This window comes from Paenibacillus faecalis, from assembly GCF_900289175.1.
GTDB lineage: Bacteria > Bacillota > Bacilli > Paenibacillales > Paenibacillaceae > Paenibacillus_AQ > Paenibacillus_AQ faecalis.
This window is the reverse complement of record NZ_LT985747.1, coordinates 833,623-891,128: the sequence shown is the minus strand read 5'-3', so window position 1 is coordinate 891,128 and position 57,506 is coordinate 833,623. Positions and strand designations below refer to the sequence as shown.

Sequence of the window (57,506 nt, the reverse complement as noted above, 5' to 3'; positions counted from 1 at the left end):
ATTGCATAATATCGAGTGAAGGGCAGTTGCTGCAAGGCATTTCGAAAACAGCATATTTAAGATATGGATGAGGAACAGTAAAAAAACAAATAATTTCTTAAAATCTAGCAGGATTCGACAATCAGGTATCGAACTATTATACTAGGCCCATTTTATCATACGACTGGGAATAACACATAAATTACTTGTTGAACGGAGAGGTGTACTATAGTTATGAAACCTGCTGGCGTCGTACGCAAAGTGGATCAGCTGGGGAGAATTGTACTGCCCAAATCACTGCGCAAGAGATATCAAATGAACGAAGGCGATCCTGTAGAAATTTTGGTACAGGGTGACCATATTATTTTGGAACGCTATCGTCCTAAATGTGTATTTTGCGGATCTATGGATGCGGTAAGCGAGTTTAAAGAACGTCATATATGTGCACAGTGTATGACTGAGATGAATCACATTCCAAGACATGCATAAATTTGTGCGATGAGCGCCGCTGCTGCGGTGCTTTTTATTTTTACACCCGAATAAAAAAAGCTTCCTCGATTGAGGAAGCCGTGCCTTACAGGCCTTTGGTTTTATCGTCATTGTATGCGGCCGTTAAAATTCCGACCAAGTATAAGGCTAGAACCAGTGCGACGATCCAAAAGGTAAGAGAGAAAGACATCAATGGCCACCTCCTGCTACTGATAAGCTATTTCTTATTATACCCAGCCTTGGTAAAAAAATAAATGAGAATATGATGTTTGTTATAGATTTTATGAAAAGAAATGCTATTTAAAAAATAAAAAATGCGTTGGAACAGGGCGAAGGCTGCCATCCGAAGGATTATTCACAACTCTGCCGTTCAGAATTAATGATGAAGAACCGCCGCCGTCCAGATTATAAGCGTCCTGTACTCCCAGATGGTACAGCTTGCTTTGAAGTTCCTCTAAAGTTGCTCCTGATTTGCCATTTTCATCATAACCCTCTGTTACGAGAATTAGCAGCTGATCATCTTTATAGTTACCAATGACAGTACGCGGGGCACGAGCAGGCTCTGTTTTCCATTTCTCGGGGATCGGCACTTTTTTGCCGTTCTTCATTAATACGGGAACGAAGGTAGCCCCGAATTTCGGATTCAGTCGGTCAAGCTGCTCCTTACTCCAAAACTTCCCGCCAATTAACTGTCCGGATTGATTCATTCCGACAAAGGCCAGATCCTTGAAGGATGGCTGAAATCCGTTGATATATTTGCCGTCGATGAATGTTGTTCCCAAAGGGTATCTGCCCCCTTTGCCGTCGGCATATCCGCCTGCATTAATTCCGGCAACTGCACCATGGCGATTTACAGCTTGCAGTGTCGTTTCGGCGGAGCCGCTTTTTCCACTGGCATTGCCGAGTGACATTTTCATTGCGTTTGGATCCTTAAGCTTTACTTTCATGGCATAGCCATGGTATGTGCCGGGGTTTATTTTGAAGAGTTCAATATGAATCCGGTCACTGCTCACTCTTTCCTTGGGAATGCCGAGCTTGGCAGTAATCCGGCGATTGTACACCCGTTCGGGCACTTCCGCCTGAGCGGTAGCCGTTTTCAGAATATTGTTCATCGCTGCAGTTGTCTGCTGGTATAATTTCGCTGTTTTCTCAATGGAAGCAATAGTTTTATCCGCCGTAACCTTAGCTTGATCCAGTCCCTTGACAATCTGCTCTGTTTCTTCCGATAAGTCAGTGTTAGGGACATAAGCGGAAGGATCGACTTCAAGACGCGGTGGTTCGAAAAAAAGCCACATGCAGAGCAATGCGCCTATAAACGGCGCAACGGCAATCATGAACCATCGGTTGATCTGTTTGGGGGGCATGTGGATCAAAGTTTTCACTTGAGCAGCTCCATCTTTTGTTCAAGCTTGTTAAGCTGTTTTTTTACATCGTTCAGCTGGCTGTACAGCTTATTGCTGTTATCCGTTTTTCCACTCGCTTGGTCTTTTGTAAAGGTCAGCAATTCGTTAAAGGACTGAACTTTGCTCTGTAATTCGTCCATTTGCTGGGACAATTCATTAAAGCGGGTATCATATTGCGTCTTTAAGGCCGCTATTTCTTTTTGAGTATCCTGCTGTAGTTGTGCGACCATTTCATCTTTTAGATGATTGCTATATGAGTAAGCTCCAGCTCCACCTAGTGCAATAAATATAATCCAGAACATCCAAAACCATCTTGCTTTTGGCTTTTTTTGGGTGGAAGGTTCCCGGGATGCATAAGGAGGGGTTGTCTTTGTTTCCAGCCCTGGCATCTCATCACTCCTTGTAATACCTATCATTTTTTCCAGTAATCATTCTATCATGGTAAAAATGTTTTCGCAAAGACGAAAAAGGTCTCTTAAAACTTAAAAATAGATTGCTTAAAATGAGGAAAGTGGGATACAATTTGTATAGATTGTTTACCGAAAGAGATACATATAAGTCGTTTGCCGTATGGTTCTGTCCAAGACTAAGTCTCTGGTAGTATTTCATCTTTTTTCTATTTTCATGAAAAAAACTGGAAAATAGAGGGCGGCAAACAACAGGATATCGCGTTTCTATGATTTTCAGGAAATCAACATACTTACTTTACTATGAGATTTTGGCTTTTTGAAACAGGGGGGTTAAGTAATATGAATCAGGTTTGGCGAGTAGTTATTGTAGGAAGTCACCCTACAAGTATGCTGGGAACCAAATTGATTTTGGAAGAAGAGGAGCATTTAAAGGTGCTCGGGATGGCTTCTACCTCTCAGGAAGGAATCAAGATGGTAGAGGAGATTATGCCTGAGCTTGTTCTGTTGGATTATCGCCTTTCGGATACTACGGCTGAAACGGTGCTGGAGAGAATAAAGGAACTGTCACCGGAGTCTCATGTTATTGTTATAACCGATAATGACGGAATTTCATTGCTGCAAGTATTAATAAGTCGGGGGGCCAGCGGACTTTTATCTAAACAGGCTTCGCCTTTTCAACTGATGCATATGATTGCAGGTTTGCGGGAAGGTGTGACTTCGCTTCCGCTTGAATGGGTTAAACAGGGGATTTGGCCGCTGTGTACATCGGCTGTGTCTGAAGGAGTTCTTCCTCTTTCCGAGACAGAAACCTTTATAATGGAGCGGATTGTACAGGGAATTACATATGATAAAATCGCTCAGGAAATTGAAGTAAGCCGGCGATCTATAGACAATTACCTTCGAAAAATTTATGTTAAACTTGGTGTAAGCACAAGAGCCCAGGCTATTGAAAAGTATGCGCTTTATGCGCATCAAGGACGTCAAATGTATGCTTAATTGGCATCACCAGTTATAATGGTGAGAATTCTGGAATACAATAAGAGGCTGAAATAAAGAAAACGGTTAGAGGGAGGGATGATCATGCAATATTCCTTTGCTTCCCGTGCACAGACTCTATTATCATCCCCGCTGCGCAGTATTCGGGAGCTTGCGAAGCGGGATTCTTTTATTTCCCTGGCGGAAGAGCTTCCTGCTGAGGAATTATTCCCTCTCCCGTCACTGGCTGAGGCGGCCAGTTCCGTTCTTCATACGGATCGACATTCGCTACAATACGGAGAGGCTGAAGGGTACGGACCGCTGCGTGAATGGCTTAGCCATGACTGGAGCCGCTGCAAACATTTGAACATATCTCCGGAACAAATATTGCTGACTACGGGAACCCAACAAGCACTTGATCTGCTGGTCAGAGTGTATGTTGACCCAGGGGATCGCGTTCTTGTGGAGAATCCGACATCACCAGGCGTGCTTCAGGTGCTGAGGCTGCAGGGGGCTCATATTGTTCCTGTTGAGGGGGATTACAGCGGAATTTTACCAGATTCTTTGGAATCTCTTATTCATGCACATCGTCCCAAATTGCTGTTGGCCGCTCCTAATTTTACGAATCCAACAGGTGTGTTGTGGAGTTTGGAGCGCCGCAAGGAAGTACTTCGATTGTGTAAGGCACATCATGTGCTCATCGTTGAGGATGATTCGCTTGGTGAGTTGTATTTTCCTCAAGGGGGAGTTTCTCCTACGCAGCTTCCATCGCTGATTTCCCTGGAAGAGAAACAAGGAGATCATGTGCTGTATGTAGGCTCCTTCAGCAAAACGGTTGCACCTGCCCTTCGGACCGGATGGGCAGCGGGAAACCGGAAAATCATTGAGATGATGACCGCAGTGAAGCAAATGGCGGATTGGCAGTCCAGCTTATTAAATCAGCGATTGCTTCACCATTTGCTGGAGTCCAAGCATTTTAATTATGACGAGCACATTGTGATGCTCAACAGAGAGTATGGCACCCGCCTGAAATTAATGGTGGAGTTGCTTAAACGAAATGCCTGGAAAGATGCGACTTATAAAGTTCCTTCTGGAGGTATGTTTCTTTGGGTGAAGCTTCCCTCAGGGTTGCACGGGGATGCATTGCTCAAAGGCTCCGTGCTTAAGGGAGTCAGCTTTCTGCCGGGTTCAATGTGTTCACCGGGAGATGAAGCGGATGAATGCATTCGATTGAACTTTACCCATCCGGGAAGAGATGAGCTGCTGCTCGGGATGAATCTGATCAGTGAAGCCGTGATGGAATTTACCGCCCGAAGTTAGCGAATCATCGCATCAAACTGCGTTTATCAAGAATAGGGACTGCATACGAGACCCATGAGTGGATTCGTATCCAGTCCCTTTTTGTAAGGTTTAGGATGTATAGTGAGTCATTATGTCAATAAGGAGGTTGAGCCTGAGCTCTGGAGGCTTCAAGTACGGCTGTGTAGTCTTCTAAAGCTTGCCGTCCAGACTCTGTAAGTATATAGCGTCCGCGGCTGATGCGATCGAACCATCCGTAATAATTGTTTTGAAGAATAGCGGCGGCGTTGCCGATCCCGGTAAAGCTTCTTATATCTGCTGGTGTAATGCCTGGCTTGAGAGAATTGGCAGGCTTAGAGCTGTTTTTCTTGTGAGACGGAAGCGGTTTTGAAGCCGGCATGGGCTCATCTGCACAGTTGCCTGCCTGGCTTAGCTGGTGTATTGCCGAAGCAACGCGAAGTGCTTTTTCACGGTAGGCCGTCACAAGCTTGGCCCGGGTTACGCCCCCTGTGTTATAGTCCCCGCTGCGTTCACGGAACTCCATGAGCAATCTTTCCCGCTTTCTCGGCGCCTTCCGCATTTCTTCATTTCCTTCCCAAGGATCACATAGTACTTCGACAAACGGCGCTTTTGTTTTATAAAACGTGACTGTAATCAACCCAAGCCCCAGCTTGCGACACAGGTTGCGGAGCTCTGACCAGCGCTGATTAACAGCTCCCTTTTTCGTCCGGCATTTCTCAACAGCCAAGTATACGAGGGAGCTCATTTTAAGTCTTTCGACGCCCTGCAGCAGCAGTGCAAGGTTAAATGTTTTTTTCATTTCCACGATTAGCGGTTCATCCAAACCATCCTTTATGCCAACGATATCACAGTTTCTCACTTCGCCTTTGATATCATATCCACGCAGCTCAAAAAAAGCTTTCAAGGGAGCGTACAGCTCAGCTTCGTGTTTTATTGCCATGGTGATTCTCCTTTTAACCAACATTCGGGGCAGTGCCTGTTTGCGCTCTATTCCATCAGTATATCATGCCGGGAACGGATGTGCGTATATACAGGGAACAACAGCTGCAATCGTGGAAGGCAAGCCCTTTAGTTCGAAAATATGGTCAACTATTCTGTTTATAACGCATAGGTATGTAATACACTTTTCGGGTGTTTAACTGGCTTTAAAGGCGCGAGTGGAATGGAAGCCAATCCTCATAATCAGAGTCATAGGAGGTAGCGGTATGGATATTTTCGAACGCATAGCATCGTATCGGGCAGAGAGCGAACGTTTGGCGTGGAGCGGCACATTCAGGGAATATATTGAGATGTTAAAGAAGGACCCCTCTCCCGCCATGACAGCACATGCACGCGTATACGACATGATTGAGTCTTATGGGTTTGAGGAGATTGGAGGCCGGAAAAAATACAAGTTTTTTGAGCAGGAAATTTTTGGCCTGGATCGGGCGATTGAAAGGCTTGTAGAAGAGTACTTTCATTCTGCAGCCCGCCGATTGGATGTACGCAAACGGATACTGCTGCTTATGGGGCCGGTCAGTGGGGGGAAATCTACCATCGTTACGCTTCTAAAGCGCGGGCTTGAAAAACATTCCCGTACAGAAAGAGGCGCGGTATATGCGATATCCGGCTGCCCGATGCATGAAGAACCTTTGCATTTAATACCGCTTGAGTTACGGCCTGAAGTAGAAGAGCAGCTCGGTGTTCGGATTGAGGGCAATCTGTGCCCTGCCTGCCAAATGAGATTAAAAACAGAGTATAACGGTGACATTGAATCGGTAAAAGTAGAGCGTGTGCTGATCTCGGAAGAGGGACGGGTAGGTATTGGTACATTTAGCCCATCTGATCCCAAATCTCAGGATATTGCGGATTTGACGGGAAGTATTGATTTTTCAACGATTACAGAATATGGCTCGGAATCTGATCCGCGCGCATATCGCTTTGACGGTGAATTGAACAAGGCGAATCGGGGATTAATGGAGTTTCAAGAAATGCTGAAATGTGATGAGAAGTTTCTTTGGAATTTGCTCTCTTTGACGCAGGAAGGAAATTTCAAGGCTGGTCGGTTTGCGCTTATTAGTGCGGATGAATTGATCGTTGCACATACGAACGAATCAGAATATAAAGCATTTATTGCGAACAAGAAAAATGAGGCGCTTCAATCCCGGATGATTGTCATGCCGATTCCATATAATTTGAGAGTGACTGACGAGGAGAAAATATATAAGAAGCTGATTGGACAAAGCGATATGAAACATATACACATTGCGCCTCATGCGCTGCGTTCGGCTGCTATATTTTCGATATTGACCCGTTTGAAGGAAACGAAAAAGCAAGGGATGGACCTGATTAAAAAAATGCGTATGTATGATGGAGAAGAAGTGGAAGGCTACAAGGAAGCCGATTTGAAGGAGATGCAAAACGAATATTTGGAAGAAGGGATGTCGGGGGTCGACCCACGGTATGTCATCAACCGGATTTCAAGTGCTTTGATCAAGCAGGATCTTCAGTGCATTAATGCATTGGATATGCTCCGGGCCATTAAAGATGGCTTGGATCAGCATGCTTCTATAACGAAGGAAGAGCGGGATAGATTTTTGAATTTTATATCTGCCGCGCGCAAGGAATATGATGAGCTGGCCAAAAAAGAGGTACAGAAGGCGTTTGTATATTCCTTTGAAGAATCTGCCAAAACGTTATTTGAAAACTATCTCGACAATATCGAGGCGTTCTGCAACTGGACCAAAATCCGTGATCCGCTGACCGATGAGGAGATGGACCCGGATGAAAGATTGATGCGTTCCATTGAGGAGCAAATCGGGGTATCCGAGAATGCCAAGAAAGCATTCCGTGAGGAGATTATGATTCGGATTTCTGCCTACTCCCGCAAGGGCAAAAAATTCGAATATCACAATCATGAACGTCTGCGCGAAGCGATCGAAAAAAAGTTATTTGCAGATCTGAAGGATATCGTAAAAATTACGACCTCCACCAAAACTCCGGATGCTGTACAGCTTAAACGGATCAATGAGGTCAGCTCTCGATTGATTGAGGAACACGGTTATTGTCCGGTATGTGCGAATGAACTGCTACGGTATGTAGGAAGCTTGCTGAACAGGTAACAATCAATCATGATGAATATGACCGTGACGGCCTTTTCCGAAAGGCCGTTTTTTTGCTGCGGAAGTCATTTAATTAAAAAAAGGCTATTTGAAGGCGGATGATGCTAAATAATAGAATATTTTGGAGATGATAAAATATTTTTGGGGAAAATATACAAAAGGTTGGGTCTTTGGTATTATGTTTATATAGTATAAATTGTCTATAATGAATCCATCGTGTTATAATTTAAGTGATTTTGATCACCAAATTTGGGAGTGAGATTTTCAAGATGATTGACGTATCCCTTGAAAGACGCAAACAGTTGGAGTATCTCGGGCTCAGTGAAAAGGAATTATCGCTATTAGCGAGTCATCGTAACATTTTTGAAAAAGTGGTGGACGAAGTCGTTAAACGGTTTTATGAGCAGATCGGGACACAGCCGGAATTGATGAAAATTATCAGCAGAACATCGACAGTGGAGAGACTGAAACAAACCCAGCGCGTATACTGGATGTCTTTAGCAGATGGAGTGATTGATGATACATATATTGTTAACCGAATTAAAATTGGACAAGTTCATTCGCGGGTTGGGTTGTCAACGGATTACTATTTAGGAAGCTATATGGTGTATCTGGACATCGCTGCAGATCTGATGAAACAGATCATACCGAAGGACTGGATTCATGTTATCCATGCATTGAGCAAAATGTTTAACCTTGATTCCCAACTTGTTCTCGAAGCCTATAACATGATGGAAAGAGAACAGATTCAGTCACTTGCATCTGAACAAGAGAAAATGTTGAAAGCGGTTACGGAAGCGGTTCAAGAGTTGACTTTAATGATTGTGGAACTGGATCAAAGTGCGGCGCTTATGGCGGATAATGCGACGAAGACGGCGGAGGCTCAAGAGAAAGCTCATGCGCTGACGGAAGAATTAAATGAGGAAATTCGCCATATTGAGCAAATGGGAACGCTTATTAGAGAAATTTCGGATCAAAGTCATCTGCTCGGCTTGAATGCTGCAATTGAAGCTGCTCATGCAGGTGAGTTCGGTCGGGGATTTGAAGTGGTAGCTGGTGAGGTGCGCAAGTTAGCCAATCATTCACGCAAAGCGATGGAGGAAATTCAGAGTAAAGTGTCGGGGATCATCCTTAAGCTGGAGCAGGTTGAACATGAGTCGGAGCAGACTTCTATCAATGCAAGGAATCAGGCTGCAAGCTCGCAAGAGTTGGCTGCTTTTGTCAAAATGATGGAGAAGCTGGCGGAAGATCTGGAAGCTTTGCAGCGGAATTCTGCGATAGAGGTAGAAGAAGCGGCAGTATCGGTATCTAGGTAAGAGGGTCTAATTGTAGTTCCTCGGATTCATTCATAAAAAATCAAGCCCGCTCCAATCGGAGCGGGTCTTTGTTCTATATAAACCTTCGTTGAATCTTTTGTCCGTCGAAAGAGAAAATGATCGCTTTATTCTCAACAACACTATGCAGATGCACGGGTTTTCCCCATAGTTCGTATACATACGGCAGCGTACGCTCCATGTATTTCAGGTCGAGCTCTATGCCTTCATATTGGTGCTTGATCATTAATTCTCCGGAACGGAGGTAATCCCCATCTTTGATCACCAGGTAAGGAGATCCGCCATTTACACGGGATACAACAAGCTGATCACGGATTTTTTCCCAGGACTTGTCGGTGATTTTCCATTCGGGTCCTTTTTTCTCAAACACATATAGATCAAGGTCATTAACCAGTTCCTTGGTCAGGTAATTGCGAAGGAACGAGATGTCGGAATCGTATTCTCGAACCTCGAATATTTTTTCGCGGTCCCAGCGGCGTTCGATATCCTCGAATATTTTCAACCCTAAATAGTACGGATTCAGGCTATGGCGGGACGGCTGTACAACGGAAGCGTTAAGCTTTGCAAATTCTACTGTTTCCTCGCTGGTAAGATCCATTTCGCGCAAGATGCGTTGATGCCAGTATGATGCCCACCCTTCATTCATGATTTTGGTTTCCATCTGAGGCCAGAAATAAAGCATTTCCTCACGCAGCATACTCATGATGTCACGCTGCCAATCCTCCAATATTTCAGAGTATTCCTGAATGAACCACATCATATCTTTCTCTGGCACTGGCGGGAACTTCCGCTGTAATGCAGGCTGTTCTGTCGGCTTTTTTTTGCTTTCTTGCTCGATTTCCCAAAGATCGTCATAAGGCCCCGGGGGCTTGATTCGCTTGGCGTCATTTTTTTGTTCCTGGATCATCCTCTCTGTATACCTCTGTTTGTCGAGCTTCTCGGGCCTTAGAATCTGGGGATCTACATGCTCTTGGATCGCCAGAACAGCGTCGATGAACTTCTCTACAGCATCTGCGCCATACTCCAGCTCATAACGGGAGATTCGTTCCGCGGTGGCGGACATGCTCTCGACCATGTTGCGGTTGGAAACCGAAAAACGAGCATTGTTTTTGAAAAAATCGCTGTGTGCTAGTACATGGGCGACGATCAGCTTGTTCTGGATTAAGGAGTTTCCTTCAAGCAAAAAGGCATAGCAGGGGTTCGAGTTGATGACCAGCTCGTATATTTTACTCAGTCCAAAATCGTACTGCATCTTCATTTTATTGAAGGTTTTTCCGAAACTCCAGTGACTAAATCGGGTGGGCATCCCATAGGCCCCGAACGTGTATATGATGTCTGCCGGGCAAATTTCATAGCGCATCGGGTAAAAATCAAGGCCAAAGCCCGCAGCAATCTCCGTAATTTCCGAGATAGCCCGTTCCAGTTGTTCCATTTCGTCTTGATGCATGAGGATTCCCCCTCTGTTCATTAAAAGATGGTTCTTATCATGTATATGGCATTTGCGCAATGATATGCGAGTCTAAGGCTTAAGTCATGAGGTTTGGATGCGTGGGAAAGGGAAGAAAGTCGCTTTTTCCATGAAAAAACTGTAGTTCCAAGGTGGCTTTGACAAAGCCCAAGTTGGCGTGACAAAATATTTTAATAAGGGAAAATGTGGAATGTATGGAGGTACAGTATGACCGAAGCGGCATTAAATACCCATGATGAAATGATCCGGCTCATCGGACACCGTGAGCTGTTTTTTTTGATGCATATGCTCGAAAGCCATGGTATCGTCGGCTTTGCCGATCCGTATCGCGGCTATCTGATCGATGAACTGGAAGCACAGTGGGAGGAGTGCAAGCAAAACCTGCTCAAGGCAGGGCTGCTCATCCAAAAAGAAGATGAACTCGAAGTCGAGCCGGTCATGGAAGCGTTCATGGCCGTCATGGACAGTCCGTATGCGATGCGGATTCAGCTGATCCGCGGCGGTGCATCTGTCTATGACGGATACATGCATATGCTGCCGCAGATGGTGATCGAACGGATCGAGGATGAAGAAGCAAGCCAGACTTGCCGCATCAGCGCCATCGCCAACGTCCAGCTGGCGACGATGTTTCTGGAGCATGTGTTTCCCGCCGATCCGCTACAAGGGCAGCCTGGCTTTGCCGCCCCTTTTACGCTTCCGGAGGACGTCTACGATGCGCTACTTCCGGACGGAGAAGAAAAGGATGTAGCGGATTGGCTGAACCAAGCGCAAGTGAGGCAGCTCAAAAGCATGATGAACGAAGCGACAGAGCACGGCCGGCTGACATTGTTGGAGCGGCGAGGGTCTGTATGGCGCCAGGAGATGCTGACCTACGGCCTGGGTGCAGGTGGAGGGTGGATCGCTAAAAGCAGCAAAGAAGAAGGAGTGCGGATCGAGAGCTATCGCCAGGCCAAGATGGGGCAGGCGATGAAGACTTTTGCCCAGGAACTGATGCGCAGAATGGAAACGGAAAGCGAGGATGCAGGTCATGACGAAAATTAAAGTCAACCCGGAACAGCTGGATCAAGCGGCAACGAGGTTTTTGGCGTGCAGCCAACAAAACCTGGAGATGGCCCAGGAGCTGAAAGGCATCATCGACGGCATGTCCGGGGAGTGGGAAGGCGTTACGCGGGAGAGATTCTACCAATCCTACACCGGTTCGCACGAGCAGTTGCAAAGCGTATCCGAGACGCTAAAAACGGTCGGTGAGGAACTAAAAGCGATTGCCGAACGCTTCCGAACGGCGGATAACAGCGCGTAACATATATAGGATATGTCGTGTGCGGAACGAGCCATATCATGTCGTGTGGCAGCAGCAATAAGCATAGCACTTGTATAGAGTGTGCCAATTATGAGTGCAGCAGGTACAGAGCGCGTTATAAGTGCGTCAATATGGGGAGAAGCAGGTATAGATGGTGCCATAAAGTGAGACAAACGTGAGCGAGTACTCACAGGTCGTGTCATAAATGCATCAACATGAGTGGAGCAGGAATAGATGGTCCGATAAGCGTGTCACACACGAGTGTATCACGCGATAGAGCGTATCTAACTTGGACCGTAGAGTGCACCATGCTGCAGCAGGCATACAAGGCATAGAGCTTAACATGCTTAAACGTGGCATAAGTGCTCCGCACATACACTTAAAACACCTTACGTAGCATGAACCCGCACAGGCAGCACCTTAGAGGAAGGGAGGACAGCTTTCATGTCAAGAATACGCGCCAACATTGCGGCACTGGAGAGAGCGGCCGCACAATTTGCCAGAGCCGGGCAAGAGTTGGGTCAGATCGCAGGTGAACAGCAAAGCCGAATTGCTTCTATCGATTGGGCTGGACGAGCGGAGCAGAAATTCATGCTGTCCTGGAATGAAAGCAGGGAGAGCGTCAAGCGGCTGACCGCCCTCACCGCCCAGATGGCCGCTCAGTGTCAAAGCTTGGCTGAAGCACTGCGGCGAGCTGATGAAGAGCAGCGCAAATAAACACGCAACACATTAGCGGGATCATAAAGGAGGGAAAGCCGCCTTGCGTATCGTCGTGGACCCGGAGGAGCTAAGTGACCTCCATAAAAAAATGAAAAGAGCAGGACGTGACATCGAACGCATGGGCAACATGCTGGAAGGCGTTTGGCGAAGCGTTGATTACGAAGGTTCCCAGCGGGGATCTCTTGATGCGACCTGGGCAGAGATGGCTGCCCTTTTTACACAGCTTGTTCAGCAGTATGAAGAGATGTCCGCTTTCCTGAACAAAAAATCCGGTGACTTTGCCGAAGCCGACGGACAAGAGAGCGGATTTAAGGCAGGCACACTGCTGAAATGGACCGCCATCGTCCTGGGAACGACACTTGACTTTGTCCCTGTAGTCGGCAATGTCAAGGGCGTGGTTGATGCCGCCCTCGGCTATGATGTGTTCACCGGAGAGAAGCTGTCGCGGACAGAGCGAACGCTTGGTATTTTGGGCCCTGCTGGGAAAGTGCTTAAACATGGCTCCAAAGCCATCGGCCTGATCGATGACGTGTCTGGCATCGGTAAGCAAGGCGACCGTGTATCCGATGTTCACAAAGCGGTGGAAGGTGCAGAACAGACTGCCGATGCGGCCAAACATGCAGATGCCGCCACGGGCACAGCTGGGACAGCCGCGAAGCATGGCGACCAAGCAGCGGATGCAGCCAAGCATGGCGATGAAGCTGCTGAAGTCGGTAAGCGCAGTGATGAAGCGGCTGGCAGTGCCAAACAAGGGGATGAAGCGCCAGCAGCAAGCACCGCCAAGCACAGTGATGAGGCGGCTGCTGCATCGGAGACTGCTGATCAAGCCGCCATCGCTGCTGCGGTCGGCACAGGCGGGGGAGCAGCCGCTGTTGGGGCAATTAGCGGCAAAGCAGGCGCCCCTCATGTGGCCAAGAAGGACAGGATTCATCCGAACTCCAAAGCCGCCGACCCGGTTGATACCTCCACAGGAGCCCAGGTGATCGAGCATCCCCTGCTTTACCTGCGCGGCGCCGAAGAGATTGCCTTTACCCTCCAATACAATTCACTATTGAGCGGGAAGGGTGCTCTGGGATACGACTGGTCCCATAACTTCGAGACAAGACTCGACATCAAAGACCATGAAATTGAGCTTTGGTGGAATAGCTTCCGTCATAACACTTACATCGCTGACGAGAGCGGAATATATCGAAGCACCGACTTAGACATGCTTCAGGATCGGATTATTCCTGTAGAGGGAGGATACCAGCTGGTTCGGGGCGATCATCGGATATTGTTCTTTAACCCCGAAGGGCGGCTCCAACAGATCGAGAGTGCGACCGGACAGACCCAGTCGCTTTTTTACGACGAGCAGGATCGGCTGATGGAAGTCAAAGATGACCTGACCGGACGGACATTTACCTTTACATACAATGACGCCGGCTTGCTTCACGCCGTCACCGATCCGCTCGGCCTTGCCGCTCGCTTTGACTATGCCGAAGGCCGGCTTTTGACCATTTACCCGCCCGATGACAGCCACATCGGATGCAAGTATACGACCGAAGGTCGTCTATCCTCCATCCGAAGCAGCGAAGGCATCACCTACTTTGTGAACGAATATGATGCCGAAGGCCGGGTCATCCGTCAAAACGATGCGCTCGGCAACATCTTTACCTTTCAATACGACGAACAGACCCGGCCTGGCTATATCATCACAACCTTTACCGACCGGGAAGGCGCTAGCCGCGTGTTCACTCACAATAACAGATACCGCTTGGTTGAACTGCAGAACGAACTGGGGCACATCACCCGCTATGACTACAACGAACAGGGGCTGTGCATTCACGAGTTTAGAGCTGATGGAAGCCAGATCGACTATGCATACGATGAAGAGGGACGCCTGCTCGAAAAGCGTCTGAACAAACAAGTCGAAAGCCGCTATGCGTATAACGAGCAAGGCCTGCTGATGTCCTATATCGATGGGGAAGGCCATACCATCTCCTTTCAATACGATGAACATCACCGGCCGGTGCAGCGGGAAGATGCCGATGGCGGAATTACCCGCATTTCGTACAATGAACGCGGCCTGATGGAGAGCATGACTGATCCGTCAGGCGCTGTAACAAAATATGCTTACGACGCTTTTGGCAACCTGATCGAAGTGACCGATCCGCTCGGATTCGTTACTCGGTATGAGTATGATGCCGGAGGACGAATCACGGCTGTGATCGATCCGTCAGGAGGCGTCACCGCGCGCACATATAATGTGAGCCACCAGGTGACCTCGGTGAAAGATCCGCTCGGTGCAGTAACCACCTGGACCTATGATACAGAAGGGCGTCTGAAGCGGCAGACCGATCCGCTCGGCCATGTAACTTCGTATTTGTACAACGCCATGGGCGACATTGCGGAGGAACGGGACGCCATGGGCCGCATTACCCGTTACCGCTATGACCATGAAGAGCGGCTCATTCAAGTGACCTTGCCTAACGGCGCTTCCACCCATTACGCCTATGATGCCGCCGGGCAGCTGGTGCAAATCACCGACCCGGCCGGAGTTATAACATGTTATGTCTACGATGCGGCCGGGCGGGTGATTCAGGTCACCGATCACGAAGGAAACCCGCTGCGGAAGATCGAATATGACAAGGATGGCAATCCGGCAGCGATCTCAAACGCCCTCGGTCACACAACAAAATACCGCTTCAACCGTCTCGGTCAGATCATCGAAGAACAAAACGCCAAGGGCGATCTCAAGCAATACGCCTATGACGCGCTGTCTCGCCTCGTTCGGGTTCATGAACAGGGCCATGAAAGCAGCCGAGCCTTTAATGCCGCGGGTCAGCTGAGCGGTTACCGTGATCCGTCCGGAAACGAAACGCAGTTCACATACGACTTGAACGGAAGGCTGACGAAGGAACTCACCCCTGCCGGAACGACGCTGGCGTACGCCTATGATCCTCGCGGCTTCCTGGTCCAAAGCGAAAATGCTCGCGGACAGACAACGAACTATACACCGGATGCCCTCGGCAGACTGCACATTCAGGAGGACGAGGCCGGAGTGATCGAGCGGGCTTACGATGCGTCCGGTCGCCTTTTGACTGTAACGGAGCGATCCCATGCAGGCGGTCGGGCCCAAACCCGTAAACGCTCATATGACCCGCTTGGCCGCGTCACCTCCTATACGAATGAACGCGGTAAGACGCTGCGGTACGAATATGATTGGCTCGGCAATTTGGCTGTTTTGCACTACCCGGATGGAAAAAAAGTGTCCTATCGCTACGACGCCGCTGGTCGAATGACCGAGGTCCGCGACTGGAAAGGCCGTGTAACGAGCTATACGTATGACAGCCGCGGACAGCTGGTGCGCACCGAGCGGCCGAACGGTACGGTGGAGCAGCGGGTATATGATCAAGAAGGCCAGCTGATTTCCCTGCTCGATACCGGAGCCAAAGGGGAAAATCTGCAGTTGTTTCGCTTTACGTATAATTCGCTTGGGCAACTGGTCAAGGAGAACGAAACCCGGTTCGAGTATAACGCCTGGGGCGCGCTAGTGGCTGCCAACCGCCGGAAGTTCAAGTATGATCCGTCAGGCAATATGACGGAAAGTACAGCAGGTGATGATCTCCTGCAGATGGTATATGGAGCGGATAACCGTCTGCACCGGGTGAACGGCGAGGAAGTTGCTATGGACGAAGACGGCAATCTGCTCAGCGGACCGCTTCGAGGAAGAAAGCAGACGTTTACCTACGATGCCCGAAACCGCCTGATTCAGGCGGGCAGCATCCAATACGGCTATGACGCCGAGAACGAGCGGTCCTGGATGACGCTTAACGGAGAGACACGCCGGTATGTGGTCAACCCGCATGCGGAATACAGCCAGCTGCTGATGGAAACCGATGAGAGCGGTAACCTGACTGCAGCTTATGTATATGGTTTGGGACTGATCGGCCGGGAAGACGCAGACGGCAGTTACCAAACGTATCATTACGACCTGCGCGGAAGCACGACGTTGTTGAGTGATGAGAAAGGTCAGATCACGGACCGCTATAGCTACGGCGCGTTTGGCGAGCTGCTTCGCCACGACGGAAAATCCTGTCAGCCGTTCGCTTACAACGGACGCGACGGTGTGCACACCGACCCGAATGGACTGTACTATATGCGTGCCCGGTATTATCACCCTGAGCTGAAACGGTTCTTAAACCGAGATATATTGCGAGGCGATATAACGAGCGGGCTGAGCATGAACCGCTACGCCTATGTCAACGGCAACCCGATCACGTTTGTGGACCCGCTGGGGTTAGATGCGATTCAAGCGGGGAAGGTTGGGGGGACTAGGGGTGAATGCAACTATGTTTTATACAATAAAACGCATAAAGATTCAATGCCAAGACCAAAAGGAACAGGTCCGAATGGAGGGAGGTTACAATCACATCATGGTTTACAGCAAGAATGGGCTAAACAAAATCTCAGTCAGTATGGATATAATCCTTCATTAGCCCCAACTGTAACGTTAGAAACAGGAAAAGGTTTACCTCATACAACTATAAGTAATGCTCAAAATGCTAGACGTGATTCTCGTGTAAATTCGGGACAAGGTAAGTGGAGTTCCTCACTACAAGACGAATTACAGTACATCATTGATGACTTTAAAGCGGCAGGATTTTCTCGAAATACTATAGACAATGTATTAGAACAACAATATAAGATGCTTGACAAAATTAAAGTACCATATGAAAGGATTAAATATAAATGAGATTATTGGATAATATTAGTGAGCAATTTCGTATTGATGCTAGTCAAGGACCATCTACTGAGAGAGAAATAGAACTGCTTCTTGAGTTTTCGAGCATCACTGTGCCAAATGACTATTTGGATATTATTCGATTAGCAACTGAGATAGAGATAAGTGTCGCTAAGGAAGTTTACATCCGCATTTGGGGAGCTACAGGCTGTACAGAAATGAATGAAGCATACCAAATTCAACAATATATTCCAAATTCTCTTGCAATCGGTGATGATGAGGGGGGGCGAGCATTAATTTATCTCAGTGGTAGTAAAGGATTCGGACTTTATATAATAGGGTTCGGAAATCTTGATATTGAAGATGCAGTATTTATTGCTCCTACACTAGAGGATTTACTGACTAAAAATATTGGAATAGATAATCTTTTAAACTTATGATCATTAGTGATTAATGTAATTATGAACCTTGATTGGCTTCTTGCCTTCCAAGGTTTCTTTTTTTAGGCGGGTTATCTAGTCCCGAATGAAACCATCATTCAACCAATAACTTATACAAAAAATAAATCGGGTTTACACCCCCAACAACAAGATCCTACAAATACAATCAACAAACCAAACACAAAATGATTCAAACACTTAAAAGCTCTTTGTTACTAGACTAGAAAGTCGACACAGAGAACTAAGAATAAAATAGAATAATAATATCTCCATTCGAGGTGTCCAACATGACGACAATCCTAATAATCCGAATCCAAACCAAATAACCAAATATTACAAAGAGTTTGACGGTAACATAAGTACACCTGGTACTCCAACGGGAAGTCACAGACTATTTGAACACCTTGATGATCCTACCAGAAGCTCACACTTCCCTTATTGTGCAAAGAAAAAAAGAATAAATGGGTGAGAGAAAATGTGTCTATTTTTGTATCATGCTTATTTACCAGAAAATCACGCATATTTTGTTTCGAAAGAACAAGTTATGCGAGAAGGAATACAATTTTCTACTAAATCTAATAATCGATATAGTAATGGTGGTAGAGTGAAAATTGAAAAGACCGAAAGTTTAAGACCTTTAGATACACCTGATTGGGTTAACTTTGAAGAAGCTATAGGTGTTGATATATCTAAACGTTTTTCTAAGTCCTTCTGTTTCCCTGTATTTACGATAAATACTCATATTTGATGGTGAGATTTCCATTGCTATTTATGACCAAGCGTTTCACGATGATTTCAAGGATTTTGATGAGGAAGCCCTGAACTTTGACACAGGAGAAAACATTGAGCATTGGATTAAGTTGTATTGGGGTAGTATGATGACACTTCGTGAGTACTTGTTAAAAAGGCCCTATCCAAAACCAGAGATATTGGTTTTTACGTCAATACCTAAAGAGATTATTCAAGTGTGTTAGGAAGTTTGTAAACTGTATATATAACCTTGAATGTGTATGTTCAAGGTTTATTTTTTGTATACCAAACGTATCATTACGACCTGCGCGGAAGCACGACGCTGTTGAGCGATGAGAAGGGTCAGATCACGGACGGTTACACCTACGGCGCATTGGCGAGCTGCTTCGTCACGAAGGCAAATCGGCCAACCGTTTGCTTATAACAGACGTGACGGTGTGCAGACTGACAAGAACGGTCTGCAATATATGCGTGCCCGGTATTATCACTCTGAGCTGAAACGGTTCTTGAACCGAGATATATTGCGAGGGGATATAACGAGCGGACTGAGCATGAACCGCTACGCCTATGTCAACGGTAACCCTGGACCCGCTGGGGTTGGATGCGATTCGGGCGGGGAAGGTTGGGTCTGGGGGGGCGGGACAAGGTCTTAAAGTACCACAAGGACTTACACAGGCACAATTTGATAAAGTATCGTCAATGATACGAGGAAAAGTAGGGCATATAAGTGACGATTTAGTTGTTCAAGGCAGCCGGGCAAAAGGAATAGCAAAACCAACTTCTGATATTGATATTGCTATTAGGGTTCCAGCGGAGAAATTTGATGAACTAATCCAAAGCTCTTTTAGTAAGGTTAAGCCGCCTAATCCAGGGTCTGCTAAGGAGAAAACAATGCTTCATGCTATTGAAACAGGGAAAATTCAATCAGGAGAAGCGAAACTGAGCAAGTTTAGAGAACAACTCCAACTAGGTATGGATGTCGATATATCAATTATTAAAATAGGTGGACCTTTTGACAATCCCCCATTTACACCACTCAAATGATTTGAGGTGATTATATTGGAAGAAGAATTCGATTTATTTACTAAAATTTATGTAGATAGCGATGTTGATAAAGAGATGTTACTAGATACAGTCTCAAACATCGTTACGGGTACTATTAGTGGTTCAAGCATATTGACGATGCAAGCAGAAATATTTATTTTTAATAACGGTGATTTCGATGAAGACAAAAGAAATCAAGGGAATGATGGCTTTCTATATTACAAGTACTACCTTGAAATTGAACCAACTGAAGATGTGGATGACCGTAACTATATATTAGAAATATCTAATTTGCTGACAAAGTTATGGGATGCTGATTTTAAAGCGATAGCATCGTGCGATTTTGAAGACTTGCTGCCAAGAAAAGGCGGTTATAATTTTGATGAGCGTTAAAGGTTAATACTTGCAGGTTTACATCAAAACAACTAGATCGTACAATACAACCACTTTCAAAAGCTCTTTCCTTCTTGAACTATGAGTTGGAATGAGCTTTTTTTGTATCAGAAAGGGAGATGAACAGACAGTAGAAAAACGTTAACAGGTAGCGTCAGAATAGTTGAAGGAACGGCAGTTAGCGGAAGCACGACGCTGTTGAGCGATGAGAAAGGTCAGATCACGGAACGCTATAGCTACGGCGCGTTTGGCGAGCTGCTTCGTCACGACGGAAAATCCCGCCAGCCGTTCGCTTACAACGGACGCGACGGTGTGCAGACTGACCCGAATGGACTGTACTATATGCGTGCCCGGTATTATCACCCTGAGCTGAAACGGTTCTTGAACCGAGGTATATTGCTAGGCGATATAATGAGGGACTGAGCATGAACCGCTACGCCTATGTCAACAGCAACCCGATTACCTATGTGGACCCGCTGGGGTTGGATGCGATTCAGGCGGGGATGGGGAATAATTTATCTTCAAGAAAAAGGATTGCCTCTCTATCCTAACCAAGGAGCAACAGTGGAACTTTGGGAGCGGAAATTGAGTCAATTGATGAATTAACGTGAAAGGATGGAGAATTAAATTGAATAGCGAGGAATTACAGTCTCTAAAAGAACTGTTATACAATGAAGATATTCATAATGTTATTTTAGAAGTCAAAAAAATAAAGAATCCATTGTTTCTTCATATATTTGCCGCTAACTATAACTGGAATAGTGAATTTGAAGTTCCTAAGGCTATTCTGGATAATGAAAATTGTGACTTTGGAACTGGTTTACTAATGTTTTATCGTGCGGATGGTTATCGTTTACTCGAATCAAATGATTCTATCTCGGGGTCTTTTTTTGGAAAGTGGAAAGAGTTCATTAAAAACTTGTACAAGAAATTACTTGATGGCAATTTCTCAGATAAGAGTATTTCTTATACTCCTCCATTAACAAACTGAGAAAACTAGCTCCTAATATTCCCAATGTGTTTTTGGATAAATCTCCTGGTAATGACGTGGAAATTCCAACTCTCTAGTATATCATGGGTGGGGTTTCCCAGTACAGCATAAATTAATAACACATATAACCCACGTAATATCTGTATGAAAATTTATGTTTCAAAACATTGAGTACATAAGATTTGGGCTTCAATATTCGTAGCAGTAAACTTGGTCATCCCGAGGAAAATCGTAGTGGATTATAATATAAATGTGGCATATTAAAGCGCTTACTATGATACAAGGGGAGGGTGAATATTTTGGATTATATCAAATGGATTAGAGGCAAAGTGGGACATGAGTGTATATTCTTGAATTTTGCTGGGGAGTGATTGAGAATGAAGATGGAGAAATTTTGTTACAAAAGAGAGGGGATAAGAAAGCATGGGGATTTCCTGGGGGTGCTTTAGAATTGGGGGAATCTACTGAAGAAGCAATGATTCGGGAAATAAAAGAAGAAACAGGCCTTTCGGTAAAAGCGGATAGATTAATAGGAGTATATACAAAATACTTTGATGAATATCCAAATGGAGATATAGCGCAATGCATCGTATCTGTTTTCAATGCTCGATAGTTGGTGGGAACTTGGAAGCTGATCATAATGAAACACTTGAACTATCTTTTTTTAAGCCAGATCGCGTTCCACCCTTGGTAAATAAACAACATGAAGATTGCTTAAAGGACTATATAGCCAATAAATCAGCGGTGTTTAGATAAATATACATAGCAATATAAAATTAACTATATCAAGAGGAAATAAATCACAATGTAGATATGAGTCGCACACCAGAGTCACCGGGTTGGTTGCTTGAATAAAAGGGGGAAACTCAAACAGATGGTGAAAATATTATTGACAGCCTAAAAAGCCTGAGAGTTCAGGCTTTTTTCTGTCTATACGTTTTGTTTTTCGCACGATTTCCGCAGGCTTTCATTGTACACCATCTACCTGTTCCGGGGCGGGAATGGTCCACAAATACCCACTGGCAATCGGCTGCAGAACACACTTTAATCCGGTGCCATAACTTATTTTTTCTAAGTTCAAAAATAAGTACAGCCAACCTTGCGAGTCCGCTCATTCCATCGGTTTGAAGGGGCTGTAAACTCTCTTGATCCTCCGTAAAACAGATCGAAAAGCTGAATCTATTTATAATTTCATTTAATGAACTCAAACCATGATCCTGCTCATCAAAAACATTGTTTACGATGATTTTCCTTGCTGCTGTCCTTAGCCTTATAGCAAGCTCCAGATCCTGATCGGTGACTTCTGCCTTTTCCGAGATAAGCTGATGCTTTAACAACCAATCGTATAGATCCTTAGAGGTGTTGAAATGCTCAATTCCCGGATCATTTTCAAAACGCATGCGTTTATCATGGGTATTAAAAAAGTCAGCCATAACCTCCAGATTATCGTATTCAGTCCCCATAATAACACTCCTATTGACTATTATGATGTTAACCATTAAAGTATGTTTACAGGTCACCTAACCTTTAAAATAATTTTAATGGTCATAGAGGAAAGCAAGGGAATATGGAAAGCAAGTCCCATCTTCCAATTAAAGATTTAATGCGGGAAAAAAAGTATTCGCAATGGTCCCTTGCTTTACAGTTTATCAGAGCACTGATGATTATGACATCTCTGGCTTTTGTAGTTATCAGTAATTATCTGAAGGGTACGCCTTCGCTTGGCATCATGATCACATCGTATGTGTTAAGCATGACTCTATTTACGATACCTGGCGGGAGACTTATAGAAAAATAGGATTACATTTTAATGATCTCCTCCATAGCTTTACTTGGAATGGTATGAATCATAAGCTTACGACGTACCCGAGCAGTGGTACATTATTTTATCGGCTTTGTCTGGCGGCAGTATTGCAGGAGACCCGGGTGCTATGTGTTCTTTGCTTGCTCATTGCTGCTGTTTCATCGATTTGCTGGGAACCGCAGAAGCGCAGCATTACCCTTGGTTCAACAATTCGGAAAAGGGACCAGCGAAGCCGCAATCCTTTTATCTGCACTAGCTTTTTATAGTGTTTTTAGTGGCATCGTGTATGCTTTGCTATTTCATAAGATCAATGTTTCGAATCTCAAACAAGCTATTTTACTTGTTCTCACCCTCATATTCAGTTGTTTGTAACTGGCCTTCTCACCCGACTTTTTTCATTCATGGCTGTCAGTCTGATTGGATTATCCGTGGCTCTACTCATGACGGTTCGTTCAATTGCAGTTGAAGGAGTAATACCGAATGAGCATAAGACGGAAGGGTTCAGTATAATCAACACCGCTCATACGATTGGATTTGCTTTAGGCGGACCTTCTGATTTCAATATTGCCGCTGTTCTGGATGATTATAGCTGCTGCTCATCATTGGAACCCTCACCATCGTCGCAACTACTCTTCTTGGAGCTGATCACTAAAAGTTACGAGCTAAGGAACTACACACAACTCGTAATACCCAATAATCATTAAAGGAGATCTGAATATGAACCTTAAACCATTCACTGTCCATATAGAAGATAAAGAGATTGAAGATTTATATAAGCGCTTGGAATTAACACGTTGGCCGGATGAGATCCGTGATTCCAAATGGGAGTATGGAATACCTTTGGATTTTGTAAAGGAAATGGTCAGTTATTGGCGGGATGATTTTAATTGGAGAAAAGTAGAAAACAGGATCAATTCGTATTCCAATTACATGACTAATATCGATGGGCATGACATTCATTTTATTTATGAGCGTGAAAATGGCCGGAACGCTCAGCCGATCCTTATTCCGCATGGTTGGCCGAGTACCTTTTACGAAATGCTTGATCTGATTCCTTATCTGACACATCCGGAACAATTCGGCGGTGATCCAGAAGATTCTTTTGACGTGATTATCCCTTCGATTCCGGGACATGGCTTCTCATCCTCTCCGTTAACATCGGGCTTTGAAGATCGGCAAGTCGCAGCGCTGCTCGTTAAATTAATGAATGGACTTGGATATACCCGATTCGGAGTCCATGGATATGATTTGGGAGCAAGTATACTAGGCTTGATGTGCTTAGATTATCCAGAGAGCATCATTGGATATCATACGACTTCACCGGGGAATCCTAGCCCCTATATCGGGCAGGATACGATTTTATCAGAGGCTGAGCAGGAGTTTCTTTCGTACTGCAAGCAGTGGTATGGGGAAGAAGGGGGTTATGCTCACATTTTAGGCACAAAGCCACAGACGATGGCATACGCGCTTCATGATTCTCCAGCAGGTATGGCAGCTTTTATTCTTGAAAAATGGTATTTATGGACAAGTCCGCCAAGCGGAGATCTATTGCAGCATTTTAGTAATGAGGTTTTAATGGCCAACGTTTCAATCTATTGGTACACGCAAACGATGAACTCGTCCAACCGATTTTATTTTGAAGGCAAGCATACGAAATGGCCTGATCATACCGATTTTTCACAGGTTCCTCATGGAGTTTTGCTGACGGCCACACAAGCACATGAACGACCTCCAAGAGAATATGTTGAAAGGCTATTTCCGAATATTGTAAGCTGGAAAGAGTTACATAAAGGTGGACATTTTGTAGCAGCTGAAGATCCACAGCTTATGGCAGATCATATCCGATCATTTTTTAAGTCCCTTTCATAAAGCTTAAAGTCCCGGGCATGATGAATGGATTAAAGCGGACTAAATAAGACTAAAGAGGATCACGAGTTTTTGCAATTGTGATTTCAGAATTATACAATGAATAAGGTTGAATTGTTGGAGATTTCAAACAGCTGACTCTTCATTTCCCGGGAAACATAATTCATTGATCACTCGCGCTGCTGCCGAGATTAAGGAGAAGGTATGTCACATGTAAACAACAAGCAGCGGTGGAACGATATCGTTGAGCTTGGGCTATATGTTATTTGCGGTGTTTCTTTAGTTTATTTTGCAATAACCGGGGTTTATGCGAAATGCTTTCAAGCGCTGCTTATTATTGCTGTTCTGCTGTTACTGCGGGGATTAATCAAAATAACAAAGAGCGAGCTGCCTTCGGCATTGCGTTTTTCAGTACTGATGTTTATTGCGCTTACCATGATGTTTGCTAATCTATTTAGTATGTATGGTGTCATTCCATATCTGGATAAAATCGAGCATTTGCTGTCCGGGATTATTCTTGCATTTGTCGGTTTGTATCTGTTCCAAAGGATGTTGCAGCATCAGGATAAGCAAGTACAGCTTCCAGGAAAAATTGCCATCTGGTTCTCGTTTTGGTTTGCGGTCGCCATGGCCGGAGTTTGGGAAGTATACGAATTCACAGTGGATCACCTGCTCGGTTTTAACTCACAAAATGGCAGTCTAAAGGATACGATGCTCGACATTATATGTGGAATAGTCGGTGCAATCATAGCTTCGCTGTATCTCAAGGTTAAGATGAAGCGAGAAGCTGCAGACAGTTAGCTGTTCTGAGGCTAGACAGCTGTTTTAAATTCAGTGCTCATAATTTTCCAGCATCGTTTATAATTGTACATAACGAATAGTATTATTGCCTTAGACAACTGATTCTGTTGAATGGAAGGTGAAGTCATAGTGGACTATCTAAGCTCTAAGCAAAGCGGTGGCTCATGCTCTAAGGCACGCTCCCTGGGAATATGAATTGGAGATGGATTCAGAAGGGTGGGTGGAAACAGAGCAGCTAGTCTCGGCTTTGCGTCTGGAAAAGCAGTGGGTATCACTTCAAGCTGATGACTTGATCAATATGCTGGATGCAGCCGATAAAAAGCGGTATGAAATCAGGGATGGCAAGATTAGAGCTTTGTATGGACACTCGTTTCCTCAAAAAATAACGAAAACTCCAGGAACTCCGCCCCCTGTCGTATATCATGGAACGCCAAGACGGTGGGTGGAGCAAATTATGAACGATGGCTTACGGCCTATGGGGAGGCAGTATGTGCACCTAGCTGCGGATCCCGAAATGGCGCTCACTGTTGGAAAGCGGAAGGATTCTGAGCCGGTGCTGCTTGGCGTTTATGCCGAAGCGGCTTCTAAAGACGGTATCCTGTTTTACCAAGGGAATCATACCGTATGGCTAGCCGATTACGTTCCATCGCAGTACATTTATATATGTCAAACGGCCCCTAAAACCTTGTTGAGTTGAAACAGCTCTTCAAGGTTTTTTGATCTGTAACCCTGATTTTGCTGTAGGAGGAAAGCTTCTCGTGGTATAGACTGGCTCAATCCATTAGGCAGAGAAGGATTTATGCAAGAGTTGTTTTCTTAAAGCATGAAAGAAGCTTTACCACGCTGTTATCGTAGGGCTCATTTTTTGAATAGATATACTTCTGGAGGAGGATGGGTAGTCATACCGGGGATTGATTTATTTACCAGATTTGATGTTATATAATGGGGACTAACTGTAGGTTAACGGACATATTCATTATCCTATAGATTATACTTTGTGGTCAGGGGAGGCATTCTTGATGATTCAGTTTCCAAAACCGGATGTAGAGCAGTTTTTTCAGACCTATGTTATTCGTTGCTTCGGAGTTCATACAGATGAGTCGCGTTTAGTATTCAGCAGCAGCTTGAACGGCAAGTTTAATTTATGGGCCATTGATTTGAATGGAGAAACATCATATCCGTATCCGCTTACGTACAATGATCAGATCTGCGATTTTATTAAGCTGGACCCGGAAGGGCGCCATATTTTGACGGCCTTTGACCGCGACGGAAATGAAAACTATCAATTTCATGCACTTCGCTGGAATGGCGGAGATCCGATGCCGTTGTTTGAAGGGGTCTCGCCGGAGGATAAGCATTATTTTGTTCATTTATCGGAAGATGGAAAGCGGTTGTATTACAGCACTTCTAAAGATAACCCAACTTATTTGAATGCATGTGTGTATGATCTGGAATCCAAACAGACGAAGCTATTGCTCGAGGGGAAAGATATCACTACTTATTTGGCCGCGGTGAGTCCTGACGAAAAAAGTATAGTTTATAGCAAAATGTACGCCAATACATATTATTTAAGCTATGTGCATCGTGAAGGGGAAGAGGATCAATGTCTGACGCCTTCATCGGAACAGATTCATATAGCAGGCGGCGCCATTTTCCTGGATAATGATACAGTGTTGTTCGCAACCAATTTTGATTCGGAATATACTTATATGGCAACATACGATATTCCCAATAAACAATTTAAACCACTCTATCAATTTGACCGTGAAAGCATCAGCCAGCTGAAATATCATAAAGAATCCCGCACGGTGTACATGGTCACGGATAAGGGAGTTGAGGATAAGCTGTATGCTTATTCATTGGATAGCGGCGAAGTGACGCCAATACCGCTTCCTTCGGATATCGTCGAGCAGCTTACTGTGGCCAGATCGGGCAATCTGTATTTGCTGGCCCGCGGAGCAGTGAAACCGTTTAACATCTACCGTTATCAAGACGGAGCGTGGTCGATGATTACCCGGAATGTAATGACCGGTTTAAACGAGGAGGATCTGGTATCCCCTGATGTCATTACATACCGCTCGTTCGATGGAATGGAAATTGAGTCGCTTTTGTTCCGTGCCAAAGAGCACCTTGCGAACGGTTATACGGTATTCTGGCCGCACGGCGGGCCTCAGGCTGCTGAACGGAAACAGTTCCGTGCCATGTTCCAGTACATTATTGCACAAGGATATAACATCTTCTGTCCGAACTTCCGCGGCAGTACCGGTTATGGCAGCTCTTTTGTAAAGCTGGTGGAGAAGGATTGGGGAGAAGGGCCTCGCAAGGACTGCCTGGCCGGCATGGACTGGTTGTTTGAGCAGGGTATATCTAGCCGTGAGAAACTGTTCGTCATGGGCGGCAGCTATGGTGGCTACATGACGCTGCTCCTGGCAGGGCGCAACCCGGAATATTTCCGTGCAGCGATCGATATTGTAGGTGTCAGCAATCTGTTTACATTCTACAATTCTGTACCGGAACATTGGAAGCCGATCATGGAGCGCTGGATTGGAGATCCAGAGCGGGACAAGGAACTGTTTATCAAAGATTCCCCAATTACGTATTTGGATAACATGGTGAATCCGATACTGATTATTCAAGGAGCTAATGATCCACGGGTTGTTAAAGAAGAATCGGATCAGATCGTTGAAGCTCTTCGTGCCAAGGGACGTGATGTAGAATACATTGTGTTTGATGACGAGGGTCATGGTATAACGAAAAAGGCGAACGAAAAAATCGCTTATGCGCGCATGGTCGAGTTCCTTAATCGTTGCCAATAAAATAATGCATCATAACGGCAGACCGAGAAAAGATCTTCTTGGTCTGCTTTTTGCGTCCTGATCCTGTTTAAAAACGGCAAAGTTCAGCCAATGAGTACATAAATTTAAACATAAGTTGATTTTTACGAAATACACTAGGTTTAGAGGACCTGATGACAATGCTGACCATTGGCAGTCCGGTGAAGGATGAAAGTGAAAAACCGAGGAGGAATAAGATGAAAACGCTCACAAACCTGATGGCTGGGAATGCAGACAAAAGTAAGGATATGGGACTGATCATATGCTCTAACTGTGACGAATTGATTGATACATTGCCAACGGATGGTGTGAAAATTATTCATAGCCAATGCGGCAGGGATGAATGCCGTGGGATGTGTTCCAGGGAATTGTAAGCGTGGAAATGATTAAATACCAATAATTATTTGGCCAAATTTATCATAGGTTTATATTTCGCTCAAAAAACGCCGCCGTCTTTTAATTAGGACGCGCAGGCGTTTCTTTATGTATTAATGTCGCTAATATTGTGATAAATGAAGGATATAACGGCATTTGATCTGTGAAAAAAGAATTATTTATATCGTCATAGCGTGGATTTTCTTAAAAATATGTTGCATATATAATATATATGACGTATTATATCGGCAGGTAGAGAAAGCAGCAGCAGGCATTGGAACGTATCACGATACAACCATTATTTATAATCGAACACTATGAGAACATAAGGAGGAATATCACAATGAGTACTTTCAAGAACATGGCGAAAGAGAAGGATGAAGGGAGCGTTATGGGGCTTATTATTTGTTCCGGCTGCAATGAATTGATCGACATCCTTCCAACCAATGGCGTGCAGATTATTTATGGTTGCTGTGGAAGAGAAAAATGCAAAAGCTGCGGCTCTGAAACTGTATAAAGATTGAAATACTGATTTCCGGAGCAGTCGTACTTTTCTGGCATCCGGGAGCAGGAGGGATATACTATCGAACTGACAGCGCGACAAAAAGATATCTTAAACATTGTAAAAAAACACGCCCCTATTACAGGAGAGCAGATCGCGGAAATGTTGAATGTCAGCCGCGCTACGCTTCGTACCGATTTGTCCAAACTTGTGATTTTGGATTATATCGATGCAAAACCTAAAGTTGGATATTTTCTTGGCAACCGAGGAACGACGGAGCATGATGAAAAATTTCGTTTTCTAAAGATGAAGGTTGGGGATGTACACAGTGTCCCGGTTATTGTGCGGGAGACAACAACGATTCATGAAGCAGTCGTATCTTTATTTTTAGAAAATGTGGGTAATTTGATTGTGACGGATGCGGAAGGACATCTGGCCGGTATCGTTTCCAGAAAGGATCTTTTGAAGGTTACCATTGGTAATCCAACGGCTTCATCTATGCCAGTCAGTCTAATTATGACACGTCAAGCCAACGTGACGACCGTACAGCCAGAAGATTCCGTACTGGAGGCGGCGAGAAGAATCATTACACATCAAATCGACAGTCTGCCAGTCGTGGTTCCGTCGGATTCTGGTAACCCGGGCGACTGGAAGGTAGTTGGACGCATTACTAAAACGAATATCATAAAAATGTTGCTCGATATGGTAGCAGAGGAATAGTGGGAGGAATGGGATGTATCAGGAACCGACTCATTTCATAGCAATATGTTCGGATTCAATCGGTGAGACAGCCGAAGCCGTCGTTCAGGCGACCATGCGTCAGTTCGAGCTCCCGGATATGGAGCTCAAACGGTTTATGAATGTACGTGAAGAGGATGAGATCACTGAAATCATGGAGGAGGTAGCGAGTAAAGGCGGTTTTGTCGCTTATACGCTGGTTCAGCCGGAACTTCGTGAAGTAATCAAGGCGGAAGCCGTCCGCCTTAACGTTCGGGCTGTGGACATTATGGGGCCGATGATGCAGGCTTTTGCCGATACATTTAATGATTATCCGAAACGGCTTCCCGGTCTTTTACATCGTCTGGATGAAAACTATTTCCGCAGGGTAGAAGCGATGGAATTTGCAGTCCAGTATGATGATGGCAAGGATGTAAGTGCTATTTTAAAAGCGGATATCATTTTGCTCGGAGTATCTCGAATTTCGAAGACTCCGCTATCGATGTTTTTGGCACATAAGGGATATAAAACCGTCAATTATCCGATCGTGCCGGAGATGACACCACCTTCACAGTTACGCGAAGTGACGGAAGGCAAAGTATTCGGATTGACCATGGATGCCGAACACTTGCTGAAAATAAGAATGGAACGATTGAAGGTCATGGGCCTTCCTTACGAAGTACAGTACACAGCGATGGAACGTATTAAGGAAGAACTGGATTATGCGCACCGTCTATTTGCTGAATTGGAATGTCCAGTTATTGATGTAACTGATAAAGCTATTGAGGAAACTGCGGGACTTATTATGAATTCATGTAAAATGTAAGAGGGAATCGAAAGGAGTGAGGATCGTGGAGAGTCAGCTAGCATTAGAGCTTGTGCGGATTACAGAAGAGGCGGCGCTGGAATCGGCCCGTTGGACAGGAAGAGGCGACAAACACAGCGCTGATGAGGCCGCGACAGCAGCTATCCGTCATCATTTTGATTCCGTGTCAATGGATGGTGTCGTCGTTATTGGCGAAGGCGAGATGGATGAGGCCCCGATGCTGTATATCGGCGAAAGAGTAGGGAATCGGAAGGGCCCTAAAATGGATATCGCTGTGGACCCGCTGGAGGGAACCGAGACAGTCGCAAACGGTTTAAACAATGCTTTGTCGGTTATTGCAGCGGCTCCCCAAGGCAGTCTCTTACATGCGCCGGATATTTATATGCATAAATTGGCTATGGGGCCTGCTCTTGCAGGAAAGCTAAGTCTTGATGACCCGATTGAACTAACTCTGAGCAAAGCTTCAAAACATCTGGGAAAATCATTGTCCGAATTAACGGTATCGATTTTAGACCGTGAACGGCATAGCGAGATGATTGCAGCCTTGCGTAAATCGGGTGTTCGCATCAAGCTGCTCAGTCATGGTGATGTGATGGGCTCTATTGAAACCTGCACGAACAGCGAGGTTGATCTGTATGTCGGGTCCGGTGGAGCACCGGAAGGTGTTCTGGCGGCTGCAGCGTTAAAATGTTTGGGCGGGGAAATACAGGGACGGTTGATTCCTGAAACAACAACAGACTTTTCACGCTGCCAGCGTATGGGACTAACTGATCCGCATCAGCTGCTGCGTATGCATGATATGGTAGGACACGAGGGTGTACTATTTGTAGCTACCGGCGTAACACCGGGTGATTTTTTACGAGGTGTGAAATATCTGCCGGGTCATCGTGCAGAGACGCATTCGGTAATGATGTATTCCGGGACACGTACAATCCGGTATATCCGGAGTGTTCACTATTTGGAGGAGCTTTCTGAAACTCTACCCGCTGCAGCGTCCTCTTGATATATGATATTAGTAGTATCTCTGAATTGTTGTCAATTAAATGTTTAACGGTGCTTTAAACCGTGTATATAACGATAAGGAAGGGACTTTTGTCTCTTCCTTATTATTATGTATAGAGTTAAAAACGGCCTGGCGTACGATTATTAGAGAGAGGAATGAATCGGTGTTGGTCCATAACGGAACTCATATCCTGCAGCAATTCATTTCGGAAGACAGCGTATATCGCTCATTGTATGAGCACCATTTGTCTTTTTCTCAGCTGCATCCTGTTTTCAATCGCAAACCGCTTCAAACCGTATCCAGCGAAAACTACAGATAAAATAAAAGAAAGCGGCAGTCTATTGGGCTAGCCAACAGAATTGCCGCTTTATTCAATATGAGAGTCAGCTTGGTTTCTTCGTATATATAATACCAACCGTACCTGGTCCGCAGTGGCTGCAAATGACACATCCTGCGGTGGAAATGCTGACTTGTCGTGCGCCTGTCTTTTCTTGAAGGGCTTTTTGAAGCATAATTGCTTCCGATTCAGCCATGGTATGTGTAACCATAATAAGATCGTTATCCATATTCTCAACTTGATTCAATGCATTGTTTAGCAACTGTTCCATAGCTTTTTCTTTCTTGCCCCGGACTTTATAAGCGGGGATCATACCGCCATTAACAACCTTGATAACAGGCCGGATCTTCAGTAAACTTCCAATTACATTTTGCATACCGGAGCAGCGTCCGCCTTTATGCAAGTAATCAAGTGTGTCGATGACAAATTCGCATTCGACTTTATCCTTATAGCTATTTAGCATTTCTACAATTTCCGGAATCGAGCGACCTTCTTTCGCCGCATGGACAGCTTTCATGACTAGCAGACCGATCCCAGTGGACAGGTTGCGTGAATCAATAACGGTTATCCGGTCCGGAGCAAGCTCTTCTGCCGCGATGATGGCGTTTTGATAAGTGGAAGACAGCTCTGATGAAATACTAAAAAATATAATGTCGTCTCCTTGTTCGATAAACGGAGAAAATGCAGTAATAAAATCAGATGGTGACGGTGCAGCAGTCTTCGGCAAACTACCTGTTTCTTCAACTTTGGCATATAGCCCCTCAGGTTTAATATCAACTCCGTCTCGGAGTGACTCCTCTCCAAACACAACATAAAGCGGTATGATGCCAATGTCGTGCTCTTGAATCCATGACGACGGTAAGTCACAGGTGCTGTCAGCGAATATTTTTATTTTACCAGACATGAACATCTCCCTTTAACTCTTTCAACTTCTCTTTATTATATCAAGGTTAGATATGATTTCAAAGGCAAGAAAATTCGTCATTGTTTCTCTGTTCCTGCTTCAAGGTAGGTCTTGATAAATTCCAATGCTTTAGCTTCGTTTCCGGATTCTCCGCGAATTCCCGCTATCATTTCCTTTTTAACAATTGGCAGCTCTTCAGCGAGTGGGCTGTCTGTAATATCTATCGCGTAGACTTTCTCCGTGGTGTCTTCCTCCAACTTTGTTTTTATCATCTTATCCGGAGTGACCAGCGACTTCAACTCCCCTTCAAGCTCACGCTCCAGACTTCGAACAATACCTTGATGCCCTACCCAGTCAAAGGCTGCCCGATCCATAATGTATAAATCCGGACGTTCTGTAGCGACCATTAGCAATGCTTTTTGAAGAAGGGCCACATCATTTGGTGAATTGGAATCGATTGGAGGAACATAGGTAACGTTAACTTGAACTCTCTTCCACTCCGGGAATTGTGCCAAGATCGCTTCCTCGATCGGTTCGTAGTTCTGGTCAGCATTGGGGGTCATGAACGAGCCCAGAAACATGACAGATAAATCTACCGGTGGAAGTTTAGCCAGTTCTGCTTGCTCTTGGCGGTGGTTAACGAAACTGAAGATAGCATAAATAAGAATACCAAGGAGCGCGAGTCCACCGAGTACATGGTATTTATAATAGCGGAAGAAATGCTCCGTTTTTTCTACAGTCCCGGCCATACCTTTATATTTCCCGTATTTTTTTCCTTTCTCTTCTTCCAGTTCTCTTCTCTTTTCTTCATCCAAAATATAATTGTATGCTTGTGTTATTTCTGCGAAGCGTTGTTCGACTTCGTCAGCTTTATCCGGATTCCTTCTTTGTTCCGATCGGGCTTGTCGCATAAGAAGGGTATATCGGTCATCCAGTTCTTCATTGGTTGCCGTTTCCGGAAGACCCAGCTTCTCGTATGCCTCTTTCATCTGATTCATGAGTGTGTCACCTCTTCATGTACTGTGAGAGTTTCTTACTTATCAGTATATAGTGTAATGGTCCTATGATACAAACGTTTAGCTAAGCGTAAGGCATAATGTTCAGCTTGTTATGATGACTGGATTTGACTTACGTCAAGGAAATGATGTGAATTTTTTTTGGATTACATTTGAGATGAAGTACAATTTTTAAAAAGACAAGCATATGAATAGACATTCCTACTTTTTTGGAGCTGTTCATTATGCGGTTTATTACAAAATACTTCATTATGATTATCGGGAGTTTCCTGATCGCCGCCGGCACGAATTTCTTTCTCGTTCCGTATAAAATTCTCGATGGCGGGGTCATCGGCATTGCGCTGATCGTTAACTATGTATTTGATTTGCACATCGGTTTTGTCATCATATTGTGCAGTATTCCAATGTTTATGGCCGCTTGGCTGTTAAACCGTTCCATCTTTTATAACAGCTTGACGGGAATGCTTATTTCCTCTTTTGTTATCGATTTATTGTCTCCTTTACGGTCGGTTTTTCATCCTTATCTGGATTGGGGAGCGGTTCCCGGAGCTGTGGCTGGCGGGTTGCTAATCGGGACCGGGCTTGGCATGATGCTGCGATTTGAGACAAGCACGGGCGGAACCGATTTGCTTGCACATTTTCTCGCCCGTCGTATCCAGTTAAATGAAGGAATCATCATTTTATTGATGGATGCCGTTATTATCGGAGTAGGCGGGCTTCTTCTTTCAGGGAGCACCTTCATCCTGTCGATTTTCACGATTGTTTCAGGTGGAGCAGCTACAGGTCTATGCACGATGAAACGATGGCCCCGAAAAAAATAAAACCGCAGTGCGGCATGAATGACGCACTGCGGTTTTGCTAAAAAGCACAGGAGTCAGGAAAGTTTTTGGGCCTCCTGGAAAGCACGAACATAGGCTGCAGCCTTCTCAGAGATCAGATCGAAGTTTCCGCTCTTCACCGCTTCCTTGGTTAGATCTGAACCAATACCGATTGCAAAGGCGCCTGCTTGCACCCACTCAGCCAAATTATCCAGGTTTACACCGCCAGACGGCATAACATTGGCTTGAGGGAGTGGCCCCTGTAGAGAAGAGATGATGGATGGAGAGAAGAGGTTGCCCGGGAACAGTTTGACCACATCAACTCCAAGTTCCAACGCAGCTATGATGTCGTTTGCGGTAAAAGTTCCCGGCATAATCGGAACCCGATATCGATTGCACAGAATAATGCTCTCTTTGTCTAAGCCCGGCGAAACAATAAATTCGGCCCCGGCCAGAATGGCAAGTCTGGCTGTCTCGGAATCAAGAACGGTGCCAGCACCGATGATCGCATAATGATCTGCATCGGGGTCGGTGGATGAATACTTTTTAGATAAAGTAGTAATCGCTTCCATAGCATAAGGAACGGTCATCGTAATCTCCATGATCTTGATTCCGCCTTCAATGGCTTTGTCTGCCATACGAACAACTTCTTCCGGTGAATCGCCTCGCAGTACTGCAACGATACCTGCTTCATGGATTTGCTTGATTAATTTCATCTTTTTCATCGTGTTCACTCCTAATAGTAGTTTCCTGCTTCAGTGCTGTTGTTTCATGATCAGCGCTCAATATGTGTTGTGTTGCCGCGTAAAAGTTCTACTTCGTCCCACGTTGGGAGCGCTTCCCAATCGCCAGGCGCTTGAATAACAAGGGAGCCCGTAAGTCCTGCTAATTCAAGGGATTGTTCGAGAGAATAACCTTTGGATATGCCCCCCAGAAAACCTGCACAGAAGCCGTCGCCCGCACCCACGGTATCGACTACCTGCTCTACCTTGTTAAATGGAATAGATAGGGTATCGTTCTTTCGCACGATCATGTTCTTTGCGTGAAAGCTTTTGATAACGGTTACAGCTTGGAGCTGACAGAGATGTTCCAATATTTCTTCATCGTTGTCCGTTTGATACAAAAGCTTTAATTCATCGTAACCCGGTAAAAAATAGTCACATGATTGCGCCAACTCCAGCAAGACAGCTCGTGCCTGCTGCATGTCCCAAAGCTTCAACCGGACGTTCGGATCAAAGCTGATCTGTACACTGTTTTCTTTGCATATCGAGATGACATGGCGGATCGTATCAAGACAGCTTTCGCTCAGAGCAGCTGTAATTCCCGTGAAATGGACAATATGTGCCTGGGCAATATAATCGGCATCGACCAGATCAGGAGTTAATTTGCTTGCAGCCGAACCTGCACGATAATAATAAACGGACGATTTCCCCCTAAAGGATTCTCGAAGCATTAACCCGGTTGGGGCTTTATCTGTGTATCGAACTCTGGATACGTCTACACCTTCCCCGCGAAGCGTCTTTACAATTCCATGCCCTAGGGGATCTTGCCCCAGTTGTCCAAACCATCCAGCTCTGCATCCTAATCTGGCGAGGCCAATGGCTAGGTTGCTCTCTGCTCCACCGAAAGATTGCGCCATAGTAGCGCCTTGGCCAATCCGGCGGTGTCCTTCCGGATATAACAGTCCCAACGATTCTCCAAACGTGATGACATCATAGGGACGATGTTTTTCAATGGTCATAAACAGGCTGCCTCCTCATACTCACTTCTGTATATGTAACTTCTGTATAAGTAACACTTTAACTCGCTCAAGCCCATAACTCAATGAAAAAAAGCGCTTTCGAGTAAATAAGATTTTGAATGTTTTGAACCTGACTTTATGTGGAAAAAAATAACTCGGTTTAGAAATTTTTTTTGACAAATAATTTATAGATAGACAAATACTGAGGAGGCATATGAAAAAATGCAGGAGTGGCTGGAGGTTGTACTGCGAACGCTATGTGCTGTAGTAGTATTGTTCTTACTTACGAAATTACTTGGTAAACGTCAGATTTCGCAGCTTTCATTTTTTGAATACATTACAGGAATTACAATCGGTAGCTTGGCGGCTTATATTTCATTGGATTTAGATGCCAACTGGTATCTGGGTCTGGTTGCTTTAGCGGCATGGGTAGCCGTATCGCTGCTTATTGAATTTTTACAATTGAAGAGTAAGCGGGTTCGAGATTTTATCGATTTCAAAACAACCGTTTTAGTTCAAAACGGAAAAATACTTGAGGATAAATTGAAGAAGGAACGTTTGACTTCTGACGAATTGATGGAACAGCTTCGAAAAAGAAATGTGTTTGATTTAGCGGATGTCGAGTTTGCGATCATGGAGTCCAGCGGTGAAGTCAATGTGATGCTGGTCAGCGAGAAACAACCGTTGACGCCGATGCATATTGGACTTTCTGTAAGTAAGAAAAATGAGCCGCAAGAGGTGATTATGGATGGAGAGATTATGGAACCTTCACTTTCAGCAGCTGGAAAAAGCAAGGAGTGGTTAAAGCGGGAATTAAACAAGAAGGGGGTTAAACCAGAGGAAGTTTACCTCGGACAAATAGACTCAAACGGTCAGCTGGTTGTGGATTTGTATGATGATCAAATCAGTTTGCCGCAGGTGAGGCAAAAGGCTGCATTGTATGCGAGCTTGAAAAAATGCGAGGCAGATTTGGAAATGTTCAGCTTGGCGGCTCCGACAAAAGAGACAAAGGAGCTGTATACCAATATGGCGAACAGGATACATCAACTGTTAAGTGAAGTGGGGCCTTTGCTAAAGCAAAAAAAGAAATAGGACAGTTATAATTGTGTTCCGTAAGGAATAGGATATCTTTGTGTACTGAATTGGAGCATCCGATACCATCGCAGACAGTCATACACTGGAGCCGGTGGCAGCCGGCTCCAAGAAGGCAACAGCCAGCGGTGCAGGGGGCGAGTATGGTTTAAAATGCTTCAATCAACCGATAAGAAATAGGTTCATTCTGGAGGGAAAGAGCTATTTCTTATTATGGAAAGCAAGCATCGACACAACCAAAGTGGCGAACGAAATCATCAAAGTTAACGCTTCATTCACAGCCATAGATTACACCTCCTATCATTCGCCCCCTTATTAGCTGGTATTGTACTATATAATATGCCAATTGCTTACATAAAAAGAACTAATTACAGGAAGCGCTTTCACGTTTTATTCGAAAATATTTGAAAATATCGTCATAAAGAGTAGATATATTGCGATCTAACACCAGGATATCTTCAAAATGGCAAGTTTATTGGGACATACACTACATACCGGAAGTAAATGATTTCGAAAGAAAAAACAGTGGATCGATCCTTTTTGGAGTGTGTTGTAACAGTAGCACATCTTTATTACGGACAGTTTTTTTGTCGTGTGATAATATAGATGTCACTGATTGATATTGATTAGGAAGGCAGGCCTAAGCATTATAATGAACACAAGGTCGGACAAGTTATTTGAACAAATGAAGGACCAGGTGCTGAACATGATCCTGGAGCGTGGATTAAAGCCTCATGATCCATTGCCCTCGGAAGGAGAGCTTGCGGAACGTTTTGGAGTAAGTCGGATGACAGGGAAGATGGCGCTTCAAGCATTACAGGAGGAAGGAATTGTGTACCGTCTTCCAAGAAGAGGGACCTTTCTTGCGGATATAGAGATAGAAGAGCTTAGACAATCGGCAACGCTAAGGCTGGCATACGATAATAAGCATCTGCGGCGTAACGGTCATTATATTGCTTTGATTGTACCATTGATCGATGATTACATCGGGGGCATGATCACTTCGATAGAGCTGGCTGCCAAGGAGAGAGGATTTGAAGTGGTGCTCAAGGTGACAAGCGATGAAGCCGCTGAGGCTGAAGCGGTGCGAAGTTTGTCCCGGCAGCCCGACATCATGGGGATTTTGCTGTTTCCGGTTGATCGAAAAATATGTGGTGATCATCTTCTTCGCCTGAAGCTTCAAAAATACCCTATCGTTATTCTGGATCGCCAATTCAACGAGGTTGGCTTTGATAGTGTTAGTCATGACCATTATGGCGGAGCTTATGAGGTTACTTCACACCTGCTGCGTACCGGTCACCGGAACATCGGATTTATAACGAGCCATATGGATAAAGTGAAGAGCCGGGAGGAGCGATATCAAGGATATTTGGATGCTCTCCATGAATGGAAAGTGGGCACCCATACAGACCGAATTCTTTTTCTTGAGCTACATGAGGGGAAGTATGAGGAAATAATAGCGCGGCAGATCGCTATTCAGACGTTTTTATACAAAAATCATGAGCTTACAGCCGTATTTTGTTCCGATGATTTTCTCGCGCTTTCTACACTGAATGCGGCTGTTGGTCTCGGACTTAAGGTGCCGGAACAGCTATCGATTGCCGGGTTCTCGAATCACAATATGTTAAAGTATGCTCAGCTGCGTATGACGACTGTTGGCCAGCCGATGAATGACTTTGGTACTTCAGCAGTTCGGTTGCTTATGAATCGTTTAGATTATCCGTATGGTGATCCGGTAGTTGTAAGACTAGGGACCGAATTAATTTTAAATGATTCCACTGTACCTGTAATCAATTGAAGTTATACTTATCGATAAATAATTTGCAGTAATGTCCAATTTTTAACCCTTTTTCCTAGTGAATAGGCTATGATAGAAATATTAACATTAGGGATTATGAAGGGAATTTTATATATATATGAAAAAATTATTGTGCTCATTTGTTGCGGCTGCATTGATTTCATCGGTCATATCCATTTCAGGTAACGTAGATGCTGCACCCTCAGAGGTTCTTATGCTCCGAATGGACGAAAGAATTGAGAAGCTCGATACAGACCCTGTAGTGAAGAATGATACACCTTTTTTGCCGATTTATATGTTAAGAGACTGGTCGGGTGTAAAGCTGAGGTGGGATCAGGAGAGCAAAAGTGTCACGGTTTGGTCCGATGGTGGACAATATGTTATAACAAACGGAAGCAGAACGGTTGTGAACGGGAACAAAAAAGTGATACTTGATACGCCTGTTTATATTACTCATGGCCGAATGATGATTCCAGATTCGCTGCTGGAGCAGATGACGGGTGCTGATGTAAGGTGGGCAAAGGGACATCAGGTTGTTAAGGTGAATTCCAACGGGAGAAGTCCAATTGCGATAGCGGACAACCGTCCGGATGTCAAACTTTATGGGGTAGATGAGAAGGATGGTGTTTATCAAGAGCTTATATTGGAAATAGGCAATAAACGTCATAAGTATGATTGGAAAACTCCGCTTGGTTGGAAGGAAATCCCTCAGGTGACCGTAGCAGATTTGAATCAGGATGATGAGCCTGAAGTGGTCATTTTGCTGAATCAAGGCTCAGGAACAGGAGTGCACTCACAGGATGTTCATGTGGTGAATCCGGTAAACTTCGAGGAAATCCCTGTCGAGTCTCTGGAAGAAACGGTGGCACAATGGGTTACATCGGAGCTGAAAGTAGATGGCAACAATCTTCATGTTTCTGTTGATATTAAAGGTACAGATCACAACATAACGATGAATATACCGGATCATGCTTTTACAGATATGACTGAACTGGGATTTGGTGCTGTTGATTACCATTCTGTTAAGAATAACAAGCTGGTGTTGCGTACAGGCGCTGCTATTTATTTCGGTGTATTTATCGGTGATTTGGAGATCACCTATGAATTCCGTGATGGACGCTATATAGCCGGAGAAGTCGAATTTATTCCATTTGAGGAATATAAGCAGTATGTGCAATAGTCATAAACCATTACAGTGAAATAGAAAAGAACTGTCCTTGAGATTGAAAGGCTGCTTATTAGGACAGTTCTTTATAGGTTTTGACTTCTTGCTTGTCTGAAACTTGTTTTTTTGAGTGAAAGAGCGTTACGATCCAATAGTACACAGGGATGCACTCGACAATGATCCAAAATAAGACAACAGGCAAAGAGTTTACTTGGATCTGATAAAGGATAGGATCACGCGAGAATTGAAAGGCAGCTACCGTGGCGGTGCCCCCGAGCAGAGTGACAAAAGTCTTCTGTAGATTTGGTGTGCGAAAAACTTTGGCAAGGCACAGGGAAGCGACATGGATCAGAAAGGCGCTGTGTATAAACATAGAGCTTGACCACAAACCAATGATCAGTGGATCGGTATTTCCCATTATTCCTGTCACTGAACTTCTTAGCAATTCGATTAGTGGGTACTGCATCATTTTTCCAAGATGGGGTCCGAAATTCAAGAAGGTTAATGCCCATTGGAGTGTGACCGCAAGTATAACGAGCAGCCCTGCACAAAATAAGTTTCTCATTGTTCTCCAGCCGATTTTCAAGTAAGGTGCAATGAACAAAAACACGCCCCATTCTCCAAGATAAGACAGGACTGTCAACGTATCTACTGAAAGAGAATCATAACCGTGAGGTGAAAAGAATCCGGTGAGCATGTTCGGATCGGCATCTTTAACGAATGAGCTTATCGTTAGTACCAAGACTATAACGGTTAGCAAAAACAAGCCATCGGACAGATAAACGATCGTTCTAAATCCCCAGCGCGCTGTAATAATGATCACGATCCCGAGAATGGCCTGGATGAACCACTGTGGTGTGTTTTCCATATAATTGGAGCCATAGAATAAGGTGAAGCTTTCAATATCTACAGCTGCATACGATACAGCCCAATAAGATAGGAGCAGTAGAATCAGAACGTGGATCCATTTGGACACAAGCTCTTCTCCGAAATCCAGCCACGGTTTCTCGGGGTTCCACATACCGACCCGAACCGTACACCATAGAATCAAGAAGCTTAAAATACTTCCGAATAAGATGGCAAGCCAGCCTAAATAGGATGAATTGCTTATCAATGTGGTAATCAGGTAAGTCGAAGGCTGAGAGTTGAGATATAGAAAGGCAAAGCGAAATGTTTGCCAGGGTGTTGTTTTCATAGCTATCTCTCGTTACCTCCAGTCGTGGTTTTATAAAATCCAGCTAAAAGCCATATAGATGATATCGAATGGATCTGCCCACCAAGGTAATAGATTGGCGCATATATTCCAAGCTGTGAACAGTACAATGACGAGCAGCATCATCCATTTCTCACGTTTAGGCTTGGCTTTAACAAGAAACCAGTCCAATAGAGCGATGCAGGCAAAAAACAAAGCCAACATGCTGAAGACCTCCTAACGAAATAGAGTGATGATCTTTTTAATCAGGAGGTTGATGCTCCTGAATGACGGACCATTATTTTCGTTTTCACATCAATTTGGATATCATCCTTATAGCGGTCGTCCCAGTTGACAACGAACTCACTCCATATTTTCGGGTATTTTGCTTCAATCATATTTCCAAACTGCAAGACATCTGTACCTAGCTCTTTGGTTACACGCAGTGCGTTTTCCATATCGGTACGGATCATCTGTTCCAGTTCATGTGTAATAATTTTGTTAACTTCTACAGGTGTGCGATTCCCGGAATCCTTTAGAAGAATCAGATCACCGGTACCTTTTAATTTCACAGTAAACGCAGGACCTGAATCGGTCATATGAAGCTCCTTTTTAGCTTTTGTATTTATAAAAAGAACGCTTGCTTTGCTTTTACCGCCATCCCAGGTTACCGTATAAAGTGGCTTGCGGATGTGGTTTAAAGCCCAGGCCAATGCTTTCGTTTCTTTTTCACTCATCACGCCTTTCATTTTGTCTTTGTGAAATAAAGCAGCGCCCTCTATGCCGGTCCACCTCTCCAACTTCTCCTTTTCGCTCAATAATGGTTTAAGCTCACTGTTTACATAAGTGAGGGCAAACCCTTGGCCTCCCAGCATTCCAAATAAACAATCTCTGGCGGTTGTTGCCAGCGCGTTGTTTAACACTTCAAATCGCATTAATACAGAAGAGGGCATTTGTTCAAATACCGGTGCTAATTCAGCGATTTGTTTGGCCTTTCCTTCAGACGCCAGCAAGAAGGAGCTAAAGTTTAGTGAAGGTTCCCTTAGAATCCAGTCGAGGACATCCCGGATCCCCGACTCTGCAAACTCTCGGCTAATGACAACAACACGGGTATGGCTGAAATCCAACTGTCTTGTTGCATCTCTTTGGATGGCATTGATCGTTTCCGGTATCGAGTTTCCCGTTTTGTTGATCATAGTATAGGGGGTTCCGTCATTGCTGCCTCCTGTTTGTTTGCCGGGGGACAAGCGATTGGGTAATGGAGAACCTAGGGTGACCTCGACAGAATCCGGCTGTTCGCCTTTGTCAATAAAAATAGCAAAAACAAACATTTGCTCGTTGATCTCCACTTTGGACCAGCATCCGGTAAGCAGCAACAGGGGGAGAATGACTTTACAAAGACGTAAGGCATTCATTTATGCGTCTGTCTCCTTTTGTTTTTTGAAGCAAAATTGGCGGGTCGTTTGGTCATCCAATATGAAGGAACACGAACCAGCATGTCTTTCCAGTCTGAAAATACAAGAGGGGAAAGTGGATACATGTAAGGTGTGCCGAATGTGTTCAATGAAGTCAGATGTCCATATACGATAAAGGTTGCTGCAAGCACTCCAAGCAGTCCGGTTGTACCACCAAGTATAAGTAAAGGAAATCTTAACAGTCGAAAGGCTAACCCCAGTTCGTAATGCGGAACAATGTAAGCGGCAATTCCTGTGATGGAAACAACAATGACCATGGGCGTTGAAACGATACCTGCCTCAACAGCAGCTTGGCCGATAACGATCGCGCCGATAATGGAAATGGTCTGACCGACTGGCTTGGGAATTCGCGTTCCCGCTTCCCGAAGTGCTTCGAAAGTAAGCTCCATAATGAATGCTTCCGTTAATGCGGAGAAGGGGATGTTCTCGCGAGCTGCTGCAATTGTAATGAGCAGATCCGTTGGAATGATTTCCGGTTGAAACGTAGTGATCGCCACATAAAGTGAGGGCAGCATTAATGAGACCAGAGCGAACATAACCCGGATGATACGCATCCAGCTGGCAGAATAAAAGCTTTGATAATAATCCTCCGATGATTGCAGTAACGAAAAAATAGATACCGGCACAATAAGCGTCGATGGAGTGCCATCGAGCATGATGCTCACCCTGCCCTCTAACAGGGAGGAGGCAACGGAATCAGGCCGCTCTGTATATTGAAACTGAGGGAATGGAGTCAGTCGGCTAGCTTTAAACTGCTCGGATATATAACCCATACCAAAAATGCCGTCTATGTCTATTTTTTTTAATTGTTCATCCAATTCATCCAATACTTCCTGTTTGCATAATCCTTCGATATAAAGGACGTAAACAGTAGTCTGGGTGTAAGATCCGATCGTGTAATGAACGACTTTCAAATCAGGATGTTTAATTTTGTGTCTGATAAGAGACAGATTGACTTCAATGTCTTCGATGAAAGCTTCTCTCGGTCCAATGACAACCTGTTCGTTCTGAGATTCCTCGACCGCTCTGGTATGATACATGGGGATATCAAACAGAATGACGTGAGAGTATCCTGCGACGTATACAGCGGCGCTGCCCTTTACAATACAATTCGCTATATTCTCAGGATCTGAGTTTTGGGTATAGGGAGCCGTAAAAATAGCCCCTTCATCCAACGTTTTTCTCAAGTTTTTAGGATTGGACAGGCTTAGGGACAATAATGGGGTCGCGATTTGTTCCTGCAGCATCTGGAGATTGATGATGGATTGAATATAAATGACAGTGCATTCATGCCCCTGCACATGAATCGGCAAATATGTAACGTCATCGCAATTCGTCAGCTTTTGTTGGATATCTTGAAGCAGGTGATTAGCATGATCCATCGTTTCGCCCTCCTTTGAAAACATGTTAACGATAGGTATTGTTTATATCATGCCGGCAGTGTGCTCAAGTTATGCAAAAATGAAGAATATTTGGGTAGAAAGAAAAAAACAAGCAACCTTTTTTTGAACTGCCCCTCCAACTGTTAGAGTATGTCTAACTTTTGGGGGTCACTTCATTCGGTGGCTTGTTTTTTGACGAGATTAGATTTTGCTAAGGCTCAAAGTTTGATTGTAAGCTCAAGGATGTTTCTGTTTAATATACGGGTCATAACCTTTAGCTCTGATCGCTTCAACCAGTTCTGGGCTCATGCTCAAATATCTTATTTCATTAGATTTGTAATTTACACTAATGGTAAAGAATTCGTTTTTATTCCCGATAACATTTCCTTCTAATACGACTGCAGTAGCTACGTGAGTTGGATGTATTTTGTCTTTCGTTATTTCGACATCTAGCTTATATTTGTTTTTCAAATATTTCATGGCCGTAGCTTTTGCCTTTTCAATGATGTCTTTGTTTTTAGCGCTTTCAGTGACATGGTTACTTATGATTTGTTGACATTGTCCTAGTAGAAAAATAATAACGATAAAGAAAAACAAGTTCATAATGACTCTGGATTTGGAAGCAAGTATGTTACTGAAGCGTGTCATGATATGCCATCTATTTGTTTCATATGTTGAATGTATCGGAGCAGTTCCGCTTTTTGCTGCTCGATCTCCTGGATTTTGCGTGACATATCTTCAAAGAAAGTTTCAATCCGGTTTCTGAGCACATTTGCTGAATGTCCCTTCCAGTCGTGCAGACGGTTGTAGAGCGCTTTGGCTTCCTGTACATCTGCACGTATGGTTACAAGCAGATTGGATAGTTCTCGTTCTGCCTGCTGCAAGTCGTTTAATTCAAGAAGAATTTCTCCGTTCAAATTAGACCCTCCCCCGGGGTGTTATATTCTCTCTGTTACCCGTAGTTACGAGCTGTTATCGGTTTGTTCAAACAAGTCAGCTTTATGATTAATATAGTATAGGATTTCATTAGTATGCTGGAGATGTGACTGACTCATGGAGACAATGGCTGTATCCAGCTGTTGAATGATTGGCTGAAGGCGCCGACTGTGGCTGGAATACAGATAGGTGGATAGACGCTGACGAATTCCTTCCAGCTCAGCATGACATTGCTGTGCATTGAACTTCCAACGCTCTGCCACATTTCGCAGTTCCGCGGGCGTAACCTGAATGGTTCCTGCTCCGGATGCTGATCTTACACTTGCAGATACATAGGCTCCGGTGGCAAGAGCTATATTATGGAGAGCTGTCATTTTGTTACCCATTTCGTTAATCATCATCTTTACTCCACCCAAGAAGCCGATTGTAGAAGGGACACGTGGTGAATCAACCTGTTCACCGGTTTTACCATCAAATACCGGATTGGAAATATACCCATCTTCAAATTTGTAGCGGTCAAGACTGTGATAGCTAGGGCCTCCAAACGAGTTTTTCACTTTTTCCTTAATGCTCACCCCGTCGTTGGCATCTTCATAGTTGGAGTCAATATAATAAGTCGAGCCTACATGACCTTCATACCCGCCAAAAGCACCGCTTGCGACGATGTCTCCGGGATGAGCAAAGTTGGTGATTTGATAGTCAAACCCACCCTCCTCAGCTTTTCTTCTAGCTTCCGGTGTCAGACTGCCAATAATGGAGGGGGCACTGAAGGTGACCGCATCCATATCGGTATAGGCAGCGGCATATTGTGCATTCGCTCCGCCCAGAGAATGACCTGTTAAGGTAAAATCAAGGTCTGGATATTTACTTTGCATTTCTTTAGCGTAGTCTTCGGCTTGATAAAACTGATTCCTTTCTGGAAATTGCATGAATTTATCTATCTCTTTTGCAGCTTCACCTGTCCAGTTATTCAACTTGGTAATACCAACTGCATCTTCAAATTTGGTTATTTGCTCATCCCAAGGCATTTTAATTTCGGTTTTTCTATTTACTTCTGCCAGACCAATATCGATATCTTTTAAAAAATCCGGTACCGAATGAACGAGTTCTTTGTCCCCCTCTGTTCCTCTGAAGGCGATCACTGCCTGCTTTGTTTCATTATTTACGAAAGTAACGGCATCAAAGCCGGAGACTGCTTTGCTTTCTGTATCTAATACAATCCATCCCGGGAGGTTCTTAAAAGCTCGGTTATCTTTGTGTTCACCATAAGCAATGTCGGACATTATTTTGTAGGTTTCATCATCGATCTTGGACGACATAGTCAAGTTAAATACCTCCAGAAATTATTATTTTTTTTTATCAAAAGGTTCATATCCCTTGGCTCTAATCGCTTCAACCAGCTCTGGACTCATGCCGAAATTAGATGTTTCATTCGTTGTATAGTTCACAGTTATACTGAAGTTTTGTTCTTTATTCCCAACTACATTTCCCTCAAGGATAACTTTTTGAGCTATATAATCAGGAAGTATTTTTTCTTCTGTTATCTCGACTTCCAGCTCATACTCAGCTTTTAAATGCTTTATAGCTGTAGCCTTAGCCTGCTCTATAATCTTCTCGTCCTTACTGTCACTGTCAGCGTTATTGTTTTTGTCCATTGGTTGACATCCTCCCAGCAATAAAATAATTAAGAGAAAACCAGTCATTGCTAATAACGATTTGTTTTTAATAACAATCAACCCCTTCAATGATTAATTACTTTTCTTTGTCAAAAGGTTCATATCCCTTGGTTCTAATCGCCTCAACAAGTTCTGGGCTCATCGAAAAATCTGATGTTTGATTTGTTTCATAATTTACACTAATACCAAAACTTTGATCTTCATTCCCGATCACATTTCCTTCCAAAATGACTTCTATAGCTACATATGTTGGAAGCATTTTCGCTTTCGTTATTTCGACCTCCAGCTCATACTTACTTTTTAAATGCTTGATAGCTGTAGCTTTAGCCTGTTCAATAATCTTTTCGTCCTTTGCTCTCACGGTTAGCGCCATTGTTTTTGTTTACTTGCTGACATCCCCCAAGCAATAAAATAATTATTAGAATACCTATCAAAGTAATGAACGATCTGGCTTTAATAACGATCACTCCTTTATGAAGCGGCCGGATTTAATGAATTTAAATAACTATTAGTTATTTGTATGGATCAACCCCATTGGAAATAATGCTTTCTTCAAGTTCCGGACTCATTACAAAGTCCGAAGTTTTTTGAGTCTTGTAGTTTACAGAAATATTGAAACTCTGATCTTCATGGCCAACGACATGACCTTCTAAATCAACTTCTGTGGCTACATAAGATGGAAGTTTTTTTTGTTCCGTAATCTCGACGTCCAAGTTATATTTTTCTTTAAAAAATTGAATAGCAATGGCCTTGGTTTCATTCATGGTGTCTTTATCTCCGGTATTAGCTTTAGTGTCCATTGGTTGACATCCTCCAAGCAATAATATAATTAAGAAAAAACCAATCATAGCAATTAACGACTTGGTTTTAATAACGATCAACCCCTTCAACGATTAGTTGTTTTTTCTTTGTCAAAAGGCTCATACCCCTCGGTCTTAATCATCTCAACAAGTTCTGGGCTCATGCCGAAATTAGATGTTTCATTCGTTGTATAGTTCACAGTTATACTGAAGTGTTGTTCTTTATTCCCAACTACATTTCCTTCAAAGATAACTTTTTGAGCTATATAATCAGGAAGTTTTTTTTCTCCTGTTATCTCGACTTCCAGCTCATACTCAGCTTTTAAATGTTTAATGGCTGTAGCTTTAGCCTGTTCAATGATCTTCTCGTCTTTGTTGTCACTGTTAGTAATATTGTTTTTGTTTATTTGCTGACATCCCCCAAGTAATAAAATAAGTATGATAAAACCAATCATAGTTATGAATGATCTGATTTTAATAACAATCACCCTTTCAACGATTAGTTGTTTTTTCTTTGTCAAAAGGCTCATATCCCTTGGCTCTAATCGCCTCAACAAGTTCAGGACTCATCGAAAAATCTGATGTTTGATTTGTTTCATAATTTACACTAATACCAAAGCTTTGATCTTCATTCCCGATCACATTTCCTTCCAAAATGACTTCTAGAGCCACATATGTTGGAAGCATTTTCGCTTTCGTTATCTCGACCTCCAGCTCATACTTGCTTTTTAAATGCTTGATAGCTGTAGCTTTAGCCTGTTCAATGATTTCTTCGTCCTTGCCGCCACTGTTACCGGCATTGTTTTTATCCAATGGCTGACATCCTCCAAGCAAAAAAGGATTACTGCCAGACCAAGAATGAATGTGATGAATTGAGTTCTGGCTTTAATAGTGATCAATCCTTTCAAAAAATTGATTGATGCCTGTTCCAGTATTTGGATGTACTCAACCTTAAATTTTACAATTTGGAATCATTTTGTTCTATAGGAACAGATGCTTAATTTAACAATTAGGATTAAATGGCGGCAATGGGGTTGTAGTGGGGTGTTTTTGCAACTGAAGACTCTTGACAGAATACTTTATAACAATAAAACCTAAAAGCTTAAGATCATATCGTTGAGAATTTCAGAAAATTTGCAGTATAAAAATAATATTAATCCAACAAAATATATGTCACTAATATTACTTTGACAGACATAGTTCTGTGTGTTAAGTTGTACTCATCCCACATGAGGGAGGAAAAACCAATCATGGATTCACTACATAACAGCGATCTAGTTCGCGGCCATATTGATACATTTATACTGCGGGTATTAAAGGACGGAGATAATTACGGCTACCAGATTATTAAGGAAATAGCGCTGCGCAGCGGCAATCGATTCGAACTGAAAGAACCCACGCTGTATTCAAGCTTAAGAAGATTGGAGAAGCAAAAGTTTATCACTTCATATTGGGGAGAAGAGACACAAGGAGGACGGCGGAAGTATTATACGTTAACCGTGTCAGGACACGACCGATTTATTCAGAATTGGAATGAATGGAAAGCAGCTAGAGAAATTATCGATGTTCTGATCGGTTGGGGAAAGGAGCACTAAATGATGAGCAGCAAGAGCGATTTAGAAATTTTTGTAGACCGTTTATTTGCGCATCATAGAAAGACGAAAGCCGTAATAGATCTCCGCAATGAGATTCACAGCAATTTGGAGGCCAAGGTAACGGATTATTTGAACAGTGGAATGGAGTACCAGCATGCCGTTAGTCTTGCTATTCAAGATATTGAAGCGATTGACAATCTAATTGATAACAACCAGAGAGTATATGTAAATCAATTTTGGTATGACATGATTCAAAGCGCCCTTTTATATGTATTAATCGCATGGATATTAACGATTCCGTTACGGCTTACATCGATGGGAATGATGGTGAACAATTTCCTGATCCTTATCGTCGTTCTGACAGGAATCTTCTTTTTTTATTTCCGTAAACAAAAAGATGAACAGCGTACCGCCATTATCAATACGTTAAGTTTGCAGAGATTAAACCGTGGGGCATGGATCATTTGGGGGCTATTTGCGATTGTAGTTACGGTTTTTACAGTGATGACCCATATCGGCAGCGACTTATACTTCGGACGAAGTATCCAGATCGATGGGCCGTATGCTCTTTATATCATTATATTGGAGGTTATCATTCCATTGATTACGGTCATCATTCCGCTTTTGTTTTACAAGGCAGACCGTCTTATTAGAAAATATGAGGTGTATGATCATGAATAGGAAGAACCTCTGGATTCTTATTCTGCTTATCGTTGGTATATGCGGTATCGTCGTGGTAGAGGGGATCATCAAGCCTAAGGCCAGACAGATGGAAATGCAATATGAAGCGGAGCAGAAAAACCCTTATACTCATGATATTTCACGAACTTTAAAATATAGAAATAAATACATGGGGAACGCTGGAAATATTGCCAATTTGAACTACAGTCTTCCTTACCATGATTTGAACCAATCATTTCAGTTATATCCTGATGATTTAACGGTGGAATTGAAATACAATGTTCAATCAGAACAGCTTGAAGAGAAAAAACTGCAGGAAATGCTTTTATATGTTCCAACAGCCAATTTTGTCATGATTGATAACTTGCAGGCACTACGTATGACGTTTGAAGATGCCGTTTATACGATTGAAAGAAAAGAAGTTGAGAAATGGTATGGTGAAGAGGGTAGCTTGGTTACGTTGCAAAATATACAAAGTTGGCGCGAATTGGTTCAGGAAAAAATGAAGGATAATCAATTTATTCAGCAGTTTAACGATCAATTGGTAACACGTGAAGCCGTAAAATAAAGAATTGTTTCAGGAAAATAACGAAAAAAGCATATCGAAGTAAAACGGCTCGCATGGTTTCAACCTGCGAGCCGTTTTACAGTTATTGTTCAGCGGAATGCACGGAGCGGCCATATTTGACGGTGAGCACGATTCCGAATAACATTCCGACCAGCGACATTATCGAAATAGACAGGTACAGCATTTGTCCACCGAAGGCTTCATAGACAGCACCTCCCGCATACGATGCAATAATACCGGATACTCCGAAGAATAAAAGAGCAAGCACGGTTTGACCTGTAGCACGCCATTCCTCAGGTACGATCCGGTATAGATACTGGATAGCGGCTGAGTAGAAGATCGGGAAGGTGAGCAGTTGCAAAACCTGAAGATAGGCAAGCATATGCGGGTCAGTAACCCATGCTGAAATAAAAAATCGCAGGAAGTAAAAGGCGCCGGCTATCGTAATGATGATCAGCTCTTTTCCTTTTCGCAGCCACCAAAAGCTCAAAGCAAAAATCGCAATTTCGCTTCCGGCGGCAATAAACCAGGCTTGCCCGACCAGTTCCGGGCTTCCTCCTAACTCCTTGATATAAACACCAAGAAATGTGTCATTCATTCTTGCAGGAACCGAGCTGATGAAGATGAGTACGAGAAATAACAAAGTCTCTTTGTTGCTTAGAAATTGTTTCAGACTGCTGAGGGTCACCGGCTTTCCTGTTACCGGGGCATCGGGCATTCCTATGATAAGGATAAAACCGATAAGGCCAATGCCGGCGAACAGATAGGCAAGACTATGAGCACCGAAGTAGGACATAATGTAGCCGGAGCAAAGAGCCATAACACCGTACCCTAATGCTCCATATGTACGAATCGAGCCGTAGCTGATTCCGGCAGCTTCTGACATGCGAAAATTCAAGCTTTCTGTTAAAGGATCGATCGGCATCAGAAAAAAATAGAGCAGCATCGCAAATATAATCAGTAAGGTATAGCTGCTCGATGCATACAGCCAATATCCAATCAAGCTGGAGCATATAAGAAGCAGCAGTAGAACCTTGCGGACGGTCCGGGTCCGGTCACTGATCATCCCCCATAAAGGCTGGGCGAAAATCGTAATTATTCCACCGCTGCCAACGATAAAACCGATCTGTGCCGGATTTAGTCCTTGACCATCCAAGTATACAGGCAGAAAGGGGATGAAAATTGCCAGAAGTGCAAAATATAAAAAGTTGAAACTTCGTAATAATGTGATTGCTTTCATCAATCGTACATAACCTCACTTGTTTGGTTTCCAGGTCGGAAATTCAGACTATACATCACATCATAACACGAAAGGTATGAGCTGGTAGCTATCGAATTTAGTATATACGTCTTCTAACATAATCACTGTGGTGTCTAGACGAACAATTTCACTGTGAAAGGTTTTCGTTTTCGAAAAAATTGTTAGAATAGGTATAGCAAGTTAATGAATAATTAAAGAAAATAATATTTTGATTTAAAGAGAGGAATTTAAAATTATGATTATTAAACCTAGAACACGCGGTTTTATTTGTACGACCGCTCATCCGGAAGGCTGCGCACAGCAGGTGTTGGAGCAGGTGAATTATATGAAATCCAAACCCGAGATCCAAGGTCCCCGAAATGTGCTTGTCATTGGCGCTTCAACAGGATATGGTCTTTCAGCACGCATCGCGGCTGCTTTTGGCGCGCGCGCTAACACTGTTGGAGTTTATCGTCCAAGCCAGGCAACGGAGAAGAGAACGGCATCGGCAGGATGGTACAACTCCGCAGCGTTTGAGAAAGCGGCGCGGGAAGCCAATCTTAAGTCTTTCAGTGTAACCGGGGATGCCTTCTCTAATGAGACGAAGCAAAAAGTTATTGAAGTGATTCGAAGTGAGATCGGTCAGGTTGATCTGGTCGTGTACAGCGTGGCATCGGCGCGCCGGGTGAATCCGAAGACCGGTGAAACGATTAATTCTGTACTGAAACCGATAGGAGCTTCGTATACGAACAAGACGGTTAATTTTCATACGGGAGAAGTGAGTGAAGTAACGATTGAGCCTGCAATGGAGCAGGAGGTCCGTGATACGGTAGAGGTTATGGGAGGCGAGGACTGGGAAATGTGGATTCACCAGCTTCGTGAAGCCGGTGTGTTGACAGACGATGTCATCACGGTTGCGTATTCCTATATCGGTCCGAATATTACTCATGCTATTTATCGGGATGGCTCCATCGGACGAGCCAAGGATCATCTTGAGGCAACAGCGTTGAAATTGAATGATGAGCTGTCTGCTTCAGGAGGTAAGGCTTATGTGTCGGTCAGCAAAGCGTTGGTCACCCAATCCAGTTCGGCGATCCCTGTTGTCCCTCTGTATGTTTCAGCTCTATACAAGGTGATGAAGGAGAAAGGCCTTCATGAAGGATGTATCGAGCAGACTTATCGTTTGTTTGCGGAGCGTTTATACACCGGTCAAGAAACTCCAGTAGATGAGAAAGGCCGTATTCGTATTGACGATTGGGAGCTTCGTCCAGATGTACAGGAGGAAGTGAACAAGATATGGGATCAGGTTAACAGTGAGAATATTTATGAGCTTACAGATTTGGAAGGATATCGCCGAGAGTTCTTCCAGCTCTTCGGGTTTGAAACAGAAGGTGTTGACTACGATGCCGATGTAAATCCGATGATTGATATACCGGAAGCACGATAAATTAACGATAAAACAAAACTGAGGATGGCGGTACAGGGGTGATTATTCCCCGTATCGCCATCTTTCTATTTTTGAAACATTCAAGGAAAAAACATAGTATGTGTTTATTGGTTGACGATGGTTCAAAGCCGGACTATCATTATCGTGAGTAGAACGGTCCCCGATATCACGGGCATCGGTTGCAAGGAAGACGGGGATGAGTCTGAGGTATCAGATTAGAAACGCTCATTAAGGAAAGGTGGTCTGAATATGGCAGGGTTTACGTCTTTGGTAGAGGAATACCGCGGCGGATTGCTGGAAAATGTGCATTATGGGGCAGTCAGTGTCGTTGATGAGGCAGGAAAAGTGCTATACAGCGCGGGTGACCCGGAGCATGTCACATTTTTTCGCTCAGCCGCCAAACCGTTTCAAGCTATACCGTCTATGAAGCGCCGTATAGATGAAAAGCATGGATTAACCCATGAAGAAGTTGCACTGTTTGCTGCTTCACACCGGGGAGAAGCTTTTCATATCGATGCTTTGGAATCGATGTTGCGCAAAACAAGCATTCATGAGGAAGAGCTCTACTGTAATCCGGCATATCCGCTGAATGAGGAAGCAAGGGCACAACGGCTCCGCAGGAACGAAGAGAAGCGCCGAATATTTCATAATTGTGCAGGAAAGCATATCGGATTGATCGCTCTTAGCAAACATATGGGATGGGACCCGAAGACGTATTATCGCCTGGAGCACCCTGTGCAGCAGGAAATTTTGCAAACGCTTGCTTTTTTTACGGACACCCCCCAAGAGCAGATTGGTTTGGGTATCGATGGTTGCGGTTTACCGATTTTTGCAGTACCGCTTAAGTCAATTGCATCTGCATATGTAAAGCTGGCTTGTCCTGATCTGATCCCCGATGAAGAAACACGCGTTGCGGTCGAGCGGATCTCTGCGCGGATGAATGATTATCCGAACATGGTTGCAGATACCAGGTTTGTTTGCTCCACGTTATTAAAAGATCCGAACTTGATTGCAAAAGGAGGTGCAAAAGGGGTATATGGAATCGGCCTTCGTAAAGAGCGGATTGGCATATCGCTGAAAGTGTCTGATGGTTCGGAACAGGTATGGCCATGCATTATCGCATCGATTCTTGAATATATCGGTTACAGTAATCAGCTTACGATTGATCGCCTGAATGAATTGATACCGAATCAAATTTTGAATGATAACGGATTGGTAGTAGGTGAACGACAATCCGTATTCTCGTTGAAAGCTTCAGACAAATGACAGGCTTGACTTTTGGCCAATAACGATGACGGGAAGTGACAATATGGATATAACTTTGAGCGCAGACCGGAGATCGGATGTTCAAGTATACCCTATATATAAGGATGAACATTTTATGTATCCGATTCGCGATGCTGATCAGAAGCCCGGTCATGCGATTTGGTTTCGCAGCCGTAGCGATGAAGAATGCAACATCCTCGCAGTCAGTCTAGGAAAACGCAGCGAGATGAAATTGGATACAGTTCGCCGGGCAGGGGGATTGTCTGCACGTCAAATTCAGAAGGAAGGACTGGCAAAGGCCTATCTTGCAAGGAAAGCTGAACAAGGATATTGTTCCTCCGATTCGGTGACACCTTCTGAGTGGCTTCATTCCTGGCTGGAGGGATGGCTGCTAGGCTTGTACAGTTTTCATAAATACCGTACTTCATCTTTGAAGTCAGTGAAGATAGAACTGGTGATTCATCCGGAAGAATGGCCTGAACTGACAGAAACAGTATTACTGGATATTATAAATACAGCTAAGATCCGGGCGGCAGGCACGATGTTTGCAAAGGATCTTGTGAATGAAACACCTGATTATTTGCATCCAGGACGAATGGTTGAATGGGTAAAAGAACGTTTTAAAGATACGCCAGTAAAAACCAAAGTGTATAAAAACGAGGAATTGGTAGAACGCCAAATGAATGGTCTTCTTAGAGTAGGAGCAGGAAGCGTCTATCCGCCTGCTTTGATCGAGCTTCGATATGAAGGAGATAACTCACTTCCGCTGATAAGTCTTGTCGGCAAAGGAATTACCTTTGATATGGGCGGTATGAATATAAAGAGCGGCAAAAATCTCAGTGATGCACGAATGGATTTGGGAGGGGCGGCGGCTGTTGTCGGCGCAATGGATATCCTTGTTTCACTGCGAGCAAAGGTTAATGTCGTAGCATTGGTGGCTGTTGCTGAGAATGTGCCGGACGCTTATGCGATGCTTCCCTCTTCGGTCGTTTCATTTCCGAATGGGTTAACGGTTCAGGTTGCCAATACAGATGCCGAAGGGCGGTTGGTACTGGCTGATGCTCTTCTTCATGCAGCAGGGCTTGGAGCAGAGGAAGCGATTGATATGGCAACGCTTACGGGCAATATAGGTCAAGCTTTAGGATTAGGCATTGCGGGCATTTGGGGTGATGCGGCTATGACGGAATCTCTCGTTTCGATCGGTGAACGAAATGGAGAAAGATTGTGGCCGATGCCGCTTATGGAAGAGTATGAGTCGGAGCTGCATAGCGACTATGCGGATCTTTGTAATATCGGCTCTTCATCTTTGGCCGGAGCGATTACGGCGGCGCTCTTTATCCGCCGGTTTGTTACTAAATCTATGAAGTGGGCTCATATCGACATGGCCGGAACTGTGCAGTATAAAAGGGATGTTGGTTATAGCGCGGCAGGTGCTACTGGTTACGGTGCCCGTCTGCTTGCTGATTATGTTTTATCGCGGCACGGTAGCAATATAACATAAAGAATGACAAGGAGAAATCATCATGATATTGGAAGTGATTGCAACAACGCTTCAGGATGCTCTGACTGCAGAAGAGTGTGGTGCTGATCGGATTGAACTGATTACGGCTGTAACAGAAGGGGGATTGACCCCAAGTATAGGTTTGATTGAGAGAGTAACCGATAGAGTGAATATTCCGGTTAATGTGATGCTTCGACCTCATAGCCGCTCATTTATAATGGATGATGAGGATTTGGAGACGATGCTGGCGGACATATCTCGAATTAAAACCACTGGGGCAGCGGGACTGGTTCTGGGTCCTTTGACTTCAACAGGTACAATCGATGAGCCGATGCTGAAACAGCTGCTGGCTGAAGCGGGCTCTCTGGATATTACTTTTCATCGGGCTTTTGATGAAGCATCGGATCAATTGGCGGCTTATGAAGTGCTCCGAGGGTATCCGCAGATTTCCCGGATTTTGACCTCTGGCGGACCTTTACCAGCACCACAATCCATACCTCAAATCCAGCAGCTGGTACAATGCTCGCGGGAGAAGGGGCCTCGGATTCTGGCCGGTTACGGCTTGACGCCTGAAGGAGTCGTTTCTTTTATTGAAGAAACGGGTGTGAAGGAGGTTCATTTCGGTTCTTCGATTCGACAAGGACGCAGTGGGCTTGGATTGATTGATAAAGGGAGTTTGCGTTCATTAGCTGATCAACTGCATCAAATTAACAACTAATACCTGTACATAAAAACCCGTTTCTCTTTATTAGAGAGAGACGGGTTTTCTTTGATTTTCCGTTATGCAATGATCCTTAAAACCTGTTCAGCCACATATACGGATAAAATGGCTCCCAGAACAATCAGGACCAGGTTGCATCCTCTCAGAGCGAGCAGGACTGCTGCGGCTCCGCCGATGATGGCTGAAAACATGCTGCCAACAGATGTTAAAATACCAGGGAATATCAGACAGGCCAGTACAGTATATGGAATGAATTCAAGGAATCTTTTTAATCTCGGGGTCAGTTTGATATCTTTCAGAAAAACCATGGGGATCATCCGTGGAATGTATGTAACGAGTGCCATGCCAATGACAAGGAGCCATAAATTATTCATTGGTATCACCACCATTTGGAAACAATAGCGCGCCGATGGCCGATGCCAAAATGGTTGTTATGATAATGCTCCAGCCGGCAGACATATTGATGTATTTTGGGATGATCCAGTAAAAAACAGAATGAATACCGATCGCTAACAGGCAAATCCATATGACAGGTCTGGATTTTTTTAGTGAAGGGATGATCAGACCGATAAACATGGCATACAGCG

63 protein-coding genes and 1 pseudogene (1 of these 64 running past the window's edge) are annotated in these 57,506 nt (G+C 44.2%); 39 read left to right on the top strand and 25 right to left on the bottom strand.

All coding sequences use genetic code 11. The features are described 5' to 3' along the window. Positions 1-213: 213 nt before the first annotated feature. Complete coding sequence (locus C8268_RS04355) at positions 214-468, top strand: AbrB/MazE/SpoVT family DNA-binding domain-containing protein (RefSeq protein ID WP_106766546.1); 255 nt, start codon at positions 214-216, stop codon at positions 466-468. Positions 469-764: 296 nt separating this feature from the next. On the opposite strand, the gene C8268_RS04350 is transcribed toward C8268_RS04355, so the two are convergent. Together C8268_RS04350 and C8268_RS04345 are read right to left on the bottom strand one after the other, a co-directional pair. Next, positions 765-1,838 (bottom strand): phosphodiester glycosidase family protein, encoded by a 1,074-nt coding sequence (locus tag C8268_RS04350; RefSeq protein ID WP_199794914.1) that lies wholly within the window; start codon positions 1,836-1,838, stop codon positions 765-767. Positions 1,839-1,846: 8 nt separating this feature from the next. Then, positions 1,847-2,260 carry a hypothetical protein gene (locus tag C8268_RS04345; RefSeq protein ID WP_106766544.1) on the bottom strand — a complete coding sequence of 138 codons (414 nt, stop codon included), beginning with the start codon at positions 2,258-2,260 and terminating at the stop codon, positions 1,847-1,849. Between the two features lie 360 nt (positions 2,261-2,620). Between C8268_RS04345 and C8268_RS04340 the strand changes: the two genes are divergently transcribed. Both C8268_RS04340 and C8268_RS04335 read left to right on the top strand, forming a co-directional pair. Further along, entirely contained in the window at positions 2,621-3,277 is a 657-nt protein-coding gene (locus C8268_RS04340; protein ID WP_106766543.1) for a response regulator transcription factor, read from the top strand. 84 nt (positions 3,278-3,361) lie between these two features. Then, complete coding sequence (locus C8268_RS04335; protein WP_106766542.1) at positions 3,362-4,576, top strand: aminotransferase-like domain-containing protein; 1,215 nt, start codon at positions 3,362-3,364, stop codon at positions 4,574-4,576. 115 nt (positions 4,577-4,691) lie between these two features. On the opposite strand, the gene C8268_RS04330 is transcribed toward C8268_RS04335, so the two are convergent. Beyond that, positions 4,692-5,516 carry a DUF2161 domain-containing phosphodiesterase gene (locus C8268_RS04330; protein WP_106766541.1) on the bottom strand — a complete coding sequence of 275 codons (825 nt, stop codon included), beginning with the start codon at positions 5,514-5,516 and terminating at the stop codon, positions 4,692-4,694. 265 nt (positions 5,517-5,781) lie between these two features. On the opposite strand from C8268_RS04330, the gene C8268_RS04325 reads away from it, so the two are divergent. Together C8268_RS04325 and C8268_RS04320 are read left to right on the top strand one after the other, a co-directional pair. Further along, the gene (locus C8268_RS04325) at positions 5,782-7,677 is read left to right on the top strand and encodes a PrkA family serine protein kinase (RefSeq protein WP_106766540.1); all 1,896 of its coding nucleotides are present in this window, start codon (positions 5,782-5,784) and stop codon (positions 7,675-7,677) included. A 269-nt stretch (positions 7,678-7,946) separates the two neighbouring features. Next, positions 7,947-8,993, top strand: coding sequence for a globin-coupled sensor protein (locus C8268_RS04320; RefSeq protein WP_106766539.1), 1,047 nt, complete (start codon positions 7,947-7,949; stop codon positions 8,991-8,993). A 73-nt stretch (positions 8,994-9,066) separates the two neighbouring features. Here the strand turns inward: C8268_RS04320 and C8268_RS04315 are convergent, their stop codons facing one another. Continuing rightward, a complete protein-coding gene (locus tag C8268_RS04315; protein ID WP_106766538.1) occupies positions 9,067-10,458 on the bottom strand; it encodes a SpoVR family protein in 1,392 nt (463 codons plus the stop codon). Between the two features lie 228 nt (positions 10,459-10,686). On the opposite strand from C8268_RS04315, the gene C8268_RS04310 reads away from it, so the two are divergent. The 13 genes and pseudogenes from C8268_RS04310 (at position 10,687) to C8268_RS04255 (ending at position 21,596) form a co-directional block, all read left to right on the top strand. Further along, positions 10,687-11,520: a hypothetical protein gene (locus C8268_RS04310; protein WP_106766537.1), complete on the top strand. Its 834-nt coding sequence runs from the start codon at positions 10,687-10,689 to the stop codon at positions 11,518-11,520. Beyond that, on the top strand, positions 11,507-11,779 hold the full coding sequence (locus tag C8268_RS04305) for a WXG100 family type VII secretion target (protein WP_106766536.1): 273 nt from the start codon (positions 11,507-11,509) through the stop codon (positions 11,777-11,779). Before C8268_RS04310 ends, C8268_RS04305 begins: the two co-directional genes overlap by 14 nt. 444 nt (positions 11,780-12,223) lie before the next feature. Beyond that, positions 12,224-12,496, top strand: coding sequence for a WXG100 family type VII secretion target (locus tag C8268_RS04300; protein ID WP_106766535.1), 273 nt, complete (start codon positions 12,224-12,226; stop codon positions 12,494-12,496). A gap of 43 nt (positions 12,497-12,539) precedes the next feature. Continuing rightward, complete coding sequence (locus C8268_RS04295; RefSeq protein WP_106766534.1) at positions 12,540-17,234, top strand: RHS repeat-associated core domain-containing protein; 4,695 nt, start codon at positions 12,540-12,542, stop codon at positions 17,232-17,234. Then, entirely contained in the window at positions 17,231-17,662 is a 432-nt protein-coding gene (locus C8268_RS04290) for an SMI1/KNR4 family protein (RefSeq protein ID WP_106766533.1), read from the top strand. The genes C8268_RS04295 and C8268_RS04290 overlap by 4 nt, the downstream gene beginning before the upstream one ends. A 475-nt stretch (positions 17,663-18,137) precedes the next feature. Beyond that, complete coding sequence (locus C8268_RS23060; RefSeq protein ID WP_234032667.1) at positions 18,138-18,410, top strand: hypothetical protein; 273 nt, start codon at positions 18,138-18,140, stop codon at positions 18,408-18,410. Between the two features lie 334 nt (positions 18,411-18,744). Continuing rightward, positions 18,745-19,065 (top strand): RHS repeat-associated core domain-containing protein, encoded by a 321-nt coding sequence (locus C8268_RS23475; protein ID WP_106766532.1) that lies wholly within the window; start codon positions 18,745-18,747, stop codon positions 19,063-19,065. Next, positions 18,980-19,456, top strand: a complete 477-nt coding sequence (locus C8268_RS04275; protein ID WP_106766531.1) for a nucleotidyltransferase domain-containing protein — start codon at positions 18,980-18,982, stop codon at positions 19,454-19,456. Before C8268_RS23475 ends, C8268_RS04275 begins: the two co-directional genes overlap by 86 nt. Before the next feature lie 15 nt (positions 19,457-19,471). Continuing rightward, positions 19,472-19,849 (top strand): 1,4-dihydroxy-6-naphthoate synthase, encoded by a 378-nt coding sequence (locus C8268_RS04270; RefSeq protein ID WP_106766530.1) that lies wholly within the window; start codon positions 19,472-19,474, stop codon positions 19,847-19,849. 198 nt (positions 19,850-20,047) lie between these two features. Further along, the gene (locus C8268_RS04265; RefSeq protein ID WP_158702672.1) at positions 20,048-20,272 is read left to right on the top strand and encodes an RHS repeat-associated core domain-containing protein; all 225 of its coding nucleotides are present in this window, start codon (positions 20,048-20,050) and stop codon (positions 20,270-20,272) included. A 2-nt stretch (positions 20,273-20,274) separates the two neighbouring features. Then, entirely contained in the window at positions 20,275-20,400 is a 126-nt protein-coding gene (locus C8268_RS23295) for an RHS repeat-associated core domain-containing protein (protein ID WP_272939318.1), read from the top strand. Positions 20,401-20,477: 77 nt separating this feature from the next. After that, a complete protein-coding gene (locus C8268_RS04260; RefSeq protein ID WP_106766528.1) occupies positions 20,478-20,840 on the top strand; it encodes a DUF4274 domain-containing protein in 363 nt (120 codons plus the stop codon). A gap of 299 nt (positions 20,841-21,139) precedes the next feature. After that, a pseudogene (locus C8268_RS04255) lies at positions 21,140-21,596 on the top strand (NUDIX hydrolase). Between the two features lie 158 nt (positions 21,597-21,754). Here C8268_RS04255 and C8268_RS04250 read toward each other — a convergent pair. Further along, positions 21,755-22,303: a CGNR zinc finger domain-containing protein gene (locus tag C8268_RS04250; RefSeq protein ID WP_106766527.1), complete on the bottom strand. Its 549-nt coding sequence runs from the start codon at positions 22,301-22,303 to the stop codon at positions 21,755-21,757. 104 nt (positions 22,304-22,407) lie between these two features. Here C8268_RS04250 and C8268_RS04245 point away from each other — a divergent pair, with 104 nt between their 5' ends. The 10 genes from C8268_RS04245 to glpX all read left to right on the top strand — a co-directional run bounded on the left by C8268_RS04245 (position 22,408) and on the right by glpX (position 31,568). Continuing rightward, positions 22,408-22,638, top strand: coding sequence for a hypothetical protein (locus tag C8268_RS04245; RefSeq protein ID WP_106766526.1), 231 nt, complete (start codon positions 22,408-22,410; stop codon positions 22,636-22,638). 723 nt (positions 22,639-23,361) lie between these two features. Continuing rightward, a complete protein-coding gene (locus C8268_RS04240) occupies positions 23,362-24,513 on the top strand; it encodes an epoxide hydrolase family protein (RefSeq protein ID WP_106766525.1) in 1,152 nt (383 codons plus the stop codon). 201 nt (positions 24,514-24,714) lie between these two features. Next, positions 24,715-25,311 (top strand): DUF2238 domain-containing protein, encoded by a 597-nt coding sequence (locus C8268_RS04235; protein ID WP_106766524.1) that lies wholly within the window; start codon positions 24,715-24,717, stop codon positions 25,309-25,311. Positions 25,312-25,468: 157 nt separating this feature from the next. Next, the gene (locus C8268_RS04230) at positions 25,469-26,008 is read left to right on the top strand and encodes an RNA 2'-phosphotransferase (protein WP_106766523.1); all 540 of its coding nucleotides are present in this window, start codon (positions 25,469-25,471) and stop codon (positions 26,006-26,008) included. 322 nt (positions 26,009-26,330) lie between these two features. Next, the gene (locus tag C8268_RS04225; RefSeq protein WP_106766522.1) at positions 26,331-28,127 is read left to right on the top strand and encodes a S9 family peptidase; all 1,797 of its coding nucleotides are present in this window, start codon (positions 26,331-26,333) and stop codon (positions 28,125-28,127) included. 215 nt (positions 28,128-28,342) lie between these two features. After that, positions 28,343-28,519: a GapA-binding peptide SR1P gene (locus tag C8268_RS04220; RefSeq protein WP_106769833.1), complete on the top strand. Its 177-nt coding sequence runs from the start codon at positions 28,343-28,345 to the stop codon at positions 28,517-28,519. Between the two features lie 344 nt (positions 28,520-28,863). After that, positions 28,864-29,037: a GapA-binding peptide SR1P gene (locus C8268_RS04215; protein ID WP_106766521.1), complete on the top strand. Its 174-nt coding sequence runs from the start codon at positions 28,864-28,866 to the stop codon at positions 29,035-29,037. Positions 29,038-29,079: 42 nt separating this feature from the next. Beyond that, positions 29,080-29,742: a helix-turn-helix transcriptional regulator gene (locus tag C8268_RS04210; RefSeq protein WP_106766520.1), complete on the top strand. Its 663-nt coding sequence runs from the start codon at positions 29,080-29,082 to the stop codon at positions 29,740-29,742. Positions 29,743-29,755: 13 nt separating this feature from the next. Then, positions 29,756-30,565, top strand: coding sequence for a pyruvate, water dikinase regulatory protein (locus C8268_RS04205; protein WP_106766519.1), 810 nt, complete (start codon positions 29,756-29,758; stop codon positions 30,563-30,565). 25 nt (positions 30,566-30,590) lie between these two features. Continuing rightward, positions 30,591-31,568, top strand: coding sequence for a class II fructose-bisphosphatase (gene glpX, locus C8268_RS04200; RefSeq protein ID WP_106766518.1), 978 nt, complete (start codon positions 30,591-30,593; stop codon positions 31,566-31,568). A 383-nt stretch (positions 31,569-31,951) separates the two neighbouring features. Here the strand turns inward: glpX and C8268_RS04195 are convergent, their stop codons facing one another. Both C8268_RS04195 and C8268_RS04190 read right to left on the bottom strand, forming a co-directional pair. Beyond that, a complete protein-coding gene (locus tag C8268_RS04195; protein WP_106766517.1) occupies positions 31,952-32,809 on the bottom strand; it encodes a DegV family protein in 858 nt (285 codons plus the stop codon). A gap of 77 nt (positions 32,810-32,886) precedes the next feature. Then, on the bottom strand, positions 32,887-33,807 hold the full coding sequence (locus C8268_RS04190) for a J domain-containing protein (RefSeq protein WP_106766516.1): 921 nt from the start codon (positions 33,805-33,807) through the stop codon (positions 32,887-32,889). A 242-nt stretch (positions 33,808-34,049) separates the two neighbouring features. On the opposite strand from C8268_RS04190, the gene C8268_RS04185 reads away from it, so the two are divergent. After that, on the top strand, positions 34,050-34,646 hold the full coding sequence (locus tag C8268_RS04185; RefSeq protein WP_106766515.1) for a YitT family protein: 597 nt from the start codon (positions 34,050-34,052) through the stop codon (positions 34,644-34,646). Between the two features lie 53 nt (positions 34,647-34,699). On the opposite strand, the gene C8268_RS04180 is transcribed toward C8268_RS04185, so the two are convergent. Further along, positions 34,700-35,368: a bifunctional 2-keto-4-hydroxyglutarate aldolase/2-keto-3-deoxy-6-phosphogluconate aldolase gene (locus C8268_RS04180; RefSeq protein ID WP_106766514.1), complete on the bottom strand. Its 669-nt coding sequence runs from the start codon at positions 35,366-35,368 to the stop codon at positions 34,700-34,702. Between the two features lie 50 nt (positions 35,369-35,418). Continuing rightward, entirely contained in the window at positions 35,419-36,384 is a 966-nt protein-coding gene (locus C8268_RS04175; RefSeq protein WP_106766513.1) for a sugar kinase, read from the bottom strand. Positions 36,385-36,606: 222 nt separating this feature from the next. Between C8268_RS04175 and C8268_RS04170 the strand changes: the two genes are divergently transcribed. Continuing rightward, complete coding sequence (locus C8268_RS04170) at positions 36,607-37,476, top strand: DUF421 domain-containing protein (protein WP_106766512.1); 870 nt, start codon at positions 36,607-36,609, stop codon at positions 37,474-37,476. Positions 37,477-37,677: 201 nt separating this feature from the next. Here the strand turns inward: C8268_RS04170 and C8268_RS23470 are convergent, their stop codons facing one another. Next, positions 37,678-37,761: a putative holin-like toxin gene (locus tag C8268_RS23470; protein ID WP_420094267.1), complete on the bottom strand. Its 84-nt coding sequence runs from the start codon at positions 37,759-37,761 to the stop codon at positions 37,678-37,680. A 367-nt stretch (positions 37,762-38,128) separates the two neighbouring features. Here C8268_RS23470 and C8268_RS04165 point away from each other — a divergent pair, with 367 nt between their 5' ends. Further along, positions 38,129-39,274 (top strand): GntR family transcriptional regulator, encoded by a 1,146-nt coding sequence (locus tag C8268_RS04165; protein WP_106766511.1) that lies wholly within the window; start codon positions 38,129-38,131, stop codon positions 39,272-39,274. A gap of 118 nt (positions 39,275-39,392) precedes the next feature. Beyond that, on the top strand, positions 39,393-40,454 hold the full coding sequence (locus C8268_RS04160) for a copper amine oxidase N-terminal domain-containing protein (protein WP_106766510.1): 1,062 nt from the start codon (positions 39,393-39,395) through the stop codon (positions 40,452-40,454). Positions 40,455-40,512: 58 nt separating this feature from the next. On the opposite strand, the gene C8268_RS04155 is transcribed toward C8268_RS04160, so the two are convergent. The 12 genes from C8268_RS04155 to C8268_RS04100 all read right to left on the bottom strand — a co-directional run bounded on the left by C8268_RS04155 (position 40,513) and on the right by C8268_RS04100 (position 48,713). Next, complete coding sequence (locus tag C8268_RS04155) at positions 40,513-41,634, bottom strand: GerAB/ArcD/ProY family transporter (RefSeq protein WP_106766509.1); 1,122 nt, start codon at positions 41,632-41,634, stop codon at positions 40,513-40,515. A gap of 30 nt (positions 41,635-41,664) precedes the next feature. After that, complete coding sequence (locus C8268_RS04150; RefSeq protein WP_106766508.1) at positions 41,665-41,856, bottom strand: hypothetical protein; 192 nt, start codon at positions 41,854-41,856, stop codon at positions 41,665-41,667. 41 nt (positions 41,857-41,897) lie between these two features. Further along, positions 41,898-43,046 carry a Ger(x)C family spore germination protein gene (locus tag C8268_RS04145; protein ID WP_106766507.1) on the bottom strand — a complete coding sequence of 383 codons (1,149 nt, stop codon included), beginning with the start codon at positions 43,044-43,046 and terminating at the stop codon, positions 41,898-41,900. Then, a complete protein-coding gene (locus C8268_RS04140; RefSeq protein ID WP_106766506.1) occupies positions 43,043-44,488 on the bottom strand; it encodes a spore germination protein in 1,446 nt (481 codons plus the stop codon). Before C8268_RS04140 ends, C8268_RS04145 begins: the two co-directional genes overlap by 4 nt. A gap of 237 nt (positions 44,489-44,725) precedes the next feature. Then, complete coding sequence (locus C8268_RS04135; protein ID WP_106766505.1) at positions 44,726-45,136, bottom strand: hypothetical protein; 411 nt, start codon at positions 45,134-45,136, stop codon at positions 44,726-44,728. After that, positions 45,133-45,405, bottom strand: a complete 273-nt coding sequence (locus tag C8268_RS04130; RefSeq protein ID WP_106766504.1) for a hypothetical protein — start codon at positions 45,403-45,405, stop codon at positions 45,133-45,135. Before C8268_RS04130 ends, C8268_RS04135 begins: the two co-directional genes overlap by 4 nt. Positions 45,406-45,450: 45 nt before the next feature. After that, on the bottom strand, positions 45,451-46,743 hold the full coding sequence (locus C8268_RS04125) for a Tle-like phospholipase domain-containing protein (RefSeq protein ID WP_106766503.1): 1,293 nt from the start codon (positions 46,741-46,743) through the stop codon (positions 45,451-45,453). 27 nt (positions 46,744-46,770) lie between these two features. After that, a complete protein-coding gene (locus C8268_RS04120; RefSeq protein ID WP_106766502.1) occupies positions 46,771-47,079 on the bottom strand; it encodes a hypothetical protein in 309 nt (102 codons plus the stop codon). A 97-nt stretch (positions 47,080-47,176) separates the two neighbouring features. After that, positions 47,177-47,461, bottom strand: a complete 285-nt coding sequence (locus C8268_RS04115) for a hypothetical protein (protein WP_234032665.1) — start codon at positions 47,459-47,461, stop codon at positions 47,177-47,179. 151 nt (positions 47,462-47,612) lie between these two features. Further along, positions 47,613-47,900 carry a hypothetical protein gene (locus C8268_RS04110; RefSeq protein ID WP_106766500.1) on the bottom strand — a complete coding sequence of 96 codons (288 nt, stop codon included), beginning with the start codon at positions 47,898-47,900 and terminating at the stop codon, positions 47,613-47,615. Between the two features lie 86 nt (positions 47,901-47,986). Further along, entirely contained in the window at positions 47,987-48,421 is a 435-nt protein-coding gene (locus C8268_RS04105) for a hypothetical protein (RefSeq protein WP_234032664.1), read from the bottom strand. Further along, a complete protein-coding gene (locus C8268_RS04100; RefSeq protein ID WP_106766499.1) occupies positions 48,393-48,713 on the bottom strand; it encodes a hypothetical protein in 321 nt (106 codons plus the stop codon). The genes C8268_RS04105 and C8268_RS04100 overlap by 29 nt, the downstream gene beginning before the upstream one ends. A gap of 437 nt (positions 48,714-49,150) precedes the next feature. Here C8268_RS04100 and C8268_RS04095 point away from each other — a divergent pair, with 437 nt between their 5' ends. From C8268_RS04095 to C8268_RS04085, 3 genes are read left to right on the top strand one after another with little or no spacing between them, the layout of a single operon-like run. Continuing rightward, entirely contained in the window at positions 49,151-49,495 is a 345-nt protein-coding gene (locus tag C8268_RS04095; RefSeq protein WP_420094232.1) for a PadR family transcriptional regulator, read from the top strand. Then, positions 49,496-50,176: a permease prefix domain 1-containing protein gene (locus C8268_RS04090; RefSeq protein WP_106766498.1), complete on the top strand. Its 681-nt coding sequence runs from the start codon at positions 49,496-49,498 to the stop codon at positions 50,174-50,176. Then, on the top strand, positions 50,169-50,744 hold the full coding sequence (locus C8268_RS04085) for a DUF4825 domain-containing protein (RefSeq protein WP_158702670.1): 576 nt from the start codon (positions 50,169-50,171) through the stop codon (positions 50,742-50,744). The genes C8268_RS04090 and C8268_RS04085 overlap by 8 nt, the downstream gene beginning before the upstream one ends. Before the next feature lie 82 nt (positions 50,745-50,826). On the opposite strand, the gene C8268_RS04080 is transcribed toward C8268_RS04085, so the two are convergent. Then, positions 50,827-51,984 carry an MFS transporter gene (locus C8268_RS04080; RefSeq protein ID WP_106766496.1) on the bottom strand — a complete coding sequence of 386 codons (1,158 nt, stop codon included), beginning with the start codon at positions 51,982-51,984 and terminating at the stop codon, positions 50,827-50,829. Between the two features lie 256 nt (positions 51,985-52,240). Between C8268_RS04080 and fabV the strand changes: the two genes are divergently transcribed. The 4 genes from fabV to C8268_RS04060 all read left to right on the top strand — a co-directional run bounded on the left by fabV (position 52,241) and on the right by C8268_RS04060 (position 56,916). Beyond that, positions 52,241-53,431: an enoyl-ACP reductase FabV gene (gene fabV / locus C8268_RS04075; protein ID WP_106766495.1), complete on the top strand. Its 1,191-nt coding sequence runs from the start codon at positions 52,241-52,243 to the stop codon at positions 53,429-53,431. Between the two features lie 249 nt (positions 53,432-53,680). Then, positions 53,681-54,697: an asparaginase gene (locus tag C8268_RS04070; protein WP_106766494.1), complete on the top strand. Its 1,017-nt coding sequence runs from the start codon at positions 53,681-53,683 to the stop codon at positions 54,695-54,697. 43 nt (positions 54,698-54,740) lie between these two features. Continuing rightward, positions 54,741-56,198 (top strand): leucyl aminopeptidase family protein, encoded by a 1,458-nt coding sequence (locus C8268_RS04065; protein WP_106766493.1) that lies wholly within the window; start codon positions 54,741-54,743, stop codon positions 56,196-56,198. A 22-nt stretch (positions 56,199-56,220) separates the two neighbouring features. Beyond that, positions 56,221-56,916 (top strand): copper homeostasis protein CutC, encoded by a 696-nt coding sequence (locus tag C8268_RS04060; protein WP_106766492.1) that lies wholly within the window; start codon positions 56,221-56,223, stop codon positions 56,914-56,916. Between the two features lie 62 nt (positions 56,917-56,978). Here C8268_RS04060 and C8268_RS04055 read toward each other — a convergent pair whose 3' ends face one another. Together C8268_RS04055 and C8268_RS04050 are read right to left on the bottom strand one after the other, a co-directional pair. Beyond that, positions 56,979-57,293, bottom strand: coding sequence for an AzlD domain-containing protein (locus tag C8268_RS04055; protein WP_106766491.1), 315 nt, complete (start codon positions 57,291-57,293; stop codon positions 56,979-56,981). Next, positions 57,286-57,506 carry the end of an AzlC family ABC transporter permease gene (locus C8268_RS04050; protein ID WP_106766490.1) on the bottom strand. Its footprint extends 523 nt past the window's final position, so 221 of the gene's 744 nt are visible here — the last part of the coding sequence; the start codon falls outside the window, past its right edge; it ends in the stop codon at positions 57,286-57,288. Before C8268_RS04050 ends, C8268_RS04055 begins: the two co-directional genes overlap by 8 nt.

Excerpts from the sequence above, each read along its gene's own strand:
- C8268_RS04355 (WP_106766546.1), top strand. The coding sequence starts at position 214 with ATGAAACCTGCTGGCGTCGTACGCAAAGTGGATCAGCTGGGGAGAATT.
- C8268_RS04345 (WP_106766544.1), bottom strand. The coding sequence starts at position 2,260 with ATGCCAGGGCTGGAAACAAAGACAACCCCTCCTTATGCATCCCGGGAA.
- C8268_RS04340 (WP_106766543.1), top strand. The coding sequence starts at position 2,621 with ATGAATCAGGTTTGGCGAGTAGTTATTGTAGGAAGTCACCCTACAAGT.
- C8268_RS04335 (WP_106766542.1), top strand. The coding sequence starts at position 3,362 with ATGCAATATTCCTTTGCTTCCCGTGCACAGACTCTATTATCATCCCCG.
- C8268_RS04330 (WP_106766541.1), bottom strand. The coding sequence starts at position 5,516 with ATGGCAATAAAACACGAAGCTGAGCTGTACGCTCCCTTGAAAGCTTTT.
- C8268_RS04325 (WP_106766540.1), top strand. The coding sequence starts at position 5,782 with ATGGATATTTTCGAACGCATAGCATCGTATCGGGCAGAGAGCGAACGT.
- C8268_RS04320 (WP_106766539.1), top strand. The coding sequence starts at position 7,947 with ATGATTGACGTATCCCTTGAAAGACGCAAACAGTTGGAGTATCTCGGG.
- C8268_RS04315 (WP_106766538.1), bottom strand. The coding sequence starts at position 10,458 with ATGCATCAAGACGAAATGGAACAACTGGAACGGGCTATCTCGGAAATT.
- C8268_RS04310 (WP_106766537.1), top strand. The coding sequence starts at position 10,687 with ATGACCGAAGCGGCATTAAATACCCATGATGAAATGATCCGGCTCATC.
- C8268_RS04305 (WP_106766536.1), top strand. The coding sequence starts at position 11,507 with ATGACGAAAATTAAAGTCAACCCGGAACAGCTGGATCAAGCGGCAACG.
- C8268_RS04300 (WP_106766535.1), top strand. The coding sequence starts at position 12,224 with ATGTCAAGAATACGCGCCAACATTGCGGCACTGGAGAGAGCGGCCGCA.
- C8268_RS04290 (WP_106766533.1), top strand. The coding sequence starts at position 17,231 with ATGAGATTATTGGATAATATTAGTGAGCAATTTCGTATTGATGCTAGT.
- C8268_RS23060 (WP_234032667.1), top strand. The coding sequence starts at position 18,138 with ATGTGTCTATTTTTGTATCATGCTTATTTACCAGAAAATCACGCATAT.
- C8268_RS23475 (WP_106766532.1), top strand. The coding sequence starts at position 18,745 with ATGAGAAGGGTCAGATCACGGACGGTTACACCTACGGCGCATTGGCGA.
- C8268_RS04275 (WP_106766531.1), top strand. The coding sequence starts at position 18,980 with ATGTCAACGGTAACCCTGGACCCGCTGGGGTTGGATGCGATTCGGGCG.
- C8268_RS23295 (WP_272939318.1), top strand. The coding sequence starts at position 20,275 with ATGAACCGCTACGCCTATGTCAACAGCAACCCGATTACCTATGTGGAC.
- C8268_RS04250 (WP_106766527.1), bottom strand. The coding sequence starts at position 22,303 with ATGGGGACTGAATACGATAATCTGGAGGTTATGGCTGACTTTTTTAAT.
- C8268_RS04245 (WP_106766526.1), top strand. The coding sequence starts at position 22,408 with ATGGAAAGCAAGTCCCATCTTCCAATTAAAGATTTAATGCGGGAAAAA.
- C8268_RS04240 (WP_106766525.1), top strand. The coding sequence starts at position 23,362 with ATGAACCTTAAACCATTCACTGTCCATATAGAAGATAAAGAGATTGAA.
- C8268_RS04235 (WP_106766524.1), top strand. The coding sequence starts at position 24,715 with ATGTCACATGTAAACAACAAGCAGCGGTGGAACGATATCGTTGAGCTT.
- C8268_RS04225 (WP_106766522.1), top strand. The coding sequence starts at position 26,331 with ATGATTCAGTTTCCAAAACCGGATGTAGAGCAGTTTTTTCAGACCTAT.
- C8268_RS04220 (WP_106769833.1), top strand. The coding sequence starts at position 28,343 with ATGAAAACGCTCACAAACCTGATGGCTGGGAATGCAGACAAAAGTAAG.
- C8268_RS04215 (WP_106766521.1), top strand. The coding sequence starts at position 28,864 with ATGAGTACTTTCAAGAACATGGCGAAAGAGAAGGATGAAGGGAGCGTT.
- C8268_RS04205 (WP_106766519.1), top strand. The coding sequence starts at position 29,756 with ATGTATCAGGAACCGACTCATTTCATAGCAATATGTTCGGATTCAATC.
- C8268_RS04195 (WP_106766517.1), bottom strand. The coding sequence starts at position 32,809 with ATGTCTGGTAAAATAAAAATATTCGCTGACAGCACCTGTGACTTACCG.
- C8268_RS04190 (WP_106766516.1), bottom strand. The coding sequence starts at position 33,807 with ATGAATCAGATGAAAGAGGCATACGAGAAGCTGGGTCTTCCGGAAACG.
- C8268_RS04185 (WP_106766515.1), top strand. The coding sequence starts at position 34,050 with ATGCGGTTTATTACAAAATACTTCATTATGATTATCGGGAGTTTCCTG.
- C8268_RS04180 (WP_106766514.1), bottom strand. The coding sequence starts at position 35,368 with ATGAAAAAGATGAAATTAATCAAGCAAATCCATGAAGCAGGTATCGTT.
- C8268_RS04175 (WP_106766513.1), bottom strand. The coding sequence starts at position 36,384 with ATGACCATTGAAAAACATCGTCCCTATGATGTCATCACGTTTGGAGAA.
- C8268_RS04170 (WP_106766512.1), top strand. The coding sequence starts at position 36,607 with ATGCAGGAGTGGCTGGAGGTTGTACTGCGAACGCTATGTGCTGTAGTA.
- C8268_RS23470 (WP_420094267.1), bottom strand. The coding sequence starts at position 37,761 with ATGGCTGTGAATGAAGCGTTAACTTTGATGATTTCGTTCGCCACTTTG.
- C8268_RS04165 (WP_106766511.1), top strand. The coding sequence starts at position 38,129 with ATGAACACAAGGTCGGACAAGTTATTTGAACAAATGAAGGACCAGGTG.
- C8268_RS04160 (WP_106766510.1), top strand. The coding sequence starts at position 39,393 with ATGAAAAAATTATTGTGCTCATTTGTTGCGGCTGCATTGATTTCATCG.
- C8268_RS04155 (WP_106766509.1), bottom strand. The coding sequence starts at position 41,634 with ATGAAAACAACACCCTGGCAAACATTTCGCTTTGCCTTTCTATATCTC.
- C8268_RS04150 (WP_106766508.1), bottom strand. The coding sequence starts at position 41,856 with ATGTTGGCTTTGTTTTTTGCCTGCATCGCTCTATTGGACTGGTTTCTT.
- C8268_RS04145 (WP_106766507.1), bottom strand. The coding sequence starts at position 43,046 with ATGAATGCCTTACGTCTTTGTAAAGTCATTCTCCCCCTGTTGCTGCTT.
- C8268_RS04140 (WP_106766506.1), bottom strand. The coding sequence starts at position 44,488 with ATGGATCATGCTAATCACCTGCTTCAAGATATCCAACAAAAGCTGACG.
- C8268_RS04135 (WP_106766505.1), bottom strand. The coding sequence starts at position 45,136 with ATGACACGCTTCAGTAACATACTTGCTTCCAAATCCAGAGTCATTATG.
- C8268_RS04125 (WP_106766503.1), bottom strand. The coding sequence starts at position 46,743 with ATGTCGTCCAAGATCGATGATGAAACCTACAAAATAATGTCCGACATT.
- C8268_RS04120 (WP_106766502.1), bottom strand. The coding sequence starts at position 47,079 with ATGGACAAAAACAATAACGCTGACAGTGACAGTAAGGACGAGAAGATT.
- C8268_RS04110 (WP_106766500.1), bottom strand. The coding sequence starts at position 47,900 with ATGGACACTAAAGCTAATACCGGAGATAAAGACACCATGAATGAAACC.
- C8268_RS04095 (WP_420094232.1), top strand. The coding sequence starts at position 49,151 with ATGGATTCACTACATAACAGCGATCTAGTTCGCGGCCATATTGATACA.
- C8268_RS04090 (WP_106766498.1), top strand. The coding sequence starts at position 49,496 with ATGATGAGCAGCAAGAGCGATTTAGAAATTTTTGTAGACCGTTTATTT.
- C8268_RS04085 (WP_158702670.1), top strand. The coding sequence starts at position 50,169 with ATGAATAGGAAGAACCTCTGGATTCTTATTCTGCTTATCGTTGGTATA.
- C8268_RS04080 (WP_106766496.1), bottom strand. The coding sequence starts at position 51,984 with ATGAAAGCAATCACATTATTACGAAGTTTCAACTTTTTATATTTTGCA.
- fabV (WP_106766495.1), top strand. The coding sequence starts at position 52,241 with ATGATTATTAAACCTAGAACACGCGGTTTTATTTGTACGACCGCTCAT.
- C8268_RS04070 (WP_106766494.1), top strand. The coding sequence starts at position 53,681 with ATGGCAGGGTTTACGTCTTTGGTAGAGGAATACCGCGGCGGATTGCTG.
- C8268_RS04065 (WP_106766493.1), top strand. The coding sequence starts at position 54,741 with ATGGATATAACTTTGAGCGCAGACCGGAGATCGGATGTTCAAGTATAC.
- C8268_RS04060 (WP_106766492.1), top strand. The coding sequence starts at position 56,221 with ATGATATTGGAAGTGATTGCAACAACGCTTCAGGATGCTCTGACTGCA.
- C8268_RS04055 (WP_106766491.1), bottom strand. The coding sequence starts at position 57,293 with ATGAATAATTTATGGCTCCTTGTCATTGGCATGGCACTCGTTACATAC.